The sequence below is a fragment of the Raineya sp. genome (genome assembly GCF_053497555.1).
Genome location: NZ_JBRCWE010000042.1, coordinates 1 through 52,039 on the forward strand (window position 1 = coordinate 1; position 52,039 = coordinate 52,039).

Genomic DNA, 52,039 nt, shown 5'->3' on the forward strand with positions numbered 1-52,039 from the left:
TTTGCCCGTAGGGCTTACAGGCTCATTGCCGATTGCTCCAAAATTACCTCCCTGATTTGCCAAAGAAACGCCTTCACGCAAAGAAATAGGATAGTTTTCATAAGTTTTATAAAAACCTTCCAAAGTAAAACGCAGACTCGGTTTGGGCATAAATTCTACACCTGCCGTAAAGTGATTGTTAGCAATATATGGTGTGTTTCTATTGACTAAACTTCCTTGCTCATCTCTGAAACCCAACACCGTGTAAATCGGAATTTTGTAATAACGTCCTACCGAAGCCGAAGCAAACCATTTGTCGTTCATCTGATAGGAGGTAGAAATACGAGGAGAAAGCGTTCTATAAAATTGCAAACCTGTATCGGTAAAAGTGTTCATATCGCTACGCAGACCCGCAGATATACCCCAGCGGTCTATGGTTTTGCTTACTTGTCCGAAAAAGCCAAAGCGGAAAAATTCAATGGCTGAATTAGCACGTATATCTATTTGAGGCTGAATAATATTCCCGAAATCATCTCTGATTTCTCTGCGAAAACGATTGAAAAAATCATTGTTGAATTTCACGTATTGCAAAACACCCCCATAACTCCATTTCCACGTACCTTCTTTTTTGTTGAAGTCTATGCGTAATTTGTTTTCAATTTCTTGGGAACGCACTCGTAAAGTACGACGACTTTCATCACCGAATTGAGCATCTTCAAATCTATCTAAACGATTTTCAAACATATTGCGACTTAAAGCGATATTTACATAACCTTTGGGGATAAGCCTTTTAAGTACAAAACCTGTCGTATAGTTCCACTGATTGATAGCAGGGTTTGAGCGTAAAATGTATTCTTTGGTTACGTCAGACTTGCGAGGTACGCCGAAAGTAAATTCATCAATAGCTCCCAATCCAATGGCTGTAAGCGTAGTTTTGCTATCCAGTTGGCTACTTACTTTATACTGAAAATCCCAATAGTTGGGACGAATGGGTAAATCCAAAGCCGCAAACAAAAATTGCAAGTATGACCTTCGTACAGAAGCCAAATAAGTCGTTTTTTTAGATAAAGGACCTTCAAAGGTAGTAGCAAGTTCTGTTCCTGATAGTCGGATATTACCCGAAAATCGTTCAGGGTTGCCGTTTCTTTGCTTAAATTCAAGCACTGAGGAAAGGGCATTATCAAAGCGAGCGTGAAAAGCCGAACTGCTTAAAGTTACATCTTCAATAAAAGAAACATTCAAAATACCCGTAGGACCACCTGCGGCTCCTTGCGTAGCAAAATGGTTGATAACAGGCACTTCAATACCATCTAAATAATACACATTTTCGTTAGGAGCACCGCCACGAATGATTATATCATTCCGAAATCCACCCACCGAACCCGCTGTGCCACCTACGCCCGGTAGAGCCTGTACTACACGAGAAATGTCAAAATTACCGCCTGGGTTACTACGAATTTCTTCTGTGGTAAGTTTCTGCACTGATAGAGGCGTTTCCAAAGTTGCCGCAGAAGCCGATTTAGAAGTTTTTTCAGTAACTTCTACAGCTTCAATGTTTTGCTCGTCTTCTAATTCAAAGTTAAGAATTTGAGCATTTCCCGAAGTTACAACCACATTGTATTTGGTTTGGCTTTGGTAGCCCACTACCGAAGCTGTAATATTATAGCTTCCTGTGGCTATTTCTAAACGAAAATTACCATTTTCGTCAGATGTGGTGCCTATTTCGGTGTTTTCAACCTTGATAACTGCACCTACTAAAACTTCTTGGGTGTTTTTGTCTTTGATAGAGCCTAAAATGATGCCTTTGGATTGTGAGAGAGCTGAAAAAGAAAAGAAAGCAAGTTGTAAAATGTAAAAAAATCGCATAGCCTTAAAAATTAGGTTGTGGTAAAGATTGTATGATATTTTTGTAAAAGACAAAGAGGGCGTATTTTTGTAATATGTCTAAAGTATTAACAAAAGTAAACTGCCCTCATTGTCAAGGTACAAAGGTAGTGAAAAATGGTCGTAAAAAAGATGGAACACAAAATTTTTTGTGTAAATCTTGTGGTAAGCAGTTTCAACAGGCTTATCGGTACAAGGGAGCAGACCCTAAAATTAAACATCTGATAGTAAGTATGTTATTAAGAAATAGTGGCATACGAGATATTGCAACGGTCTTACAAGTCAGTCGTGCTTGTGTGTTAAATCAGCTACTTAAACAGTCTGAAAAGTGTGTGATAACTCCCAAGCAAAAGCACTACAAAAGTGTTCAAATTGACGAATTTTGGTCTTATGTTCAGCATAAGAAAAAGCACAAGCGATGGCTTTTCTATGCCTATGCTCCTGAAACGAATGAAGTCTTAGGCTATGTGATAGGCAATCGCAGTGCTAAAACAATTAAAAAACTACTTCAAATGCTTAAAGATATTGAAATTGATCAGTATTGTACCGAAGCCAAAGTTTTTTTGAAAGCAAAATAAAGCCTTCCAAACTTAAACTGCAAGATGCACTTGGTCGGGGGATACTTTGCCAATATATGAAAAACTCCACTCTTGAAGGTGGAGTTTTATTACCTATTTTCCTGACTTTTTCTTTCTTTCTATTATTTGTCCGTTTTCTAATGAGTAATCAAAGTAATTTCGGATATTAGGGTGTTGGTCTATATACTGCCGAGTATAGATATGTATTACTCCATTAGCATTTCCAAATATAGCTGCTGTTCTGCTGTCATTTTCCCACACATCTATTCCTGCTATTTGATTTAGGTCATATTGGTCTAAAATATAGTAACTATTTAAGTTGGCAAAAACAATTTTATTATCAATTGTAATCAGAGGTTGATTGGTTATTAAACCATATTTTGTATTCTCGTAATGTATAACATTATTGTATGCAATAGGGAACCAATCTCTTTTAATGGTATCTACCAAGGCCCTCAGAGTAGAATTTTGTTGTGCTTGTACATTTACATTCACAAACAAACAGCTTATTACAACTATTACAAAAACAAATTTTTTCATAAAAGAAACTTTAAGGTTTAACAAAAATATCGCTTGGATTGTTCGAATTTTGCAGGTTTGTTCCTTGCGGGTTAGTGAATATAGTGATTTGCGTTCTTGGTAAATCTTGATATAAGGGTACACCATTATTATCAGCGGCAGCCTCTAATCCAATTTGTAAAACAGTTGTTGAATTTATTTGATAAAAAGTATTAACAGGCTTCATATTTATGTCCCTTACACCATAATACACCCCAACATCAATTATGTACTGCCTATCATAAGCCTCAACCTCATCAAGTAAATCATACAATACACCTGCTCCTCCTGTTGTTTTATCAAAAGATATCTTTCCCTTTTCAAACTGAAATGCGTGTTTCATTTCATGAGCTTTTAAGCCTAAATTAACATAAGCATTTTGCCCAAAAGAATTTGTGGGAAACCCTATCAGAATCTTACCATTAGTAGGATCATAGGCTATCCAGCCTATTTTTGGATGCCCACTTGAAGTAAAATGATATTTCCATTTAGATTTTTCAATTACTTTTAACTCTGATTTTGCCTTTTCTAGCTCTCTTATTTTTCTACCCAAGTTTATTTTTTGTTGCTCACTCCATTCAAAATTTCCAGGAGGATTGAGCAAATAATGTTCTGTTTCTTTAATTTGCTCAACAAGATGTTGTTTGTAAGTAACATAATATCCGTGAGGGTCTTCAAAATTCGGTGGTAAATAGTTCGGGTCAAAAGGTTTATCCTGTCCCCAGTCATCTTGGCATTTGCTACAAGGTGTGATAGGTAAAGGTTCGGCTGGCGGCTCTCCACCAACAGGTGGCGAAGGCGGTTCATCAGGTGGCAAATTAACACCGCCTCCTCCTGAACCTCCACCCCCACCAGAGCCTCCGCCACTTCCTCCACCACCGCCGCAAGGGATAACGGTGGTTTTGGGTCCTCCACCATTGCAAGGTTCCCAAGAAATAGATACGACTCCACAATTGATTATTGTATGAGGACACGAATAGGTAGGCGGTGGTGGAATTTCAGCACCAGAACTTGGGGTACCAGGTCCATCAGAGCAATTCACACAATTATACGCTACATCATAAACCAAAATACCTGATTCAGGGTTAGCATCCATTTGTAAATTGGCTAAAATGGTATTTTTCTGCTCGGCAATATCATTCCGAGTTGTAATTAGCTCAACAATATGACTGCTTTCAACTTCACCTTGCTGGTTTAATATGGTTCTAAGCCTACGAATATAGTATAAATTTGATTGATAGTTCACAGAAACTTTCCTGAAAACAGGTGTTAGCAGAACTGTTTTGCCTTGTTGGTTTTGCAGAGTCGTCGTGCTATCCCAAGCAGGGTAAAAAGTAATCCACTCAACAGACTCTGAAATAGAGTTTGTTCCTCTACCAAGAGTGGAGTTTTGCTTTTTCAGACTTAAAAGTTTTTGCTGTTGGAGAGCAAAAAAGGTCTTTGCTTTTTGAATAGCAGAACTTTGTAGATGTTCATTTCGAGGAGCGACTTCTTTGGTAGGTTTACAAGCCCAAAAAGGCAGGCAGATACCTAAAATCGCAATCCACTTTAATTTTCCAAGTGGGGGGGGGTAATTCATTGATTTTCTTTGTTTTAGCATAAAAATTAAGTGTTTGAGTTAAAACTGGTGCAAAGAAAGCCTGTGTATGAAAAAAAGTCAAATATCAGATATTAAGAAATTGTTAAGTTTTAGATTTTGCCAAAATTAAAATGAGTTGAGAGTTTAATAATGACCACAAATCAAAATATAAAAAAACTTTCCACGCTACTAAAAGCTTTTCTTTCCGCTATCAAAAACTCAAAAACCATTTCTTGCGGATAGCTATTTTGGTAGCTTCTTGTTTGTTATGTACTTGCAATTTTTCAAAAATATTTTTGACGTGTGTGCGTACAGTGCCATAGCTAATGCAAAGTTTTTCAGCGATTTCTGCATAAGTAATTCCTTCAATCACCATTTTCAAAATTTCCATTTCGCGGCTGGTAAGGGGAGTATCAGAAGGGTTTTGGGAAGTACTTTTTTGAGAGGGAAGCAAAGAAAAAAACTTCAAGGCTTTTCGGGCAATAGAAGGCGAAAGTAACGAGCCTCCACCTGCTACAATTTCAATGGCTTCATAAATTTTCTCTTTGGTTTCATCTTTGAGCAAATAGCCACTTGCCCCCGCCTTGATAGCTTCAAAAATTTTTTCATCATCATCAAAAGCCGTAAGCATCAGCACTTCAACACTTGAAAAGCGATTTTTTATCTGTTGAGTTGCCTCTATTCCGTTCATTTTATCCATTTCAATATCCATTAAAATCACCTGAGGCAAACGAGATACAGGCAATTTTTCGAGCTGGTTTAAGCAGTCTTTACCATTGAAAGCTACGAAAATAAGTTCTAAGTTTTCAAATTCTTGCAGACGCTCCTTCAAATTATCTAAAAGTTGATAATTGTCATCAACAATCGCAATACGAATAGGCATAATTTAATTGTTTTCTTCAAAACTAACTAAAACCTAAAAGAGTTTGATACCTCATTTGAGGTATTTTTCAGAAAAAACCTTTTTGCTTTCATTAAAAACTCCTCATAAATTGTTTATCTTTGCAAAAAAATGGTTTTTATGTTGTTTGTAAAAATTGTAAATCGCTCCAAGCACGCTTTACCCTCTTATGCAACTGATGGTTCGGCGGGAATGGATTTGAGAGCAAATCTTGAAAATCCTATTACACTAAAACCTTTGGAGCGTTTTCTTGTTCCTACGGGGATTTTTATTCAGTTGCCCGAAGGGTATGAGGCTCAAATACGCCCTCGCAGTGGGCTTTCTATCAAAAAAGGTATTACCCTTGTCAATGCAGTAGGAACAATTGATTCCGACTATACAGGCGAAATAAAATTGCCTATGATCAATCTTTCTAACGAGCCTTACACCATTGAAGACGGCGAAAGGCTTGCCCAAATGGTCGTTGCTCGTTATGAAAAAATCACTTGGCAAGAAGTAAGCATTTTAGACGAAACTGAAAGGGGAGAAGGGGGCTTTGGAAGCACAGGCACAAAATAGAGATTTTACTATGAAACGGGTAGCTTTTTACACATTGGGTTGCAAACTGAATTTCGCTGAAACTTCGTCTATTGCCCGAAGTTTTGAGCAAAGGGGCTTTTTGCGGGTAGATTTTACCGAAAACCCTGATATTTTTGTTATCAATACGTGTTCGGTTACGGATAATGCTGATAAAAAGTGCAGAAAAGTAGTCAAAGAAGCTCGTAAAATTTCGCCTAATGCTTTCGTAGCAATTGTGGGTTGTTATGCACAGCTCAAACCGCAAGAAATTGCAAGCATTGAAGGGGTAGATGCCGTTTTGGGAGCTTCAGAGAAATTTCAGCTATTAGATTTGCTTGGCACTTTTGAGCGTAAAGAAAAAGCCCAAGTTTTTCATTCCGATATTCGTGAGGTGGCTCAAATGTATTGCAGTGCCTATTCTTATGGCGATAGAACCCGTACATTTCTGAAAGTTCAAGACGGCTGTAACTACAATTGTGCCTTTTGTACTATTCCACTCGCACGTGGCAAAAGCCGTAGCGATACCATTGCCCATATTGTAGCACAAGCCCGAGAGATTGCCCAAACCGAAGTAAAAGAAGTGGTGCTTACAGGGGTAAATATTGGCGATTTTGGTATCATTGAAGGCAAACGTCAAGAGCGTTTTGTGGATTTGATTAAAGTACTGGACGAGGTAGAAGGCATTGAGCGTTTTCGCATTTCAAGCATTGAGCCTAATTTGCTCACTAATGAAATTATTGAGTTTGTAGCTCAATCCAAGCGTTTTGTACCTCATTTTCATATTCCTTTGCAGTCGGGGAGTAATAAAATTTTACGCCTGATGCACAGGCGTTATATGCGTGAGCTATATGCCGAAAGGGTGCGTAAAATTAAGTCGCTGATGCCTCATTGTGCCATTGGCGTTGATGTAATTGTGGGATTTCCTTCGGAAACCGAAGCCGATTTCTTGGAAACTTATCATTTTCTCAATGATTTAGACGTTTCTTACTTGCACGTTTTCACCTATTCCGAAAGAGCTAATACAGCGGCTTTGCAAATCCCTGAAAGTGTTCCGATGAAAGTGCGTAATGAACGCTCTCAAATGTTGCATATTCTTTCTGAAAAGAAAAGGCGTTATTTTTATGAGCAAAACATAGGCAGAGAAGCTACCGTACTTTTTGAAAAAGATATTCAAGAAGGTTTGATGGAAGGTTTTACTGAAAATTATATCCGTGTTGTTGCCCCTTACGACCCTTTGCTTATCAATGAATTACAAAATGTGCAACTTACGCACATCAACGAAAAAGGCTTAATGGAGATAAAAGAACTTTGTTTGGCATAAAAAATATTCTATGACCCTATCCGAAGCACAGCAAATCGTAGATGAATGGATTAAAACCATCGGAGTTCGTTATTACAACGAACTGACCAATACGGCAATCCTTATGGAAGAAGTTGGTGAGGTAGCTCGCATTATGGCAAGGCTTTATGGCGAACAATCTTTCAAAAAAGATGAAACCTACGACTTGGCTGATGAAATGGCAGACGTGCTTTTTGTGCTGATTTGCCTTGCCAATCAGACGGGGGTAAATCTTACAGAAGCCTTGCAAAAAAACTTGGAAAAGAAAACCAAGCGTGATAAAGAACGCCACCAAAATAATCCGAAACTGACAAACTGATTTTGAAAATCAAGGTTTAAGTGTTCCCATACCACCATCTACGCCTATGATTTGCCCTGTAATCCAAGAGGCTTTATCCGAAAGTAAAAAACAAGCCATTTGAGCAATATCTTGGGCTGTTCCAAAGCGTCCGAGGGGGTGTCTTTTAGCGGCGGCATCGCGTTTGCTTTCATCAGAAAGTAATTTATTAGCCAGAGGAGTATCTGTAAGCGAAGGAGCAATCATATTCACACGTATATTTTGGTTCGCCCATTCTGCCGCAAGCGACTTGGCAAGCCCTTCTATGGCACTTTTAGCAGTAGCTATGGAACTATGAAAATTCATTCCCAACGTAGAAGCCACCGTACTAAAAAGCACAACACTGGCATTTTGCGAACTTTTGAGCTGTTTGTAAGTAGCTTGTAATACATCTATTGCACCCAAAACATTGATTTGCAAATCTTGTAAAAACTCTTCCCTTGTAAGGCGATGAAAAGGCTTTAAGTTGATAGTACCCGGGCAATACACTAATCCGTGCAAGATAGGTAGGCTTTCAAAACGAGTACCCGCAGGCTCTTGTACGTCCCAAACAATATGCGAAACATTCCCAAGCTCTGCACTTTGCTGGCGAGAAGCCACCCATACCTGATGATTTTCAGCAAGTAAATTTTGAACAATCGCAAGCCCTATTCCCGAACTTCCTCCTACTACAAGATAATTTTTTTGTGCCATAACAAACTTTTTTTCCTTGAAAACAAGTTTTATACGAAAATGTTTAGCAGTCTGGGGTATGTTCAATAAAAATTAGCATTTGATTTTTTCGCTATCTAAATGCAGTCTTGAAAATCTGTAATAATTTACGTTCAAAAAGGTTCAAAGGTTTAGATAAGAGTTTTACTCTGTCTAAATATCCAATATCTTAAATCTTTTTGCCTGCTTCTTGTTTCTATACTTCAAATTAGACCTAAACAATTACGAAAATCTTTAATTTGGGGATATGTTTTTTAATGAAATTGAAAAGTTAGCCAAATGTATTGCCTGTGGTAATTTGCCCGGCAAGGAGGCTCAAATCCGTATGGTTTCCGATAGGTTCAAAGATAGATATTTTGAGCTTCAACCAAATGCCCAAACACGAGAAGGGGCTGTGCTGATACTGCTCTATCCTGAAAAAGATACTTTGGGCTTACCGCTCATTTTGCGTCCTCAGAATGAAAAGGGGGTTCATAGCGGGCAAGCCGCTTTTCCTGGGGGCAAAAAAGATGAAACTGATAAAGATTTTATCCAAACAGCACTTCGGGAAGCACAAGAAGAAGTAAGTTTGGATATTAGCGAGGTAAAAATTTTAGGACAAATTTCACCTTTGTTTGTATTTGCAAGCAACTTTATGGTATATCCTACGGTAGCTTATATGGAAAAAAAGCCTATTTTAGAGCCCAATCCTACCGAGGTGGCTGAAATATTTTTTGCAGACCTTGAAAAGCTAAAAAATCCTGCCACTATCAAGAAAACAATTATTTCTACCCCGCAGTATACCTTTGAAACACCTTATTTTGATGTATCGGGCAAGGTAGTCTGGGGGGCAACAGCAATGATGTTGAGCGAACTGATTGCTATTTTAGAGTAGATTTACATCATTTTCTCTATGGCAACGAGACCTAAACAACTTCTGGCGGTTTTTAATCATCTTTCAAGGCACGCAAAGCCACTCTTAAAAAATCCCTTTCAGCTCTGAACATAGCTATCATCTGCTTGGGCATAAGAATTGTGCGAAACTTGGTGATATACTCTTTTTGCAAATCCAGTTCTTGCTGTTTGAGCTTGAGCATCTTATCAATATCTGCATTGATTTCACTATCCGAAAGGGAAAGCATCGCCGCCTCAATTTTAAGCTGTCGGATTTGCTTTTGTACATCAGCAAGCCTAAAAATGTATTCTTCGTACAGAGAAGGAAATTTCTTTAGCTGTTCGGCATTTAGTTCAATACGTTTGAGAACAAATTCCTTTTTTTGGAGCAAAAAACGCTCACGTGGTCTTTCTTGTGCAAAAAGATGAAGGCAAAAGCTAAAAACTATCAGTGTAAGCCAAAATTTTTTCATAAAATTTCCGAATTTTCAAGTTCTTGCTGTAAAATTTCTTCTATATGCTCGTCAGGTAATACCTCTTCCAACTCTTTTTTTCTAATGTGCAAGCTATCGGGCTGATAGAATTGTACTTCTGGCATTTGAATATTTTTGCCCAAAAGCTCTGCTTCTAAATGAGTTTGGTGATATGTGAGTAAGTAGTATTCTAATTCGGTTTTATCAATTTTTTGCAGGTTTTGCCTAAGCTCACCCAACTCTTTTTGTGTATCAGATTTGGGGATAATCCAGACTACTGCCCAAACTACCATAGTGGCAACTCCCAAACGCAAAGTCCATTGCCAATGGGCTTTTTGATGCCAAGCTAACCCACTCCGAAGGCTTTGAACTTTCTGCATAATTCTTTGCGGTAGCCACTCAAAATATTTTTCAGGTAAGCTAAAAGGCAAAGTTTTATGCACACCTGCTGGCTCGGTTTCGCCTTGCAGACGTTTTTCCAAACGCTCCCCTAATTGCTCAAAGTAGTTAGGGGGAGTTTCAAAGGGTAATGTGAAATTTTTTTTATTTTCTGCTTTCATACGCTCCTTTTCATTTCATCTTCAATTTTTTTGACGGCGTGATGATACGAAGCCTTCAATGCTCCTACACTTGTTCCCAAAATTTCCGAAATTTCTTCGTAGCTCAAATCATCAAAATATTTCATATTGAAAACCAATCGTTGTTTTTCAGGAAGTTTGAGCAATGCCTTCTGCAACCGAATCGCAACTTCATCTCCCGAAATGTAGGTATCGGTTTCAAGTTTGCGGAGCAGTTCTTTGCTTACATCAGCAATAGGCAGAAAAAACTTTTGTTTCTTTTTGCGTAGAAAGTTCAGACATTCGTTGGTGGCAATCCTGTAAATCCAAGTATAAAGTTGCGAGTTACCTTGAAAGGTATGGAGGTTTTGCCACACCTTTACGAAAGTTTCTTGCGTAAGGTCATCAGCATCGTCGTGGTCTATTACCATTTTACGAATATGCCAATAAATTTTCTGTTGATACTTTCTTACGAGCAAATTGAACGCATAATTTTGGCTTTCATTCTGCTTGAATAGCTCTAATAGCTCTTTATCTTCCATTGAAACGAGGATTTTTCAATCCTTTGCTTGGTTAGATGCATTCGGAGGGCAAAGGTTTAACCCAAAGAAAGAAATTTTCTACGAAAAGCCAAAAGAATGGAGTTTCTTGGATATAGAAGCTAATAAAAAAGCCTCAATTTTTGAATTGAGGCTTTTTTGTCGGGGTGGCAAGAAGAGGCACCAGGATTGTTTGGCAGTGATGATTTTATTTTTTCTCTAAAAGATTTTGATTTTTCAAAAATATTTTGGAAATTGCACTATCTAAAAATAAAAACTGATGTTTTAGAGTGTTTTCAAAGTTTTTTTTCAAATTTTACACCAATAGAAAACGAATATTTTGTAGTAGGTTTTTGTAAAAGAATGCAGGCTATTGGGTTTAGTTTGTACGTGAATGATAAAAACAAATATGTTATTTCTGAAATAGGTATTCCGAATGAAGAAAACTTCAAAAAAATATTCTGCGATGAGTTTTGAAGAAATTAACCGCTCTTTTAATGAAAAACTGAAAGAGGTCATAAAGAACGGTAAAAGAATAAGTCGCGATGAAGCATTCAGGCAATTTGCTGAACAAATGAATAAGAATAAAGCCAAAAAAAGAAAAGGAAAAGGAAAAAGTAAATAACCCCCCCCTTGCTTTTTTGAGGTTAGCCGCAACAAAATTTATTTGTTACGGCTTTTTTCTTATATTTCAGGGGCGTTTTTGAGGATTTCCTCGTTTTCAAAAAGTCCAAGACTTTTGAGATATTTGTCTGTTTGCTCCAAACTGCTATGCCTGCATTGTTCCTTAATGAATTTGATACCACAACCCTTTTTGTAATACTCTACCACGCCCGTATGTTTTAGACAATAAAGGCTATAGTCTTTGGGTAAATTGTTTTTTCGTACAATTTCTGAAAACAAAATACTATACTTGTTGCGTGAGTATTGAATAGGTGTCTTGTCAGAAAATAGCATCTCTTCGGTGTTTCGCTCTAAAAACTTAGTTTCCTGCAATTCTTTTTTTAGCGGGTCGGGGAGCATCACATATTCGGTTTTCTTGTTTTTACTTTGATTGCCATAAATTACAATCTTTTGGCTTTGCAAATTCACCTGACCCACTTTTAGCCGTCTAAGCTCTATGGGGCGTATAAAGGTATAAAATACGAACAAACAAAAAAGATAAGTTTCTGTATCAATTTGTTTTATTTCACTCATTATGATTTTCAAGTGTTCAGGGCTTAAAGCTATGCTTTTAGTCTGCTCTTCACGTAATTTTTTAATATTTTTGATAGGACTTTCATCAATATAGTTGCGAATTACCATAATGTTAAAAATTGCTTTGAGCCACGTAAGGTAATTGTTTCTGGTTATATTTGAATTTCCTTTGGCTTTTACCCAGTCCAAAAATTTTACAATATGAGTAGTTTGAATATCTTTTAGCTTAATATCTTGGAGATTATGTTCGCCCAAAAATTCAGTTAGTTTTTTGATATAGCTTTTTTCTCTTGTAGCAGAGTTTTCTGCATTTTCTCGTTTCCGAATTTCGTATATCTCGTTAATTGCCTGTAAAGCTCCAATATCTTGGTTAATCGTAATTTCAAGCGTTTTCTCTTCTTTTGTCTTAATTATACGATAGCCAGCGACCAAAATTTCTGTGATTGATTTTATTTTCTCTTTGACCCAAGACTTTTTATCTACACCTTTCGGAACTTCTTTGCGAAACCTATGTAGTTTGTTGGTGTTTTCATTCCACACATAAAACACCAAATATGGCTTTCTACCTTCTACCAATCGGGGTAGTTTGTAAGGATAACCAAGTTGGTTGTTTTCATTGCCTTCAATACTTAATTTCATATTATCGGGCAAATTTAAAAATCTAATAACTGACGAGAAACTGACAGGAAACATAAAAAAGCCCTCCAAGTTTATTAGAAGGGCTTTTTAGTCGGGGTGGCAAGATTCGAACTTGCGACCTCCTGCTCCCAAAGCAGGCGCGATAACCGGGCTACGCTACACCCCGAAATTTTTTTTGTAACTCTTGCTGAAAAAATTTGAGGAGAGGATGGGATTCGAACCCACGCGTCGGTTTCCCGACGACAGTTTAGCAAACTGCTCCTTTAACCACTCAGGCACCTCTCCTTTTAAGTTTCGGACTGCAATATTAGTACAAAAACTTCAAACTACCAAACAAAAACGAAATTTTTTATTCATTCACCAAAATAGCAGGTGTAGTAATTACATTGCTTTGGTTCAAAGCTCTATCGTATATGAATACTTCAAAGCGGATACTATCTCTTTTGTTGATGCCAATTACATCATAAAAAAGCCCACCAATATTGTAACGTATAGTGCCTTCAATAGGATTTTGTCGTTCCTTATCAAGCAATGGCGGTACTCTGCCGTGAATATTTGTTTCAAACTCTGCACCTGTAACAGGGTCTATGAATTTGGGCAAAACCAAACGTTCATATACACCCGTAAATTTATTGCGGCGATAGATAGTGCAATAGAAATTATAGTAATAAGGGTTGAAACTTTTATCGGGCAAGCGGCGAGCAAACTGCCCTGTGGTATCTCCTGCCGATAGACCTATATCGCCATTGCCATCTTTGAAATCAATATCCAAAAAAATAGAGTCTTCAATTACTTGTCCATTGCCGTCTAAAAGGCTTTTTTTGCTCATTGCCCGAAAACTGACGCTTGGCTCAAAAGGAAATTCAGGCTTTTTGAAAATACAAGCGTTCAAGCCTATGGTAAGTAGTAGAAAGCAACCTAAGATATTTTTTGCCAAAACTTTCATAATTCTCTACATTTGCGTTATGAAAAAAGATTTACCCCTAATTCTGAAAAACCTTGTTCTTTCTATGCAAGAAAGCGATTTTGAAGAAATAGCTTTCTTGATATACGATTTTCAGCTCAAAAATAACCCTTTTTTTGCTCGTTGGGTTTCATTTTTTTACGAAAACCCACACAATATAAAAAAATTGGAGCAAATTCCGTGCCTACCCATAGAATTTTTCAAGTATTACGAAATCAGAAGCACGCCTAAAAGTCCGCAAATGGTTTTTGAAAGTAGCGGAACTACCCAGAGTTTTAGAAGCAAGCATCTGCTCACCGATACCTTTTTTTACGCCCAAAACAGCATTCAGATATTTGAAAAACAATACGGAAAACTTGAAAACTATCATATTTTAGCCCTTTTGCCTTCTTATTTGGAAAGAGGAAATTCCTCTTTGGTTTTTATGGTAAAGCAATTTATGGAAAAATCGGCTTCCACTTACAATAGCTTTTACCTGAACGATTTTGAAAAAATATTTCAAACTATTCAGTTTTTGCTAAAAAATAATGATAAACGCAAAATTTTGCTCTTGGGAGTAACTTATGCTCTTTTAGATTTTGCAGAAAAATATAAAGGAAATGATTTTTCGGAAATTATTGTAATGGAAACAGGGGGAATGAAAGGCAGACGCCCCGAAATGACACGTGCAGAAGTGCATCGTAGGCTTCAAAGTGCTTTGGGGGTTGGGCAGGTTCATTCAGAATATGGAATGACAGAGCTACTCTCGCAGGCGTATTCCAAAGGCGAAGGAATCTTTGATATGCCTACTACAATGAGAATTTTTTTGCGAGAAAATAACGACCCCTTTGCCTATACCCCTACGCGAGGGCTTATCAATGTGATTGATTTGGCAAATATTGAAAGTTGTGCTTTTCTTGCTACCCAAGATGTGGGAACTTTGCTAAACGAAAATCAGTTTATGGTACTGGGCAGAGCCGATAATGCCGAACAAAGAGGTTGTAACCTACTTTTAGAGCAGTTTTGAATATTTTACAACAATTTTAGGCTTTTATGCGTTTAGTCATAAAAAATTTACAAGATAAAACTATTTGTATTTCCGAAAAAAACACTATTTTGCAATCGCTTGGCGAAAATGCTATAGATTGGATGCAGGCTTGTGGTGCAAAAGGTAGATGTACTACTTGCAAAATGATAGTTTTACAAGGGAGCGAATACCTGACAGATTACACCGAAGCAGAAAAAAAGTTTATAGTTCAGAAACGTTTGCTTGCACAAGAGCGTTTGGCTTGCCAAGCAAAACCCAAAAACTTACAAAACGAATACGAAATTATTATTCAAGTACCCAAAATTTATCAATTACCACATATTTTGTACAACGATTAAAATCTGCTTGCATTATGGAAAGTTTAGTGATAGAACCTACCAACAGAACTCCCAAAGTGAATTTTGATACGCTTACAGGCGTTTTTGAAATGTCTGGACGTTCCATTCCTGAAAATGCACCCGCTTTCTACAATACAATTCTGGATTGGTTGGAGCAGTGCAAACAAAAAAGCAACATTAGCAACATTCAAGCCATCTTCAAGTTGGAGTATTTCAATACTGCCTCTTCCAAGCTCATTTTAGATGTTTTCAAGAAACTTGAAAGTTTCAAAGAAAAGGGCAAACTTGTTTCTATTCAGTGGTATTATGACCCCAAAGATGAAGATATGCAAGATGCGGGCAAAGATTTCAAAGATATTATTGCCTTACCTTTTGAATTGCACCCTCTTTCCTAAAAATATCGCCCTACACACGTGTAGGGCTTTTTTGTTTGCCAAACAATTTGAAAAGTAGTTGGTTTTTATCTTAAATTTCTAACCCTTCAACCCCTAAGTTTTACTATGGCTACGCTAAAAGTAGGAGATAAAGCCCCTCTTTTTGAGGCAAAAGACCAAAATAGCAAGACTATCGCTCTCGCTGATTTTTTGGGCAAAGGAAAAAAAATTGTGCTTTATTTTTATCCCAAAGATGATACCTCGGGCTGTACGGCTCAGGCTTGCAATTTGCGTGATAATTACGAAATGCTTTTACAAAATAATTTCCAAGTAATAGGCATAAGCGTTGATGATGAAAAATCACATCAAAAGTTCATTACTAAATATAACCTGCCCTTTCCGCTTGTTGCCGATACCGACCACAAAGTAGTAGAAGCCTATGGGGTTTGGCAAGAAAAAAGTATGTATGGCAAAAAATATATGGGAACGGTTCGCACTACTTTTATTATCAATAGCGAGGGCATTATTGAAAAAATCATTGATAAAGTAAAAACCAAAGAACACACCGAGCAAATTCTTTAATACAATGTCTGAAAAAATAGTTTTACTTACAGGGGCGACTTCGGGCATTGGCAAAGCCACCGCCTTAGGACTTGCCCGAAAAGGTTTTACACTTATTTTACCTGTCCGTAATTTTGAGAAAGGTGAAAAAACCAAACAAGAAATTCTTTCTCAATATCCACAAACGAAAGTTCATCTTTTTGAGTGCGATTTGGCAAGTTTAGCCAGTGTAAAGCATTTTGCTGAAATGGTGAAAAGTCAGTTTTCGCATTTGCATATACTTATCAACAATGCAGGTGTGTGGAAAAATAAACTTACTTTCACGCAAGATGGTTTTGAACAAACTTTTGCAGTAAATCATTTAGCTCATTTTTATCTTACGCTTTTGCTTGTAGATTTACTTCAAAAATCTGCACCTGCACGCATTATCAATGTTGCTTCCGATTTGCATCAGGGTGATATACACTTTGCAGATGTGGAACTTCGTAAAAATTACAATGGCTTAAATGCTTACAAGCAGTCCAAACTTGCCAATATTCTTTTTACACGAATTTTGGCAGAAAAACTCAAAAATAGCCAAATTAGCGTCAATGCTTTGATGCCCGGTTTTATTGCTACCGATATTTTTGAAGATTTACCATTTTTCTTGCGTTGGCTTATACCTTTGGTAGCGAAAAGTCCTGAAAAAGGTGCAGAAACTACCTTGTATCTGGCTACCGAACCCAATATAGAAGTTACAGGCGAATATTTCAAAAACAAACAGCGAGCCAGTTCCTCTCATCAGTCCAAAAATATGCAGACCGCCCAAAAGTTATGGGATTTGAGTGTGCAAATGCTTCAAGAAAAGGGTTTTCAAGTATCCAATCTTTAAGCCAAAAGCCAACTTTCGGCTTCTTTGCGTGTCGTGAAGACTTTATTTTGGAAAGGAATGATGCGAAAAGAGGCTTTTTCTATGAAAGCAAATTTGGAAGGCGGTAAAATCATTGCCATTTTACCATTTTGTCCTAAACATTTGCCAAAAAGAGGAAGCCAAGATTGCCAAGCCCACAACACATCTTCAGCTCTGAAAAAACTTTTTTTGCTTTGGTCTATGATAATTTTGCTGGTGGGGCGAAAGTTCAAAAAAGAAAGAATATCCTCCATTACACGGCGATATATCTCGCCGCAGGTATCATTTTCTTGGAACTCTATGAGCCAGTAGGCTTTTTCGGAATGATAACCTACCCACACACTTTCATTTGCAAAAAATAACTCCAATGCCGAAATTTGTTTAATTTTGGACTTTGCTTCACAAAGTAGCAAAGTTTTCTTTAATTTTCAAAGCAATGAATGAAAATATTTTGTACCTTTCTTACGACGGCTTGACAGATGCACTCGGACAATCGCAAATTTTACCCTATCTCGTAGGGCTAAGCCAAAAGTTTGGCTATCACTTTACGATTATTTCCGCTGAAAAAAAAGAAAATTTTAATAGCAAAAAACAACTGATTGAAAGCCAAATCAAGGATTTGCCTATTACGTGGAAACCCATTTTTTACCATAAAAAACCACCAGTGTTTTCTACGCTTTGGGATTTGTGGACTATGTATCGGAAAGCGATAGCTTTGCATAAAGAAAAAAACTTTCGTTTGGTGCATTGCAGAAGCTACCTAACTGCCCTAATTGGCGAAAAATTTACCAACCGCTTTCAAGTTCCTTTTCTTTTTGATATGCGTGGATTTTGGGCAGATGAACGCTTGGACGGCAACCTATGGAGCTTGAAAAGTCCGCTTTACCGAAAAATTTATCATTTTTTCAAAGAAAAGGAAAAAGACTTTCTGCGAAAAGCTACCCATACAATTTCGCTTACACACAATGCCAAAAATGAAATTCTTTCTTGGAAAGGTTTTGAAAAAATGCCCATATCGGTTATTCCTTGTTGTGTAGATACTGATTTGTTTTGCCAAAATGAAAAAATAACCAATCCGAAAAAAGAGATGCTTACCATTTCGTATTTAGGCTCTATTGGTACGTGGTATTTGCTAAAAGAAATGCTTATTTTTTTCAAAATGCTTTTGCAAAGTTATCCCAAGGCAAAATTTTCATTTATTACAGCCGAAAATCCGCAAATTATTTTACAAGAAGCAGAAAAACTAAATTTGCCACTTACGCAGATAGAAATTCGCAAAGCAGAGCGGCGAGAAGTTCCTGCTCTTATAGCAGAAAGTCAGCTTTCGATTTTTTTTATCAAAGATAGTTACTCCAAAAAAGCCTCTTCGGCGACAAAAATGGCTGAAATTTTGGCAATGGGTGTGCCTGTAATTACCAATAATATTGGCGACAATGCTTTTTTGTTTGAAAAGTACAATTATGGCTATCTTTTAGAGGATTTAAGCCCTGAAAGTATGCAAAAAGCGATAGCTTACATTCCAGAGCTATTACAAAAATCTGCGGAAAGTTTGCGGGCTATTGCCAAAGACTATTTTGCATTGGAAAAGGGGATTGCTGAATATCAGAAGGTTTATGAAAAAATTTTACACCAAGATTAAAGAAAAAAGTTTGTATCAAAATCTACGCTCAAAACCGATATTGATGACATACTCTCGTCCCAATCCGTCTGGATTTCGGTCTTTGACGGTAAGTTTTTTGCCATACAAAAATTTAATAGCAGAGTTTGCTGATAGGCGATAGTTCGCTCCTATTAAGCCATTGAGCGTAAGTCCTTTACTGCCCACAATTCTAAAACGCTCTCCTTTGAAGTTGGTGGCTTCATCATCTTGGAGGCGGTAGATGGCTAAAAGTCCTGCGTGAGCATTGAAACGGCTAATTCTAAAATTTCTTTCAAGGCGAGCCATTACGTCTGGCGAACGCATTAGTTCTTTGGAGTTGGCGTAGGAGTTGGCTTGACTGAAATATTCTGTGCCATCAAAAGAATTATGAGCTTCGCCATCTAATACATAACGCAAAAACTGATTGCGAGTTCGGTTAAAAGCCTGTTGGTATCCTGTGGCAAAAAGCCAATTTTTGTAAATAATACCCATTCCTACTACCAAATCGTAAGTTCCCAAACTGCTCTGATAATAGCTGGGCAAGGGAATACCCTTGTAAGAGAGGTTATTGCCGTTGGTAGGGATTTTTCCACCCAAGGTAAAATTGATGTTCCAATCCTGACTTTGCAACAAATTTCGGGTAAAGCTCAAAGAAATATCTCCCAAGCCGTGGGTAGTGGGTAGTTGGTTAAATATGAAAGTATAGGGTAATTTGAAATGAAAACTTGTTTTAGAGGCTATTGGTAAATCTACATCTATAATGTAGGAAAGATACATATCGCCGAAGCGAGTAAAGGCATAATGTTGGGTAAATTCCAAAGAATTGAGTTTGAGTTTTAAGATTTTGCTCTTGTGTTGGTCGGGACGCATAGCTCCCATAGTACAAAAACCTGCATCACTACAACCTTGTGAGGTGGCTTGAAAAGCCATCCAAAAAAATAGAAGGGTAGAAAAAGTTGTTTTCATAATCGTAAGTTTTTTAGGATAAAAGACTACATCAATAAAAAAATGATTTTTAATCCTGCTAATCTTGTAAGTTCTTTTTTTCATCTTGGTATAAAAAAGTACGCACCAGATTAGTGCGTACTTGGAAATAGTTTTTATTTTTTACCCATAAGGTTTAGTGCCGAACCCGCTTTGAACCATTCTATTTGCTGGGCATTGTAGCTATGTTTGGCTTTGATTTCTTCTTTTGAGCCGTCTTTATGATGAAGTACAATAGTAAGTGGCACACCTTCGGTAAAGGTAGTGAGTCCCAGAATATCAATGGTATCATCTTCTTGAATTTTGTCGTAGTCGGCGGGGTTTTCAAAAGTAAGGGCAAGCATACCTTGCTTTTTGAGGTTGGTTTCGTGAATACGAGCAAAAGATTTTACCAAAATAGCCCTTACACCCAAATGACGAGGCTCCATAGCGGCGTGTTCGCGTGAAGAGCCTTCTCCGTAGTTTTCATCTCCTACCACAATAGAACCAATACCTGCGGCTTTATAGGCTCTTTGTACTTTGGGAACTTCATCATATTGCCCCGTAAGCTGATTTTTTACCTTATTGGTTTCTCCATTGAAGGCATTGACAGCACCGATAAGCAAATTGTTGGAAATATTATCCAAATGCCCACGATATTTGAGCCAAGGACCTGCCATTGAGATATGGTCGGTAGTACATTTTCCTTTGGCTTTGATAAGCACTTTCAAGCCTTTCAGGTCGGTACCTTCCCAAGCGGGGAAAGGTTGAAGCAACTGCAATCTTTCGGAAGTAGGAGAAACAATTACTTCTACTTTGCTACCATCTTCGGCAGGAGCAATGTAGCCTGCATCTTCTACGGCAAAACCTTTGCTGGGCAGTTCTACACCTTGGGGTTCATCAAGTTTTACTTGTTCGCCGTTTTCGTTGGTGAGCGTATCGGTGATAGGGTTGAAAGTCAAATCTCCTGCAATAGCAAAGGCTGTTACAATTTCAGGGGAAGCTACAAAAGCGTGTGTAGAGGCATAGCCATCGTTACGAGCTTTGAAATTGCGATTGAAAGAAGTAATGATAGAATTTTTGCGATTGGGGTCGTCAATATGCCTTGACCACTGCCCTATGCAAGGACCGCAAGCATTGGCAAGCACTACGCCTCCCATTTTATCAAACAAATCCAGAAGCCCGTCTCTTTCGGCGGTATAGCGAACTTGCTCGGAGCCGGGGGTTATGGTAAATTCGGCTTTGGCTTTTAGTTTTTTATCTACGGCTTGCTTGGCAAGCGAAGCGGCACGGGTGAGGTCTTCGTAAGAAGAGTTGGTGCAAGAGCCAATCAGACCGACTTCTAATTTGGCAGGCCAATTGTTTTCTTTTACTGCTTGGGCAAATTTAGAGAGAGGCCAAGCCAAATCAGGCGTAAAAGGTCCGTTGATGTGTGGTTCAAGCTCCGAAAGATTGATTTCTATGATTTGGTCGTAGTATTTTTCAGGGTTTGCGTATACTTCGGGGTCAGGGCGTAGATACTCGCGAATTTTATCGGCTTCGGCGGCAACATCTGCTCTGCCTGTGGATTGCAGATAGGCTTTCATTTTATCATCATAGGCAAAAATAGAGGTAGTTGCCCCAATTTCAGCACCCATATTACAGATAGTGCCTTTTCCTGTACAAGAAAGGGAATCAGCTCCTTCGCCAAAATATTCTACAATCGCATCAGTTCCACCTTTTACGGTCAGGATACCTGCTACTTTCAAAATAACATCTTTGGCGGAAGTCCAGCCACTCATTTTGCCAGTAAGTTTTACGCCAATCAGTTTAGGCATTTTAAGTTCCCAAGGCATACCTGCCATTACATCAACGGCATCGGCACCGCCTACGCCAATGGCAATCATACCCAAACCGCCTGCATTGGGTGTATGGGAGTCTGTGCCTATCATCATACCGCCAGGAAAAGCGTAATTTTCAAGCACTACTTGGTGTATAATTCCCGCACCGGGTTTCCAGAAGCCGATACCATATTTATTAGATACAGATGCTAAAAAGTCATAAACCTCTTTATTTTTGCCCATAGCCTCTTCTAAATCGGCTTTTGCCCCAACTTTTGCCTGAATGAGGTGGTCGCAATGCACCGTAGAAGGAACAGCTACTTTATTTCTACCTGCGGTCATAAATTGTAAAAGAGCCATTTGGGCGGTAGCATCTTGCATTGCTACGCGGTCGGGGGCGAAATCTACATAGGATTTTCCTCGTTCAAAAGCCTGCTTTACAGGATTTTCGTAAAGATGAGCATACAAAATTTTTTCTGCCAGTGTCATAGGACGACCAAGCACTTTGCGAGCCGCCTCTACACGCTCGGGCATACGAGCATACACCGATTTAATCATTTCAAAATCAAAAGCCATAGCAAATTATATTTTTTTGATGATACGAAAAAAACAAACAAATCTACAAAAAAATGCCTTTCGGAAAATACTTTCCTTGCTTTTTTGGTTATTTAGAAATTTTCTAAACAACCCTACTGCTTTTTTTCTTATCTTTGCACGCAAAACACAAAAACTATTGACTAATGCGTTGGACACTCACGATATTTTTGATAATTTCTTTTAATTTCCTTTTTGCCCAGCCTCCTAAAAAAGAACAAAAATACAAACAGAACAAACTGCAAATTCGTAATCAGAATCAGAAGCAAAAACAGCAAGTCAAGCAAGAAATCCCCAAAGATACCTTGCAGAAAAGTGTGGTAGAAAATTTGGATACGCTGAAAAAGCAGGCTATTCCGTTCAATCCGATACGTGAGCCCAAACCACCTGCCGAACCACGTTTTGATGATGATACTGCTGAAATTTCGGTGGTGCGTGTTTCTGAATACTTGCAAATAGATTGTGTTTGGGTAAAATCTGCTGAATACTACAAGACTTGGAGTTCGGTGCATATCAATCCTTATCGCCGAGATGCTTCTGCCTTCAAAGATACCATTCATCTTACTTTATATGATGAAGTAAAAGGGCAATATTGGGCAAAACCTCTCGATGACCTCCTGCTTACCTCGCCTTTTGGCTATCGTTGGGGGCGTATGCACCAAGGCATTGACCTGAACCTGCGAACAGGAACGCCTATTTATAGTGTTTTTGATGGCATTGTACGCATAGCCACCGCAGGGCACGGCTATGGCTATCACGTTGTAGTTCGGCACGCCAACGGATTGGAAACGCTTTATGCCCATATGAGTAAATTGAGCGTACAGGTAGGGCAGGTTGTAAAGGCAGGAGAGCTATTAGGGCTGGGTGGCTCTACGGGTTGGAGTACAGGTCCGCATCTGCATTTGGAGGTGCTTTATGCAGGAAATGCTTTCAATCCTTTGCTTATTTTTGAAGTAAATCCGAAGTCTGATGTGCCTTTTGTGCGTTCCAAATACTTTGCTCTTACGCCTGCTCATTTTAGGCATATCAATACCGTTGTCAAGCGTGAGTATTTTCACATTGTAAAAGCAGGCGAAACATTGCAAAGTATAGCCAAAAAATATGGCTTGGCTGTAAATTACTTGGCGGTGGTCAATCGTATTTCGGTAAATACCAAGCTCAGACCAGGGCAAAGAATACGCTTGCGTTGAAGCTATTTATAGAATACGCGAAGTTTGATTTCAGTCAGTTTTCTTTTAGAATCCAAAGAAAAATCTGCTTTCTGAAACCAGTCGTAGTAGTTGGGTTCATTTTTAAGCACTTCTTCTACGAGCTTTCCTTTGTGTTTGCCGATATTGAACACTTCTTTTCCTTCGTCGTTGTAAATCATTGTTCCTGCAAAATCTACGACTTTTTTGGCAGTAAGTTCGTGCAGGGCGTCCATATCGTTACGGATAGGCTCTATTTCGCCACCTGTTTTCTTATCTTTGATTTTTTTGCCCGCGTACAAATCAATTTGAGCTTGTAAAACTTCAAAAGTAGCCTGTACATCTGCTTGGGCAGTATGAGCGTTTTCCAATGTTTTTCCGCAATAAAACTTATAGGCGGCACTCAAATCGCGAGGCTCCATCAGGTGGAAAATTCTTTGGGCATCAATAAAACGTCTATTTTTCAAAGAGAAATCAACGCCTGCTCGCAAAAACTCTTCCACGAGCAAAGGAATATCAAAGCCGAGAATATTAAATCCTGCAAAATCTGTACCTTCTAAAAAATTAGCGAGTTCTTTGGCTACTTGTTTGAAAGTAGGAGCGTCTTTTACATCTTCGTCGTAAATGCCGTGAAAAACACTGCTTTCGGGTGGTATAGGCATTTCGGGATTTATTTTTTGCACTCGCCATTCAGAAGTACCATTCGGAAAAACTTTCAAAAAGGCATATTCTACAATTCTATCTTTGGCAAAATTTGTTCCTGTGGTTTCCAAATCAAAAAAAACCAAAGGCTTTTTGAGGGCTAAATTCATATTTCGGAGTATCTTGGGTAGTTGAAGCGATAAATCAATTTAAGATTTTTGCATACGTATTTTTATTGAGCAATCACTTCCTCTGCCATTTGTTTGAGCGACAAATTATCAAAATTGCCCGAACTCATTAGGAGCAGGGAGGTATTGGCATAATTTTGGGATTTAAGAAAATCAGCTAATTTTCTGCTATCCTCAAAAACTTGCAGGTTGGGCACATCAAAGGCAGTTCTGATATCCTCGGCACTGATAGGGGGCAGTTTTTTGTGTTCTACTACCTTCGGATTGAAATACACCACAGGCAAATCAGCGTGTTTGAGCGAGCCTTTGTATTGGGGTAAAAAGTTCTTGTTCAAACTGCTGAAAGTATGCAACTCCAAACAAGCAATGAGTTTGCGTTCGGGATAAAGACTTTTAACGGCTTTGGTAGTAGCTTTTACTTTGGAAGGTGCGTGGGCAAAATCTTTGAAAATATGTGTTTTTTCGTTTTTGGCAAGCGTTTCCAAACGATTTGCCGCCCCTCTGAAGCTCTGAATAGCCTCATAAAATTTACTTTCGCTGATAAAAAGCCTTTCACAAACTGCCTTTGCTCCGCTGATATTTTTCATATTATGCTCACCAAAAACAAGCACAGGTATTTCTTTACCTTCTTTGGTAATCAGATAAGTTTGCCCGTTTTTTACCTTGTGGGGGTGTGTTTGGTAGGGAATGTTGGCAACATCGGGGCGTTCTTTTTCGCATAGGAAATTGCCCAAATAATCATCACTATCATAAATGATAGCTCCTCCTTTGGGTGTAGCGTCTGCAAATTTTTCAAATTGCCTTACATAGTCGTTTTCAGTTTCATAAATGTTGATATGGTCCCAAGCTACGCCACTTACCAAGCCGATATGGTGTTTGTAATAAGAAAATTTAGGTTTGGGAGCGGTGGGTCCTGCGGGGTATTCATCGCCTTCAATGATGATGAGCGGAGCATCTTCGGTGAGTTTGACGGTGTATTCAAAACCTTCTACCATTGCTCCCACCAGATAGTCAAAGTTGCGATGGTGATATTTGAGAACGTGCATTACCATTGCTGTAATGGTAGTTTTGCCGTGGCTACCTGCAATTACTACCCTATGTTTATCAATGCTATGCAAATACACATATTCGGCATACGAATAAATCGGAATTTCTAACTCACGAGCTTTGATGAGTTCGGGATTATCTTTGCGGGCGTGCATACCCACAATGATAGCCTCGAGAGAAGTATCAATTTTTTCGGGAAACCAACCCATTTCAGCAGGCAATAAGCCTGCTTTTTCTAAACGTGAGCGTGAAGGCTCATAAATTTCATCATCAGAACCTGTAATTTGGTAGCCTTGCTTCTGTAATGTAAGAGCCAAATTGTGCATTACACTACCGCCAATTGCTATGAAGTGTATTTTTTTGCTTTGCATTGAACTCAAATTTTTGGACAGCTTTACAAAATCTTGCAAATATACATAGCAAATTCAAGTTTTCGCTATGATTTGAATTTTTTTTTGTAAGCAAGCTAATTTCATTTTTTATTTCAAAGCGAATTTGTAATTTGGCAAACCAAAATATATGCTTATATGGGAATTTCAGAGCGTAAGCAAAGAGAAAAAGAGGCTATCAGGAATAAAATCTTGGAAACTGCCTATCAGATTTTCTTGGAAAAAGGCTACGATGGCACAAGTATCCGTACCATTTCCGATGCCATTGAATATAGCCCTGCTACTATTTATCTGTATTTCAAAGACAAAAACGATATTTTCATACAATTGCAAAACAAAGCCTTTGATTTGCTTTATGAAAAATTGGAGGCTACCAAAACAATTGTTCAGCCTTTTGAACGCTTGCTTGCCGTAGGAAAAGTGTATCTGAACTTTGCTTTTGATAATCCCCAATATTATGACCTAATGTTTATTGATAACGCACATTTGCAAGCCTTCAAAGATGAAAGCACCGCTTGGAAAAGAGGGCATCAGCTCTATAAAACCATAGAAGAAATTGTAGAAGCCTGCTTGGTTGCCAAGCAAATCAAGGGTGAAGACTACAAAGTAGTAGCTTTTGTCTTTTGGTCTTACATACACGGGCAGTGTGCTTTACTTATTCGTAAAAGATTGAATACCAGCGATAAGCAAACTCTAAAATATCTCATTAGTAGTTCTTTTGAATTTGTAACCAAATTGCTAAAAGCAGAATGAAAACGCCTATTGTAGCTCCGTCTATTTTGGCGGCAGATTTTGCCAATTTGCAAAAAGAAGTAGAAATGCTCAATGCCAGCCAAGCCGATTGGATACATCTGGATATTATGGACGGCTTGTTTGTACCCAATATTTCCTTTGGTATGCCTGTATGCAAAGCTATTCGTAAGTACGCTAAAAAGCCTCTGGATTACCACCTGATGATAGAGAAGCCCGAACGATACGTAAAAGAATTCAAAGATTTAGGGGCTTCGGTAATTTCGGTACATTTAGAGGCTTGTCCGCATCTGCATCGTAATATTCAGCAAATCAAGAGTTTGGGCTGTAAGGCAGGTGTAGCTATCAACCCGCACACAGCGGTAAGTTTGTTGGAGCCAATTATTCAAGAAATTGATTTGGTTTGTCTGATGTCGGTAAATCCGGGTTTTGGTGGGCAGATGTTTATTGAAAGCACTTTTGAAAAAGTAAAAGCCTTACGAAACCTTATTGATAGCAAAAAGGCTCATACCCTCATTGAAATTGATGGGGGAGTGAGCAGTGCCAATGCCAAAGAACTTGTTCAGGCAGGGGCAGATGTGCTGGTTGCGGGAAGTTTTGTATTCAATGCTACCAACCCTCATCAAGTTATTGAGGATTTGAAACGACTTGATTGAGCCTTACGGAAAAAGCATAAGGTTTTTTCTCAAAAAGTGGCTTGGTTTTTGCCCAAGTAGTGCGAAAAAGTTCGGAGTTACGATAATTTTCCAAATGTGCTTCACTTTCCCAATGGCTATAAGTGCAAAAAACATTTGGGAAATTAGCATCTTGCCATAATTCCAGATGCTTGCAACCTGCAAAGTGGCGGATAAGATGCTTAGAATTTTCAAAAACTTCTAAAAAATCTTGCACCTTATCTGCCTGAAAATACATTCTGACTATACGGATAAGCATAAAACTTGCAAAATCAGACTTTCAAACTCTCTGCTAACTCGCTTTTATAGGCTTGACGAGGTTTGAGGTTAAGAACTTGGAACATTTCTTGGTCTGAAACGTAATCGGGGTTAGGGGTAGTGAGCAGTTTGTCGCCTGCAAATATAGAGTTAGCCCCTGCCAAAAAGCATAAAGCCTGTTCTTCTACACTCATACGCACTCTGCCCGCTGAAAGGCGTACCATTGCTTTGGGCATTAGAATTCGGGCGGTGGCAATCATTCGTACCATTTCCCAAACCGAAACTTTGGGCTGATTTTCCAGAGGCGTACCAGCTACGGGTACAAGAGCATTTACAGGTACCGATTCGGGGTGTTGGGGCAAAGTGGAAAGCGTGTAAAGCATACTTATTCTATCCTCAACGCTTTCGCCCATTCCTATAATTCCACCTGAACATACCGATATTTTTGCTTTGTTGGCATTGGCAATTGTATTGAGGCGGTCTTGGTAGGTGCGTGTAGAAATAATTTCATCATAAAATTCTTCGCTGGTATCCAAATTGTGGTTGTAGGCATATAAACCTGCTTCTTTGAGTTTGAGAGCTTGCTCTTCGGTAAGCATACCCAAGGTACAGCATACTTCCAAACCCATTTGGGCTACTCCTTTTACCATTTCCAATACTTTATCAAAATCTCGGTTGTTGCGAACTTCACGCCAAGCCGCTCCCATACAAAAGCGTGTGCTACCTGCTTCTTTGGCTTCTAAGGCTTTTTGCAGTACGGTTTGCACGTCTAAAAGTTTTTCTACTTTTATATCGGTATGGTAGCGTGCCGCTTGTGGGCAATAGGCACAATCTTCGGGACAGCCCCCCGTTTTGATAGAAAGTAGAGTACAAACCTGCACTTCATTAGGCTCGTGATATTGCCTATGAATGGTTGCGGCTTGATAAATTAGGTCTAAAATGGGTTTATGATAAATGGCTGAAATTTCTTCTTTTGTCCAATCGTTACGTATCATTGTAGTAAGTTTTTTTAGGTAAAAAGCTAAATTTTACTTTATTTTGGGCAAGCAAATTGCTAATAGTTTTGCAAAAAAACAAATGGAAACTTCAAAAAAGCCTTTTTGGCGGCAAGTAGTGGTAGATAAGCCCTATTTTTGGGCGGTAGCTTTGTTGTTTTGGGTACTGGCAGGAATAAGTTTGCTATTGTTTTCTAAAAGTCAAATACATCTTACGCTCAATCGTTGGCATACAACTTTTGGGGACTGGCTTTTTCCTAAAATCACTTACTTGGGCGAGGCAAGTGTATATGTTGCAATGGGACTGATTTTTCTTTACAAACGGCATTTTCTTAAATTTGGGGCTATGCTCATTGCCGTTGCTTTGCACGTAGCCATTGTGCAGTTGCTTAAAAATTTTTTGTTTGAGGCACAGCCACGTCCTAAAAATTTTTTTGAGGGAATAGCCTCGCTAAACTTTGTAGAAGGGGTAGAGGTTCATTCTTATATGAGCTTTCCTTCGGGGCATACGGCTACGGCTTTCTCGGCTTTCGCCTTAGTAGCCTTTTTCCACAAACACCCTCTTTGGCAAATAATGGCAATACTTGCCGCAATATCCGTAGGCTTTTCAAGAATGTATCTTCAACAACATTTTTTGATAGATGTTTTTGTAGGCTCGTGGATTGGCACGATTTCTGCTCTTATTGCTTACAACTGGTTTAACATACAGAATAGAAAAACCTTACAAAAATTGTAAGGTCTTTCCCTAACCAAAATTATGAAAAAACAACTTCTGCAAAAGCTACGGCAATTTTTGCCGTAGCCTTTTACTTTATTAACGCAAAAAAATAAAAAATGTTGCAACAATTGTATAATTATTTTGAAAAAATCTAAATAAATTTTTTCAAAATCCTGAAAATCACATTTCTAACTCTTTACCTCTATTTTCAAGCATTTTTTTTCGGAGTTTCTTTTTGAGTTCCAAGCCCGAACTATCCGTGGGAGCTTTGATAGGGTTGGGTAAGGAGTTTGTTTTCTTTTGGCTGGCATCCATAGGTTTTCCCAAATTGTGAGTGCTTTCCCGATATACCAAGCTATCTACTACTACGGCATAAATTTTTTCAAACTCGGCAATGTTTTCAAGATAGTAGGCATAGCTTTGGTAATAAGTGGCGGAATCAATTTGGTGTTTTTGAAAAACTTTTCGCTCAAAAGCCTTATTGAGAAAGTAGGCAGAGTCGGGTGTGCTGACCAAATTAGGCACTTGCGATTCGGCTAAATGAATATCAATGAGAATTTGAATCATTTTATCAGGGGCAATAGGAGGCGGTAATTGTTTGGATTCGTTTTGGCAAGCAGTTATTCCCCAAAGCCACCCAAAAGCCACCAAAAACTTACTTCCTACACTTTTGCAAAAATTTATCAAAGAATTTTTCATAGCCCAAAGAATTATATCCAAATTTTGTCGCTAAATTAGCACATTGCCAAAACTTTGCCAACAATGCAAGAAATTTTAAGCAAACTTCGCAAATATGAAATTCAAATCCGAAAGGCTGTAAATACCTATATGCAAGGAGATTTTCATTCTATATTCAAGGGTTCGGGTTTGGAGTTTTCTGATGTACGCGATTATCTGTACGGAGATGATGTCCGCCGAATAGATTGGAACGTAAGTGCCAAAGGACAAGGGATTTTCGTAAAGGAATTTCAAGAAGAAAAAGAGCAAACGGTTTTTTTTGTACTTGATGTGAGTGCTTCACAAGAAATTGGTTTTCAGAAAAATAAAATAAGTTTGGCGTATGAAATTGCAGGGGTACTGGCACTTTCGGCGGCAAAAGAAAAAAACGATATAGGGCTGATTTGCTTTTCTAGCCAAAAAGAGCGTTATATGAAGCCTCAGAAAGGCGAAAAATATGCCTATGAAATGATTTTCAACCTTTTCAAGCTCAAACCACAATCTTCCCAAACCGACCTTGCTCAAATGATTATCTACACACTTCAAACCCTGAAACGCAAAAGTGTAGTTATTCTTATTTCTGATTTTATTGGTGAAAATTATGAACATCATCTCAAAGCCCTTGCTCAAAAACACGACCTTGTGATGCTTCATCTTTTTGATAAACAAGAAATTCGCTTGCCTGCTATGGGAATTATTCCTGTATGGGACAAAGAAAGCAAACGCACTATTTGGGTGAATACACACTCGCGAGCTTTTAAGGCTTTACAAAAACCTCGTTTTGAAGGTATTCAAGAAAAATTGCAAGAAATTGCCCTCAAAAACAATGCGAATTATCTTGCAATAAGCACCCAAGAGGACTTTGTACCCAAACTTTTGGAGCTTTTCAAAAAACGAAAACACAATCTGAAAAAGAGATACACCAAAACATTTTGAGCTTTAGGAGAGTTTGAAATGTAGAGCTATTTCATTCAAATAGTCGTCTTTCATAAAAATAATTATGCTGATAGCGATGATGTCGCTCAAAGCGACATCATCGCTTAACGTATAAAAGTCATTTTAATTTTGGCATAAACCAATGAAACACATTCTCATTACAGGAGGTACAGGATTGGTAGGGAAAAAACTTACTGAATTACTTTTATCCAAAGGCTATGCTGTTGCTTATTTGAGCCGAAAGAAAAAGCCCTTTCCTTCGGTGAAAGTGTATGAATGGAATATTTATCAGAAAACCATAGAAAAAGAAGCAATTACCGAAGCAGAAGCAATTATTCATTTGGCAGGGGCAGGCGTTGCCGATAAAACTTGGACAGAAAGCTATAAAAAAGAAATCTTAGAAAGCAGAGTACTTTCTACCCAATTACTCTATGAAACTTTGGAGCAAACGCAACATTCAGTAAAATCCTTTATTTCGGCTTCGGCGGTAGGTATTTATGGCTTTGATACAGGCGAGCAGTGGCTTGATGAAAATAGCCCCCACGGCAAGGACTTTTTGGCTGATGTTACAGAAAAATGGGAAACAGAAGTGCAAAAAATAGCTGATTTGGGTGTTAGAACAGCTATTTTACGCATAGGCATTGTGCTTGCCAAAGAGGGCGGGGCTTTGCCTAAACTCTTACAGCCTATTCGTTGGGGTTTGGGGGCGGCTTTGGGCAGTGGAAAGCAATATATGTCTTGGATACACATCAAAGACCTTGCTCAAATGTTTGTTTTTGCATTAGAAAATGAGCATTTGAAAGGGGTGTTCAATGCCGTAGGGAATAAGCCTTGTACGAATGCCGAACTTACCCAAGCCATAGCTCAAACTATTCATAAGCCTCTTTTCTTGCCTAATGTACCAAGTTTTGCTCTCAAGCTAATGGTAGGAGAAATGGCTCAAATGGTTTTGGGGGGCAATCGGGTTTCTAATGAAAAAATATTGCAGGCGGGCTTTCAATATCAGTTTCCCACCTTACAAGAAGCCTTGAAAGATTTGCTAATGCAGTGATCTAATCCGTAGAAGTATCTTTCAGGATATTGTGTCCCATTTTATCGCGTTTGGTTTCTAAATATTTTTGATTGTGGGGGTTAGGCTGAATTTCAATGGGTACGGTTTCAACAATTTCCAGACCGTAGCCCAAAAGTCCTGCTCTTTTTTTGGGATTGTTGGAAATGAGGCGAATTTTAGTAATGCCTAAATCTCGTAAGATTTGAGCTCCTACGCCGTAGTCGCGGGCATCCATCTGAAAGCCGAGAGCCAAATTGGCTTGTACGGTATCTAGCCCTTGCTCTTGCAGTTTGTAGGCTTTGAGTTTATTGATAATCCCTATGCCTCGTCCTTCTTGGTTCATATACAATACAACGCCTTTGCCAGCGGATTCAATCATTAGCATAGCAGTATGTAATTGCGGACCGCAGTCGCAACGACAAGAACCGAAAATATCACCTGTAATGCACGAGGAATGAACACGCACCAGCACGGGTTCATCTTTTTGCCAAGAACCTTTCACTAGAGCAAAGTGAATTTCATCGGTATCAATTTGGCGATAAGCCATCAAATCAAAATCTCCCCAAACCGAAGGAAGTTGTACGCCAATTTCACAATGAATGAGGCTATCGTATTTGAGGCGGTAGGCAATCAAATCGGCAATAGAAATGAGTTTTAAGCCAAATTTATCTGCAATTTTGCGAAGTTGGGGCAAGCGAGCCATTGAGCCATCTTCGTTCATTACTTCAATGAGTACGCCTGCGGGTTTGAAACCTGCCAAGCGAGCCAAATCCACAGAGGCTTCTGTATGTCCTGCACGGCGTAAAACACCGCCTTCACGGGCTTTCAGTGGGTTGATATGTCCGGGTCTGCCTAAATCTTCGGGTTTGGTGTTTTCATCTACCAGAGCCTTGATAGTTCGAGCTCTATCTTGTGCCGAAATACCCGTGGTATTGCCGTGCCCAAGCAAATCCACGGTTACTGTGAAAGCAGTTTTGTGTGGGTCTGTGTTTTGTCCTACCATCAGGTCTAATTTCAGCTCTTCGCATCTTTTTTCGGTGAGAGCTACGCACAAATAGCCGCGAGCCTCTTTGACCATAAAATTGACAATTTCAGGTGTAATGGCTTCGGCGGCACAAATAAAATCGCCTTCATTTTCACGATTTTCATCATCAACCACAATCACAACCTTGCCCTGGCGTAAATCTTCCAAAGCCGCTTCTATGCTATCCAAACGTATGTCCATAACTGATTTTTTAGGAAAACAATTTTAGAAGGCAAAAGTGTTCAAATTTTTTGAAATTCTGAAAAGGATTTTTTGTTTGATAAAAATTTCATAGTTTTGCATAGAAAAATTTCCAAAACACCATTAACCGAATTGATTTGCATTTTTTGCTTGAAAATTAAAATTTCAGGTTGATGAGGTGTTTTTTTGCTTTTCTTTGGTTAAACATTTTGCCTATCAGTATTTATGCCCAAGAAATTGAAAAATTGGGTGCTGATGATTTGAGTAAAAATACTGATTTGTTTGAGCAAATTGTAATTTCGGCAAGTCGTACTGAAAAAAAAGTAGCAGATTTACCTGTCAGTATCTTTGTAGTTACACAGGAACAAATCCAACGAAATGCCTATAAAAGTTTAGTAGATGTGCTGAAAGACGTTGTCGGAGTACGTATTTCAAAGGTAGGAAATGGGCAAGAGGGCGAAACTTTTCTTTTGCAAGGCTTACGAGGCAACTATTATGTCAAAATTCTTCTGAACGGCATACCACTCAACCCTACTACTACTTTGGGTATGCCTATTGCAGAGCAACTTCCAATTCAGCAGGCGGAGCGAATAGAAATTATATTTGGGGCGGCTTCTGCTATTTACGGAGCCGATGCCCTTGCGGGAGTTATCAATATTGTTACACAAAATCCCCAAGATAATACTTTTTTTCAAGCAGGTATTACGGCAGGACAATTTGGTTACAATCATTTTCATTTCTTGGCGGGTAGTAGCATAGAAGTTGGTAAAGAAAATCCTCAATCTTTACAATATACTTTGATGGGGAACTTTTCACAGCAAAATGACCTGAACTTACCACTAGATAGTCCCGTGTGGAATCCTCAAAACTATAACTCTGATTTTGCAAGTGGAATACCTATCTATACCCCCAATTATAGAGGTACAAATACAAGTCCTGAAATCAGAAATTTGCCCAGAATGAGCTATACGTATGGGGTAGATATTCGCTACAAAGATATAACGCTTTCTTTTACAGAAATGTATAGAAAAGACCATAGCTCTTTGGGGCAAAGCACGGCTTCTTATTTCTACTATGACCCCGAAACATTCTATGGAGAACGAATTAGAAGATATGCGGCGATTTATACCAAAAACTTTGATAAAATTTCTTTACTCACCAATATTTCTCTGCTAAATTATCGTTTGGATAAACAAAGTTCTTTTGCTTTGGTGTTTGAAGGTGGGGATAAAGGAAGGCAGTACAAATACGCCGCTTCTGATGATTTATTTGCTGAGCAACTTTTTACCTATCGTTGGAATGATAAGTTTGAAACTACTGCGGGGGTTTCTTATCAATTTTCGGGAAATTTGCCCAAAACAAACGACTTGCCTGTTCCTTTCAATCCGCAAAATTACCGACCTTTTGCAACAGAGGTGCCTGTTTCCGACACACTATTTGGTAAATTTGGTTACAACCCGATTGTTTTTTCCAATCTGGGGGCTTTTGTACAGGGCTATTACAACAATAGCAAATTTTCGGCAATCGTAGGGCTTCGTTACGATAAGCAATCCATTTACGGCGATAGCTTCAATCCTCGTTTGGCTTTGCTTTACAAGTTCAATGCTTTACATTCTTTGCAAATAGCGGTAGGCAGGGCTTTCAAAGCACCGACTACCAATAATAGCTACACTTCCATAGCGGTTCCTGTGGGGGGAACTAACATTTTATATTTAGGTATCCCTAACCCCGACTTGCAAGCAGAGCTATCTACTAACTTCAATATCAGTTGGCGTGGAAATTGGCAAAAAAAGTTTTATACCGAATTGAATTTTTTTCAGAATAATATAAAAGGTTTGATAGATGTTTTTCAAGTTCCGATAGATGCTTCACTGTATCCCAATGCGGTGAATTCTACTGCGTCTTCATATAGGAACAATCCTAATGCTTTTGCTTTAATTCGGGGTGTGCAGGCGGCTATTCGCTTCAAAGAAATAGGAAAAGCAAAAATGGCATCAGATTTGTTCCTTACCTACTCGCAAGGCGAAGAATTACTGCCTGTAAGTGAGGAAAAAATAAATACTTTTCGGGAAATGCCTACTTGGCTTATTCAATGGAATATCTCTTTCAAACCTACTGAAAAGTGGTATCTTATGTTTCGCAATGTGTTGGCAAGTAGCTGGTATTCGCGTGATATTGGTAGTAAAGCCGACTTTGAAAAGGCTGAAAATTTTATTAGAGGCTATCATACTTTGGATTTTATGACAAGCTATGCTTTACAAAAAAATTTTCAGGCATACTTGCAAATTCAGAATATTCTTGACGTAAGCTATGCGGGTATTAGTGCTTATGGTTCAGGAGATTTGCTCTACAATCCGCAACCCAAGCGAATGATTGTATTTGGCTTGAATTTTAATTTCAGATGAGCCGGTTAGTTTTATTATATTCTCTCTTCTTACTGCTTTTTGGCACTCATCTATCTATGGCACAAGTAGATAGCCTGTTATTTTTGGCTCGTAAGCACAAAGAAACCAAAGAATATGCGACTTCTTTTAAGTATTACTATCTGATTAGCAATATTTTAGAAAGAAAAAAAGATGACGAAAAATTATCCCAAACTTATGCTGAAATAGGATTTTTGCTGAATGAATGGCAAATTCACGAGAAAGCGGCAGAATATTTCCTCAAAGCCCTTGAAATCGCTCAAAAACAAGACAAATTGAAAGCAAAAACAGATTTTCTGCTGATAAAAGTTGCTAAAAGCTACGAAAATGCAGGAAACAATCCCAAAGCCATTTTATACTATGAAAGACTTTTAGAAACGCATAAGATAGCTAAAAATACTACGCAAGAGGTACAAGTTTTGGGCATTTTGGCAAATCTTTACAATCAGGAAGGTAAGTTTCAGAAAGCCTTAGAGCTAAACCAGAAAGCTCTTGAAAATTATGAGCGAAGTCAGGATAAAGAGGCACAAGCCATAACACTCAATAATTTAGGATTTGGTTACCAAAAATTGGGAAATACGCCACAGGCTATTAGCTATTTTGAAAAGGCTCTTGCTCTCAAAAAAGAATTAAAAATGGAGCAAAACCTTGAATACAGAACAATGCTTTCCAATTTGGCAGTTTTGTATCAGTCGCAGAAAGATTTTGAAAAATCTAAAATCTACCTCAAACAAATTGAGAGTATTCTTCTGCAAACGCCGAATATAGACGAAGCGGAAACGGCGGATTTTTATGACCTGATTGCTAAAACCTATTTTTATAGTGGAGATGCCGATAAGGCTCAAAAATATGCTCACAAAGCTATTGATTTTGGCGAAAAAAGTGGCAATTTGCAAGCGGTACAAAGCTCTTATCAGACGCTTTCGGCGGTTTATGCGAGCCGAAATCTTAATAAAAATGCTTTACAGGCTTACGAAATGCATAAAAAGTTTTCGGATAGCCTTTACAAAGTACGACTAACTTATCAAGAAAATTTGCTCAAAAAACGCAAAATCTCAGATGACATAGAAAGCGAAACGGAACTTTTGCAGGCTCAAAAAGACATTGAAAACTTGGATTTGAAAAATACTATCCTCAATGCTGAAAAGGAATCTCAAAAATATGAATTAGACAAGCAACAGAAAATTATTCAACTCGCAGAATTGGAGCAGGCTCGCTTGCGTGAGCAGGCTCGTGCTAATAGCTTGCTTTTAGAAAAGCAACGCAATGAAGCTATACTTCAAAAACAACAACTTGACCTTGCCCACACGGAAAACCTACTGAAAGAAGCTGAACTAAAAAATGCTAAAATCTATCAGGAAGCCCAAGAAGCTAAACGTAAAGAACAGGAAGCTAAATTTTTACGTGATAAACAGCAACGTGAGCAGGAATTGGAAAGAGAGCGTGAAGCTAAACTCAATCAGGCAAAGCTCTTTATCGCCATAGGGGTAGGTATTTCGGGCATTTTACTGCTTGCTCTTATCGGTTTTTGGGTAAAACAGCGAGATAATAAAAAGCTCAAAATCCAGCAAAATATCATTTTGCAAAATAATGAATTGCTCAAAAAACAACATTTAGAAATACTTGAAAAAAATGATGAACTCAATGCCGCCAATGAAGAATTAAGTGCCGCCGTGGAAACCATCAGCGAGCAAAAAGCCGAAATTGAGCATAAAAATGACGAAATATTGGCAAGTATCAACTACGCACAGCGTATTCAGGACTCAATGTTGCCCGATGAAAATATTTTCCGTGCCTATTTTGAAGAGAGTTTTATTTTGTATTTGCCACGTGATATTGTTTCGGGTGATTTTTACTGGTTGTATACCAATCAGCAATTTGTAATAGTGGCTGTAATGGATTGTACAGGACATGGCGTACCCGGTGCTTTTATGAGCCTTATTGGTAAAACAATGCTGGATAAAATTGTAGGTGAATTAGGCATTTATTCACCTGAAAAAATCTTGTTGGTATTGGATGATTTTGTAAAAAAGGCTATTGCATCGGATAAAAAATTAGTTGATGGAATGGATGGCGTGGTTTTTTGTATTGATAAAAAGCAAAAGAAATTACTTTTTGCAGGAGCAAAGAGCAGTATGCTACTTTTCAAGAATGACGAAATGATGGAACTCAAAGGCGATTATTTTCATATTGCAGGGGCTGAAAATAACGAAGAAGAAAAGACATTCTCGCTTCAATCCTTTGATTTAGACACACCTATTATGTTGTATGCTTATTCTGATGGATACCAAGACCAAATAGGTGGCGAAAGGAATAAAAAATTTATGACAAAAAAATACAAACAACTTCTCACTGATATTCACAAAAAGCCCTGTGCAGAGCAAAAAGAAATACTCAATTGTACTTTCAAAGAGTGGAAAGGATTGATGCAACAAACTGATGATGTACTGGTAATGGGACTGAAAATTAACCCTAAGACTTTCGCATAGAGCTAAACAGCAGTCCGCCCCCACCTGCTACCAAAACCAAAATACTCAAAAGGCTGAAAGCATCCATACTTGCCAGCGATACGTGTAGATTCATAATCACCCCTACAATCAAGAAACCTACTGAAAGAGTGGTTACAATCCAACCTACGGGACTTTTGGCATTGAAAAATAGCATTCCCACCCCCAAAATAAATCCTAAAAAAAGCACCCCTGCGGGTACACCTACATTACCATAACCAAAACGATAAGACATTGAAAAAGAATTGCTTACGTGAATAGATTTCAGCAAAATATAAATCCCTGCCGAAAACATTAGCAAACCTACAAAAAATCGGGAAACAGGCGACATAGACTTTGAGTTTCAAGATACCATTTTACAAATCTCGCAAAAAAAATAAAATCTCAAAATTTATTGAGGATTTTTGCTATCATTACAGAAAATTTCAGCCAATGAAATCATTTCAAAATTTGCTCGTCTTTGCTTTTTTGCTTGTATTTGCCTGCCAAAAAAAGGCGGAAAAAAAACAAACGGAAGATAACTCTCAAATTTCTTTGCCTTTCCGACAAGGTAAATTTTGGGGAATTGCCAATGAAAAAGGAGAAATCATTTCTAAACCCCAGTATGAGTATGTTTGTTTTTCTTATGGCGATACCAATCTGGACTATTTGGCTATTTTTGATAAAGGCAAATGGGGCGTAATAGATAAACGTGGTAAAATCATTTTACCAATACGATTTTGGAGAGTAAATATTTTACCCAAAGCCATTGTAGCAAGCGATACCCCTGATGATAAATTGGCTTTGTACGATTTGCAGGGCAATCTACTATTAGCCCCTGAATACGAGGATATTGGCTTAGTAAAGGCATATCAGCAGCAATGGCACAATCTTTTGCTTATTTCCAAAAATAAAAATTATGGCTTGTACAGCCTTGATGAGAAAAAGATAGTATTACGGGTAGAATACGAATTGCAAAGCATTTCAGTTTCCAACTCAGATGCAGAAGTGTTTGCTTTAGCCAAAAATGCTAAAATAGCTTTGTTTGATACCAAAGGCAAACAGGTTAGCGATTTCAAATATTTTGAGTATGGTGGGGGGACTATTGTAAGCGAGGGTTATGCCAAAGTGCAAAATGAGCAAGGTTTGTGGGGAGTTGTGGATAAAAATGGTATAGAGGTAGTTCCTTGCCGATATAAAAATTTAGGATTAAGTGTTTGCAATAAGATTATTCCATTTGAGGGAAACAATGGTCAATGGGGTTATTTGAATGTGAAAACAGGAAAGGAAATCACCCAACCCGAATACGATAGAGCCAGAAATTTTTCTGATGGATACGGAGAAGTTAGCAAAAATAAAAAAATAGGTTTTGTAGATACAACGGGCAAAATGGTAGTACCTTTAGAATATGAGGGGGCTTTGAATGTGCAAAAAGGCATTTGCTTTTTGATGAAAAACAATGAATGGTTGCCTATTCGTCTTGCCGATAACAAGCCTATCAACAAGGAAAAATATTTAGGTGGCAATTTTGATTTTCAGTATAACTATGGCTATGTTCAGTGCAAATCTGATGATGGTAGTTTTAGACAAGGAGTTATTGATATGAACGGAAATACTATTATCCCTTGCCAAAAGTTGGATTTTGGAATGTATATTTTCGCTCAAAATGCTGTATTGCAAAAAGAAAAGGATAATTTTATAGTTTTTTCATTGCCTTCGGGAAAAGAAATCGTACAATCGGCACAAATGCCCATTATTGAAAAAGATTTTATGGTAGTGTTCCCAAAAGGCAGGTGCCTAATTTTAGATCTGTTAGGAAAGAAAATAGCGGAATTTCCTGCCCAATCTGCCAGCATAGAGCAGGGGTACATTTTGCTATACAAAATGAGTAAAGCCGAAAGTGATGAGGATTTGGGACCCAACCTTGATGAAAGTGGTAATGTAGTTACAAATCTCAAATCACTTTCGGAGCGATATGTACCCGAAACGCAAAAGATAATAGGTTTTATCAGCAAAGAAGGCAGGCAATTCTGGAAAGACTAATGAGCTTTATGTGCGACCTCTCCGATGCTTTTTTGCAAGTATTCAACAAAGTTTTTCAGGGCTTTTTCAAGCAAAAAATAACCTTGTTCAAAATCTTTCATAGAGCCATAGTAGGGGTCGGGTACTTCCAGATTTTTCCCTTCCCAATCGCGTATAAGGTGCAATTGGGCTTTGCTATGCGAAACCTGACTTTGTAGATTTTGTAAATGCTGTAAATTAGATTTATCAGCGGCTAAAATGTAGTCAAACTCCTTGAAATCTTCTTTCCGTACCTGTCTGGCTCTATGGGTGAGGATAATTCCGTTTTTTTCAGCTACTTGGCAAGTTCGGTAGTCGGGTAATTCGCCAATATGATAAGATGATGTACCTGCCGAATCTACAAAAATTTTGTCCTGTAACCCTGCATCCTCTATGAGTTTTTGGAAAATTCCTTCGGCAAGCGGAGAGCGGCAAATATTGCCCAAGCAAACAAACAACACTTTTTTCATTACACTATTCGGTTATTTTCATCAGGAAAAATCATAGTAGGTTTGAACTTTTTGGCTTCCTCAAAAGGCATCAGGGCATAAGCAATAATAATAATGATATCGCCTACTTGCACTTTGCGTGCCGCAGGACCATTCAGGCAAATTACTCCTGAATTGCGTTCGCCCCTGATAACATAAGTTTCCAGCCTTTCGCCATTGTTGATATTAACAATTTGAACTTTTTCGCCTTCAATGATATTCGCCGCCTCCATTAGGGCTTCATCAATCGTGATGCTTCCTACATAATGCAGTTCGGCTTGGGTTACGCGTACGCGATGAATTTTTGATTTGAAAACTTCTATCCACATAAAAAGAGCTATCGGACACTAAAAACAAGATTGCTTGAAAAATTTTTGCAAAGTTAGGAATTTTCTAAATACTGAAAATTGAAATTCGGCGTTTTGTTCGCCTGCGTACAAAATTTGTCCGATTTCGGACAAATTTTAACTTCTTATTCCCAGCGTTCCAAAAATTTTTTCCTAAAAAAACGCCTTTTCTACGGAAATATTGCAGTTTTTGCGGGTTTGGCACAGAAAATTTTAACTTTTGGAATGATTTTTTCCATTAGATATGCCAAAAGGTGCTTGGTTCAAAATCAAATTTGGTAAAGATATGAAAAATCCAGTATTGACCGACGGTGTTTTACTCGCTTCTTATGCGAAAAATAATGATGAAAGAGCCTTCAACAAGCTATGGTCTAAACATAAAAGTAAAATTTACGCCACTATCTACAACATTGTGAAAGAAAAGAACTTGGCAGAAGATTTATTGCAAGATACCTTTATGAAAATTATTCGCAATGTACAAGAAGGCAATTATAGCGAAGAAGGAAAATTTTTGCCTTGGGCTTGCCGCATTGCTCACAATCTTGCGATAGATTATTTCCGTAGGTCTAAAAAAGCTACGATGGTAGAAGTAGAAGATAGAAAAGAAATTTGTAACCATCTAAATTTTGCCGAAGACTCTGCCGAAAAGTTGAAAATTAGAGATGAAGTAAATGAAAAGCTAGCAAAACTCATAGAAACTCTGCCCGAAAACCAAAGAGAGGTACTAATGATGAGGCACTATGGCGAAATGAGTTTTCAGGAAATAGCCGATAAAACTCGTGTGAGTATCAATACTGCTTTGGGGCGTATGCGTTATGCACTTATCAACCTACGCAAGCAAGCAGAAAAGTACAATCTCAATTTTGCCGACTACGTGAATGCGTATTGTTAGGTAACTAAATTTTACAATATGCAAGAAGCCTTCGCTTTGGGCGAAGGCTTTGCTATTTTATTCAGTTTCTACTTCCACTCCCAATCTTGCAGTATATTTTTCGGGTGTAAGACGTTTTTTAAGTGTTTTTTCCAACCCTCTATGAATTGGCATAAAGGCAAGAGCTACAAGCACATTGGCGGCAAGTGTAAATAGAGGAAAGCCATTGGTATATTGCGAAATAAAAGGGTCTAAAAATACCAAGACAAACTCAAAGAAAATAAGTAAGATGAAAAAGGTGATATTTTCCACTGCCGAAGTGGGCATAGTGCGGCGTAGAAAGCCAATTACAATCAGAAAGGCACTTACAAGGGCAATGAAAATGGCAGAATATTGCAGATTGTTTTGTCTTTCACGTTCTTTGGCTTCGCGTTCTGCCTGAATTTCACGCTCACGTTGTTCTTGGGCGAGTTGTCGCTCAAGTTCTAATTTCCCTTCCAAGCGAGAAAATTCTTTTTGCATATCTTCGCTCAACACTTCTTTTTGGTGCTGAATAAGTTTCACACCCCAAGCATTTGCCTCTTTGAAGTTACCAAGTTCTAAGTAGTTCTTTTTCAAATCTTCGGCGGCATCGCGTAAAACGTGCTTTGCTCCAATTTCTTTGGCAAGTTCGTACCCTTTAATATGAAACTCGCAAGCTTTGGCGTATTGCTTTTGGGCTTCGTGCCAATCGCCAATACTGCTGTACCCTACAGCCAAAGTAAGTTTATCGCCAATTTCTTCTGCCATTCGGATAGCATCTTCCAGATGTTTTTTTGCAGTAGGATAGTTTTTGAGAGCTGTATAAACTTCACCAATCGCTCTCAAACTTTCAGGCAAATGTACATCGTCTTGAATATTTTTTCTTATTTCCAAAGCCTTCTGGTTGAGCTTGAGGCTTTCTTCAAAGTTGCCCTCATTGGTGGCAAGAGCCGCAAGGTTGAATAGCACGGTAGCGTGTTGTTCGGCATAGTCTTCGTTTTTTTCGGCTACTGCCAGAGCTTTCTGAAAGTAATCGCGAGCTTTATCGTAATCTTTGAGTTGGTCATACACTACCCCTATGTTGATGTTGGAGGAGATAATGCCCGCCTCATCTCCTAATTTTTCTTTTATTACCACCGATTCTGAATGTCTTTTGATAGAACTGAGGTAATCTCCTTGCTTGAAGTAGTAAATACCAAGATTGTTCAAACAGCTTGCAATTCCCTTTTGGCTATCAATTTTGCGATTAAGCTCCAAAGATTTTTCCATATACGCAATGGCATCTTTGTAGTTGGCTTTCAAATCTTCTACAACGCCCATAATTTGCAGGGCATTGGCTTCGCCTTTGATGTTTTTTAGCTCTTTGGCAAGTGCTTCGGCTTGCTTGGCGTAATCAAAGGATTTGCTTAAATCTTTTTTGCTATACATACGCCCAAGTTGTACAAGCGTAGAAAGGCGATTGGTATCTTTGGTATTTTGGCTTTTCAGCACATTTTCCAAACTATCCAATTTTTTATCTTGTGCCAAAATGGAATGGGAAATCAAGACAATAACAACATAAATTCCCAAGTTGCAGAGAAATCTCATAATTTTAATTTTTAAGGTGAGACAAAGACTTATACTCTCAATTTTTAGAAAAAAGCTTAAAAGTTGGAAAACTATCAGAAGCTAAATATTTTTAATTGGTTACAACAGAAATGTATAAGTCTATTGAGTAAGAGAAGCAAATCAATAGCTACTCAAATTTACAACAAATGTAAGAAAAAAAATTTTTTGAACAAAAAACTTGTTTGATTTTTTTGAGCTAACCATTTTTCACAATTTACCCAAAAGCCTGCTAATGTAAATAATTTGCGAACTTCTTTGCCCAAAGTCCTAAAAAACTTTACCTTTGCGGTTCTAATGGCAAACTTATGCGTTATTTTAAGTTTATTTTGATAGCTTTATTGGTGCTAATCATAGACCAAAGCTCCAAACTTTGGGTATATGCAAATATGCACCTTGGCGAGGAATTTGTTCTTTTCAACGTTACAGGCTTGAAATGGCTTAAAATTCACTATACCTTAAATCCCGGAATGGCTTTTGGCATACTTTTGCCACCTCCTTATGGCAAAATTGTGCTTTCAGCTTTTAGAATTATTGCAGTGGTGGCTCTTTCTATCTATCTCAAACGTCAGATAGATAGGCAGGTTCATTGGGGTTTGCAGGTTTCTATGACGCTCATCATTGCAGGAGCATTGGGTAATGTACTAGATAGTATGTTTTATGGTATTTTTCTTAAAAATAATCTTCCCGCAGATGCCCCTTTTGCCTTTTTGCACGGACAAGTAATAGATATGATTTTCACCGATTTCTGGCAGGGAATTTTACCCGAATGGATACCTCTGCTGGGAGGCACATACTTTGCTTTTCCTATTTTTAATATAGCCGATAGCTCTATTTTTGTGGGAGTAGTGAGTATTATTTTATTTCAGAAAAAATTTTTCCCAAAGTCCGAAAGCTCCCCAGAAACATTACAGACAGAAACTTCCGCTGAAAATATATCAGGATTACAATGATTTTCAGGATTTTCAAGATGAGGGGGTAAAAATTTTTTAGATGTAAATTTGTTGAATGTAAGAATACAGAAACTTCTGCCGAAAATGTACTAGGATTGCAATGATTTTCGGGATTTGCAAGATGAGGTTGTAAAAGTGTTTTTTTTTGGTGTAAATTTTCTTAAAAACAAAAAACCTGCCTTGTGAGCAGGTTAGTAACATAGGTTCAGGTGTGTTTAACTGTGCAAAGTCTGAAACATATCTATATCGGTATTCTTGAAGTATTGATACAACTTTACGATAATAGCCAATGCTACGGCAATTTCAGCGGCGGCAATCACGATTACAAAAAGTGAAAATAGCTGTCCTTGCAAGTTTTCGTACAAATAGCTGAAAGCAAGTAGGTTCAAATTGGAAGCATTGAGCATCAGTTCTATGCCTACCAATACCATAATAGCATTTTTTCGGCTCAGAGCTACAAAAAGCCCTGCTACAAACATCACAATTCCAATCATTAAATACATTTGTGTTTCCATAGCTTTTCTTACATTTACGTTTCAAAAATAGTTTATTCCAAATAATTTTACAATTAGTTTTTGACGAAAGCGGTTTTTCATTTGACCAAAAGCTCTTTTCTCTCTATGAATACTCCTTTGGTTTCGGTAGTTGCTTTAAGCTACAATCACGCTCCTTTTATAGAAATGGCTTTACAATCTTTATGGAAACAAAGTTTTCAGTATTGGGAAGTAATTGTTGTTGATGATGCCAGCTCGGATAATAGCCCTGAAATTATCCGCCAATTCCTTTCGCAAAATCCTTGCCAAAAAGTAAAAGCCTGCATTTTCCACGAAAAAAATCAAGGGAATTGCGTTTCTTTCAACCAAGCACTCGCACTCGCAGAGGGTAAATATGTTGTAGATTTTGCCCTTGATGATGTAATGCTTCCCCGCAGATTAGAACAGCAAGTAAATTTTTTTGAAAAACAATCTACCCAAGTAGGCTTGATTTTCAGCAATGCCCAAATCATTGACGAAAAAGGTAAACTTTTGAAACATCACTATCCTGTTGATACGCAGGGCAAAGCCAAAGTAAAAGTTCCGAAAGAAAATTTTTTCAGAGCAGTCTTAGAAAAATATTTCATTTGTCCGCCTACAATGATGTTTCGTAAAAGCATGTTGGAAGATTTGGGTGGCTATGACGAAAGTTTGGCTTACGAAGATTTTGATATATGGGTACGAGCTTCACAAAATTATGATTTTGCTTATCTTGATGAAGTAACTACACTTTACCGCAAACATCAAAATTCGCTTTCGCAAAGGTTTTATCAGAAAAGACAAAATATTTTACTGAAATCTACATTAAAAGTATTGGAAAAGGCATATACCTATTGCAAAACCGAAGCGGATTTTCGGGCACTGGCTCGTAATGCACACTACCACTTACGGCAATGCTATTTTAGCGAAAATTTTGAACTTGTAGAGCAATATGCTAACTTTTTGAAAAACAAAAATTTACTTGGGTACAAAAATTGCTTTACAACAACTATTCTGTATCTTGCAGAAAAGAAAGTCAATCTTTCTTGGCTGTACCAAATGTATTATCGTTTTCGTTATGCGTAAAGTTTTACTTTTCATTGCTTTCCTGTCTATTTTTCAAGCCTTTGCTCAAGAGGAGGAGGCAGAGGAGTATTCCAGTATCAGGAAGGTTACTTTTGGGCTTGTGGCATCGCAAGATTTTTATTATTCTCAGCTCGCAAGACGCACAATGTATGGCTTGGCTTTTCAATATTTTGTTGGCAGAAAAGTAAGTTTGAACAATCGTTTGATGTTTGGGGTCAATCCTGATAAAAAGTTAATGCTACATTATGGTTTAGGTGGCTTGATGACACACGCTGTTGTGCAGGGTGGAGGCGGATTTGTGCTTATTTCAGGCAATATTGTTCAAGATATTTTGGGGCTTGTCATTTTACCTATTATCATTCCCGAAGGCGTACAACTTCATTTCGGGGGAAAATATAACAAAATTAGCCCCTATATTTACCCTGCTTCTTTTGAATATCGTCCCGATATTTTGGATAAAAACGAACTCAAAGCACTTTTGGAAGCAGGTATTCAGTTTCGTTTTAGTAACAAAAAACACCTTGTCATTGCTCCCAGTATAGCTTGGAAATTTCGCTATGGAGATGCAATGCAAGCCTTTAATGTAGGTTTGATGATTGGATTTGAGTAGAAAAGCAATTTGAAATTTAATTGCTTTCAGCAACTTCTTCGCTTTTGCTTACATTTTTGGCGTTATCGCTTTCGTAGCGTTTAGTTCCTTCCATTGAAATAGCGTTCTTTTCCAAAGTAATTTTCACGCCTTTATCAATTTCCAGCACAATGGTATCTTTGCTTACTTCTGCAATTTTGCCGTGAATACCCCCAATCGTAACAATTTTATCGCCACGTTTTACTGTATCACGAAATTTCATCTGCTCTTTTTGGCGTTTTTGTTGGGGGCGTATCATAAAGAAATAAAACACCGCAAAAATACCTATCATAAAAACAAGGCTCATTGCCGAGCTACCGCCTTGTGAGCCTGTTTGCGATTGTAAAAATAAGGTTTCTAACATAGTATTTGGGTAATGAGTACAGAGTATTGAGTAGTAAGTATTTAGTACAGAGTATTGAAAAGAATTTTATTGCTTCACGGGACCTTTCATTTGGCTCAAATCTTGCACTTGCGGATTTTTACCTTTTACTTTTCCTTTCAAGTAAAGCACGGTAGTAGTCGGTTCGGTATTGGCTGTAATGGTGATAGTTTTATTCACTTCACCGGGTCTGCCGTTGCTATCAAACTCTGCAATAATTTCGCCAGAACCACCGGGAGCTACGGGGTCTTTGGAATAAGTAGGCACCGTACAGCCGCAAGAAGGTTTAGCATCTTGAATAATAAGCGGATTCTTGCCGTCATTGGTGAATTTGAAAGCATATTTTACTTTTTCACCTTCATTTACTTCCCCAAAGTCGTATTCTGTAACTGCAAACTTGATAGAGGCTTTGGGTTGCTCTTGGCTGTTGCTTGTGTTTTGTGGGTTTGTAGCAGTTGCATTGGGTTGGCTATTGCCATTTTCTTGGTTTTTAGTGTTTTTTTCACAAGAAAAAAAGCCAAGAGAGGTAGCCAGCATTACACTTAATACAACTTTTTTCATAAAGATTTTAACGATTTTTGTAAAAAGACGTGCAAAATTAAAAAAAATTGCCTTTGCAAACAACTTTTTTTCGCTAATTTCGTTCCTTCAAATACTTGGGGTTTGAAATGATTTGAAAATAATGAAATTTATCATTGTTCCAAACGTTTATACTCCTAAAAAAACAAATTCTGTGAAAATTGTACTATCTGCTTTTTTCGTTATTTTTTGTAGTTTTTCGTTACTTGCTCAAAAGCAATTTACCTATCAGTTGCAGGCTGTCAGAGCAAAAGGAAGTATTGAGTTAGATGGCAGGTTGAATGAAGATACTTGGCTTCAAAGCCCTAAGATTACCAACTTTTTTCAAAATTTCCCTTACGATACATCTTTTGCCAAACTGCAAACCGAAGTTTTTACTGCTTTTGATAAAAACTTCTTTTACGTTGCGGCGGTCTGCTATCAGCCCAAAGGCACGTATGTAGTTACTTCTTTGCGTAGAGATTTTGGCAAAGATGATAACGATTATTTTGCTGTTTTCATAGATACTTTTCAAGATAAAACCAACGGCTTTGCGTTCTTGGTAAGCCCTTACAACGTACAATACGAAGGACTTATCTCTGATGGAGGGGTATTCAGTATTAGTGCCGATTGGGATAATAAATGGTATTCGGAAGTGAGGCAGTATGAAGATAAGTGGATTGTAGAAATGGCTATACCTCTCAAAACTTTACGTTACAAAAAAAATGCTGGTGAATGGAATATCAATTTTGCTCGCAGTAGCCGTGTAGAAAACGAAATTTCTACGTGGGTGCCTGTGGGTAGAAATTTCAGAATAACCAATCTGGGTTTTGTAGGAAAGCTCAAATTTGAAGAGCCTTTGCCTGCCCCAGGAGCGAATGTGGCGGTTATTCCTTATGTTACGGGCAATATTAGCGAAAATTATGTTACACAAAACAAAAAAATAGGAGCAAATGCGGGGGCAGATGCCAAAATTGCTGTTAGCCCTTCACTCAATTTAGACCTTACACTCAATCCTGATTTTTCGCAGGTAGAAGTAGATAGACAGGTAACTAATTTAGATAGATTTGAAATCTTTTTCCCTGAACGCAGGCAGTTTTTCCTTGAAAATGCTGATTTATTTGCTCGTTTCGGATTTAGTCGTATCCGTCCGTTTTTTTCTCGCCGTATTGGCATTGGCTTTGATACTATTTCTAAAACCATAGTACAAAACCCTATTTTGTATGGGGCAAGATTGAGCGGTAAGACCAACGAGTATTGGCGTATTGGTCTTTTGAATATGCAAACCGCCAACCAAAAAGATAGAGGAATTTATGGCGATAATTTCACCGTGGCGGCAGTACAGAGAACCGTATTCAAACGCTCAAACATTGCAGGTATTTTTGTAAATCGCCAACGTACTGCCGATACCCTCTCGGATTTTTCCTTCAATAACCAAAACTTCAATCGTTTGGTAGGGATAGATTACAATATTCTTTCAGTAGATAACCGATGGAATGGCAAAATTTTTTATCATCAGCAAATTAGTCCTAATCCGCAGAAAGAACAATTTGCTCACGCCGCTTATATCAACTATACTACGCCTAATTGGAGCATAGCTTGGAATCACGAGTATGTAGGCAAAAATTATCAAATCAATGATATAGGCTTTGTGCCTCGCAACGACTTGTACCGCTTTGAACCGCTTGCTACACGCAATTTTTTCCCAAAAGGGAAATGGAGTAAAAAAATTGCACGTATTCAATTTACACAATACAACAATTTCTATTGGGATACGCAGTGGCAACTCAATGATAGGAACAATTCTATTTCGGGCAATATTCTTTTCCAAAATACTGCTTTTTTCTCTACATCTTTTCGCAATACTTATACTCGTTTATTTTTCCCTTTTGACCCCACCAATACAGGAGGCAATCGTTTGCCTACGGGTTCGGAATTTACCAACAATTATTTTGATGTATTTTATCGTTCCGATAGACGCAAACTCTTGGTGTATAGTTTTGCTTTTGAGGGGGGAGAGTATTACAATGGCAAACAGCTGGCTCCTTATGCTTCTATTACCTATCGCTTTCAGCCTTTCGGACAAATCGGCTTAGAGGCAGACTATCGCCATATTCGTTTGCCTGAAGGCTACAATTCTGCTGATTTGGTACTGCTCAACTTGCGTACAGATGTTTCTTTTACTACGAATCTTTTTCTTACCATTTTTCTACAATACAATACCCAAACCGAAAATGTAAATCTGAATGGGCGTTTGCAATGGCGTTTTGCCCCTGTTTCAGACGTGTTTTTGGTTTATACCGATAACTACTTACCACAAGATTTTTCTATAAAAAGCCGTTTTGTAGTGCTGAAAGCTACTTATTGGCTCAACTTGTAAAAAGGTGTAATTTTTAGGTTCAAAAAAATTTGCTTCTTGGGAGAAGTTTTATTTACAATATTTTTGCCAAATACTATTGTCTAAAATCCTATTTCTTGCCTCCTGTATCTAATTTCTAATAGCCTCAAGCTATCAAAAAAACTACCCTTGCCTGCGATTTTTGGCAAGTTCTTTCAACTGATTTACATTAAAATACTCTCTGATAGGTCTGCGGAAGCCCAATTTGCGAGCGAGTTTTTCAAGATATTCGCTATTTTGCAAATAGGTGCGAACTTTCTTTTCCAGTGGTACCAGCGAAACTGCCAAAAGAATATTCATTATGAGTTTGAAAATAAACACGCCCCCTACAAAATTATCAATCACTGGCTCTAAAAGCAAAATGATAAACTCAAACACCGTGATAATAGCTACTAATGTAATTACTGATGCTACTCGCGATTCTGCCCCTCTTTGATTGTAGATAACCGCCGCTAAAAGTAATCCCATCATCACTCCAATTTGTATAAGGTAAAACCACCAAGTTTGCCAAAAAGGAGCTTTCACAAGAAACGAAAAACTATACACATTACTTACTACACCCATAGCATTCCGAGAGCGTACTTGTAGCTCATATTTCCCATTCGGAAGGAAAGGAAACTCAATCAGAGATTGGTTTCGCCATTCCGACCACTCGTCGTTATCGTCAAGACCGCTCAAGCGGTACTGAATTTGTGTATTTTCTTCACCAATAAAAAAGGGCGAAGCAACTCTGATACTTACTTTTTGCCCTTCGTTATCGCTTTGAATAATAGCATTTTCCAAACTCAAAAGGCTGTCATTGCCTTCAATTTGTCTGACAAAAAGATTAGACTCTTTTACTTCTTTTTTGGCTTCCAAAGCATTTATCCAAAAAACTCCTGAAGCTGTAGCTACCCAAAGATGTCCATTTTCATCTTGAAAAACATCTTGCACTTCGCTAAGTACCGAAAGAAAGCGAATAGCAGGATTGGCTTGTGAAACATTTAACTCTTGCCAATTTTGCTCTTGCAAAGCCCAAATCTGCTTATTATGACCCAAAAATAAATTAACTTCTCCTAATTTGAGTGAGCCATACTTTTCAGAAGGAAAGAACAGGTCAAATGCAAAATTTGTTTTTTCCAAAACGATTTTATTGGAAAAGAAAACAAGTTGTTTTTGCACAACACGCGAGTACATACGCATATTGCTGTTTTTTTCCAATGTGTAAGTTGCTTTTATTTTTGTAGGAATACCTATTTGGGAAAGTTCAAGTTTCCATATTTTACCTTGCCCCGCTAGCCAGAGATGTTTTTCGTACTGCGAGCAGTTGAATATGAAACCTTGCAAGCCGCTTATCCATTGCGGTTCAGACCAGCTATCCCCATTTTTAAGCAGGTAGAAAAATCCTTTGCTACTACATACATATAATACGTTGGGATTAGTTTCAGAAACTTCCAAATATTGAATAGTTTTGTCTTCTAAAATACTTTTGGCTACTCCAAAGGTAACTTCATATAGTCCTGTGCCTGTAAGAGCGAGTAAGTGTCCTTGAAAATCAATAAGTTGTTTACACTTACTCTCAATGCCCGAAATTTTACGAAAATTGAAGGGGATTTGCTCTAAAAGAAAATTGCTATAATTATAGTCATATACGTTTGCTTCTACCACAACAGTAACTACTTTTGTTTCTGTCTTGGGCTTTTCGTCCTTTTTCTGAATAGAAATTTGGGGTAAAAGACTTTTTAAGCCTTTCTTCTTTTTTTGTTTAGCTCTTTGGCGGGCTTGTTCCCAAGCTAAAATTTGCATTTGACGTTGTTTTTCTTGGGCTACTTGCCCCGAAACGTCATCTTTGTTGCTTCGGCTCAAATAGAATAGACCCGCATTTGTACCTACGTAAAGCAAATCTTTTTGCTTAAAAATAGTAGTGGGTTTGCCTTCAAGAGTCGGATAATGTGAAAAACTATACACAGGCAGATGTGTAGAAACTTTGGAAATGCCTTCGGTATGGCAAAGCCAAATATCTTTTTGATTATCTACAAAAACAGCGGAGATTTCGTTATCTGCAAGTCCCGTTTCTTGGTTAATGATGTAGCGAATACTTCTATCTTGCTTGTTTAGAATGAGCGTACCTCCTGCAAGTGTAGAAATCACCCATTCATTTTCGGAAAGTTGGGTGATTTTTTCTAAAAGGTTTTCGCTTAGATAGTTGCTTGCAAAATTGGAATACGTATCAAAGGTTTTGCCATCAAAAATCCAGAGAAGGTTATCATCACAGGCAAGCAAAAGGCGGTTTTTATCAAGAGAAACAAAGTTTTGAATGTATTTTTCGGCAAAATCGTTACGTATAGGGGTAAGATTTTTGCCGCTGAGCTTACAAAGCCCTTTTTCGGCTATATTCAGAAAAATCTCACCATTCAGTAAGCACCAGCCTTGCATTTCGCCATTTTCTTGCAAGTAAAGTGTTTCTAAACTTGTGCCGTTCCACTTACAGAGAGCTTTATCGCTGTAAAAATATACCTGCTTTTCTTGAACAAAAATACTTTTGAAAGTACCCAGTTCTTTTTCAAAATCCTGATTAGCGATAGGCTCAAAT

The 52,039-nt window shown here is 38.1% G+C and carries 53 protein-coding genes and 2 tRNA genes; 26 read left to right on the top strand and 29 right to left on the bottom strand.

What is annotated here, in order from left to right; genetic code table 11:
• The coding region (locus ACWITO_RS05025; protein WP_448528915.1) for a TonB-dependent receptor at positions 1-1,845 on the bottom strand (1,845 nt) is incomplete at its 3' end.
• A 74-nt stretch (positions 1,846-1,919) separates the two neighbouring features.
• On the opposite strand from ACWITO_RS05025, the gene ACWITO_RS05030 reads away from it, so the two are divergent.
• Positions 1,920-2,441, top strand: a complete 522-nt coding sequence (locus ACWITO_RS05030; RefSeq protein WP_448528916.1) for an IS1 family transposase — start codon at positions 1,920-1,922, stop codon at positions 2,439-2,441.
• A 93-nt stretch (positions 2,442-2,534) separates the two neighbouring features.
• On the opposite strand, the gene ACWITO_RS05035 is transcribed toward ACWITO_RS05030, so the two are convergent.
• From ACWITO_RS05035 to ACWITO_RS05045, 3 genes are all read right to left on the bottom strand, one after another.
• Positions 2,535-2,981, bottom strand: coding sequence for a hypothetical protein (locus ACWITO_RS05035; RefSeq protein ID WP_133121559.1), 447 nt, complete (start codon positions 2,979-2,981; stop codon positions 2,535-2,537).
• Between the two features lie 10 nt (positions 2,982-2,991).
• Positions 2,992-4,578 (bottom strand): hypothetical protein, encoded by a 1,587-nt coding sequence (locus ACWITO_RS05040; protein WP_448528917.1) that lies wholly within the window; start codon positions 4,576-4,578, stop codon positions 2,992-2,994.
• Positions 4,579-4,789: 211 nt separating this feature from the next.
• Positions 4,790-5,461: a response regulator gene (locus tag ACWITO_RS05045; RefSeq protein WP_101358106.1), complete on the bottom strand. Its 672-nt coding sequence runs from the start codon at positions 5,459-5,461 to the stop codon at positions 4,790-4,792.
• 138 nt (positions 5,462-5,599) lie between these two features.
• Between ACWITO_RS05045 and dut the strand changes: the two genes are divergently transcribed.
• Genes dut through ACWITO_RS05060 form a run of 3 tightly spaced genes read left to right on the top strand, consistent with a single transcriptional unit; the run spans position 5,600 to position 7,695 of the window.
• The gene (dut, locus tag ACWITO_RS05050; RefSeq protein ID WP_101358105.1) at positions 5,600-6,037 is read left to right on the top strand and encodes a dUTP diphosphatase; all 438 of its coding nucleotides are present in this window, start codon (positions 5,600-5,602) and stop codon (positions 6,035-6,037) included.
• Between the two features lie 10 nt (positions 6,038-6,047).
• Complete coding sequence (gene mtaB, locus ACWITO_RS05055) at positions 6,048-7,358, top strand: tRNA (N(6)-L-threonylcarbamoyladenosine(37)-C(2))-methylthiotransferase MtaB (protein WP_448528918.1); 1,311 nt, start codon at positions 6,048-6,050, stop codon at positions 7,356-7,358.
• A gap of 10 nt (positions 7,359-7,368) precedes the next feature.
• Positions 7,369-7,695 (top strand): nucleotide pyrophosphohydrolase, encoded by a 327-nt coding sequence (locus ACWITO_RS05060; protein ID WP_448528919.1) that lies wholly within the window; start codon positions 7,369-7,371, stop codon positions 7,693-7,695.
• Between the two features lie 9 nt (positions 7,696-7,704).
• On the opposite strand, the gene ACWITO_RS05065 is transcribed toward ACWITO_RS05060, so the two are convergent.
• Positions 7,705-8,406 carry an SDR family NAD(P)-dependent oxidoreductase gene (locus tag ACWITO_RS05065; RefSeq protein ID WP_448528920.1) on the bottom strand — a complete coding sequence of 234 codons (702 nt, stop codon included), beginning with the start codon at positions 8,404-8,406 and terminating at the stop codon, positions 7,705-7,707.
• 265 nt (positions 8,407-8,671) lie between these two features.
• Here ACWITO_RS05065 and ACWITO_RS05070 point away from each other — a divergent pair, with 265 nt between their 5' ends.
• A complete protein-coding gene (locus tag ACWITO_RS05070) occupies positions 8,672-9,298 on the top strand; it encodes an NUDIX hydrolase (RefSeq protein WP_448528921.1) in 627 nt (208 codons plus the stop codon).
• A gap of 52 nt (positions 9,299-9,350) precedes the next feature.
• Here the strand turns inward: ACWITO_RS05070 and ACWITO_RS05075 are convergent, their stop codons facing one another.
• The 3 genes from ACWITO_RS05075 to ACWITO_RS05085 are packed head-to-tail and all read right to left on the bottom strand — an operon-like array spanning position 9,351 to position 10,869.
• Complete coding sequence (locus ACWITO_RS05075; protein WP_448528922.1) at positions 9,351-9,770, bottom strand: hypothetical protein; 420 nt, start codon at positions 9,768-9,770, stop codon at positions 9,351-9,353.
• Positions 9,767-10,330 (bottom strand): hypothetical protein, encoded by a 564-nt coding sequence (locus ACWITO_RS05080; RefSeq protein ID WP_448528923.1) that lies wholly within the window; start codon positions 10,328-10,330, stop codon positions 9,767-9,769. The genes ACWITO_RS05075 and ACWITO_RS05080 overlap by 4 nt, the downstream gene beginning before the upstream one ends.
• Positions 10,327-10,869: an RNA polymerase sigma factor gene (locus ACWITO_RS05085; protein WP_448528924.1), complete on the bottom strand. Its 543-nt coding sequence runs from the start codon at positions 10,867-10,869 to the stop codon at positions 10,327-10,329. The genes ACWITO_RS05080 and ACWITO_RS05085 overlap by 4 nt, the downstream gene beginning before the upstream one ends.
• Before the next feature lie 463 nt (positions 10,870-11,332).
• Between ACWITO_RS05085 and ACWITO_RS05090 the strand changes: the two genes are divergently transcribed.
• Positions 11,333-11,491 carry a hypothetical protein gene (locus ACWITO_RS05090; RefSeq protein ID WP_448528925.1) on the top strand — a complete coding sequence of 53 codons (159 nt, stop codon included), beginning with the start codon at positions 11,333-11,335 and terminating at the stop codon, positions 11,489-11,491.
• A 59-nt stretch (positions 11,492-11,550) separates the two neighbouring features.
• Here ACWITO_RS05090 and ACWITO_RS05095 read toward each other — a convergent pair whose 3' ends face one another.
• From ACWITO_RS05095 to ACWITO_RS05110, 4 genes are all read right to left on the bottom strand, one after another.
• The gene (locus ACWITO_RS05095) at positions 11,551-12,702 is read right to left on the bottom strand and encodes a tyrosine-type recombinase/integrase (protein ID WP_448528926.1); all 1,152 of its coding nucleotides are present in this window, start codon (positions 12,700-12,702) and stop codon (positions 11,551-11,553) included.
• A gap of 91 nt (positions 12,703-12,793) precedes the next feature.
• Positions 12,794-12,868, bottom strand: a tRNA-Pro gene (locus tag ACWITO_RS05100).
• Positions 12,869-12,902: 34 nt separating this feature from the next.
• Positions 12,903-12,987 (bottom strand) — tRNA-Ser (locus tag ACWITO_RS05105).
• A 64-nt stretch (positions 12,988-13,051) separates the two neighbouring features.
• On the bottom strand, positions 13,052-13,648 hold the full coding sequence (locus ACWITO_RS05110) for a hypothetical protein (RefSeq protein WP_448528927.1): 597 nt from the start codon (positions 13,646-13,648) through the stop codon (positions 13,052-13,054).
• A gap of 19 nt (positions 13,649-13,667) precedes the next feature.
• Here ACWITO_RS05110 and ACWITO_RS05115 point away from each other — a divergent pair, with 19 nt between their 5' ends.
• The 5 genes from ACWITO_RS05115 to ACWITO_RS05135 all read left to right on the top strand — a co-directional run bounded on the left by ACWITO_RS05115 (position 13,668) and on the right by ACWITO_RS05135 (position 16,837).
• Entirely contained in the window at positions 13,668-14,672 is a 1,005-nt protein-coding gene (locus ACWITO_RS05115) for an acyl transferase (RefSeq protein ID WP_448528928.1), read from the top strand.
• A 26-nt stretch (positions 14,673-14,698) separates the two neighbouring features.
• Positions 14,699-15,031, top strand: a complete 333-nt coding sequence (locus tag ACWITO_RS05120) for a 2Fe-2S iron-sulfur cluster-binding protein (protein WP_448528929.1) — start codon at positions 14,699-14,701, stop codon at positions 15,029-15,031.
• A gap of 14 nt (positions 15,032-15,045) precedes the next feature.
• Positions 15,046-15,426 carry a DUF1987 domain-containing protein gene (locus tag ACWITO_RS05125; RefSeq protein ID WP_101358096.1) on the top strand — a complete coding sequence of 127 codons (381 nt, stop codon included), beginning with the start codon at positions 15,046-15,048 and terminating at the stop codon, positions 15,424-15,426.
• Positions 15,427-15,531: 105 nt separating this feature from the next.
• Positions 15,532-15,987 carry a thioredoxin-dependent thiol peroxidase gene (gene bcp, locus ACWITO_RS05130; RefSeq protein WP_448528930.1) on the top strand — a complete coding sequence of 152 codons (456 nt, stop codon included), beginning with the start codon at positions 15,532-15,534 and terminating at the stop codon, positions 15,985-15,987.
• Positions 15,988-15,991: 4 nt separating this feature from the next.
• Positions 15,992-16,837 carry an SDR family oxidoreductase gene (locus tag ACWITO_RS05135; protein ID WP_448528931.1) on the top strand — a complete coding sequence of 282 codons (846 nt, stop codon included), beginning with the start codon at positions 15,992-15,994 and terminating at the stop codon, positions 16,835-16,837.
• On the opposite strand, the gene ACWITO_RS05140 is transcribed toward ACWITO_RS05135, so the two are convergent.
• Positions 16,834-17,223 carry a hypothetical protein gene (locus ACWITO_RS05140; protein ID WP_448528932.1) on the bottom strand — a complete coding sequence of 130 codons (390 nt, stop codon included), beginning with the start codon at positions 17,221-17,223 and terminating at the stop codon, positions 16,834-16,836. The two genes, ACWITO_RS05135 and ACWITO_RS05140, sit on opposite strands and share 4 nt — an antisense overlap.
• A gap of 68 nt (positions 17,224-17,291) precedes the next feature.
• Between ACWITO_RS05140 and ACWITO_RS05145 the strand changes: the two genes are divergently transcribed.
• Positions 17,292-18,494 carry a glycosyltransferase gene (locus tag ACWITO_RS05145; protein WP_448528933.1) on the top strand — a complete coding sequence of 401 codons (1,203 nt, stop codon included), beginning with the start codon at positions 17,292-17,294 and terminating at the stop codon, positions 18,492-18,494.
• A gap of 15 nt (positions 18,495-18,509) precedes the next feature.
• Here the strand turns inward: ACWITO_RS05145 and ACWITO_RS05150 are convergent, their stop codons facing one another.
• Positions 18,510-19,460, bottom strand: a complete 951-nt coding sequence (locus ACWITO_RS05150) for a hypothetical protein (protein ID WP_448528934.1) — start codon at positions 19,458-19,460, stop codon at positions 18,510-18,512.
• Positions 19,461-19,594: 134 nt separating this feature from the next.
• Entirely contained in the window at positions 19,595-21,853 is a 2,259-nt protein-coding gene (locus ACWITO_RS05155) for an aconitate hydratase (RefSeq protein ID WP_448528935.1), read from the bottom strand.
• Positions 21,854-22,017: 164 nt separating this feature from the next.
• Between ACWITO_RS05155 and ACWITO_RS05160 the strand changes: the two genes are divergently transcribed.
• Positions 22,018-23,061 (top strand): peptidoglycan DD-metalloendopeptidase family protein, encoded by a 1,044-nt coding sequence (locus ACWITO_RS05160; protein ID WP_448528936.1) that lies wholly within the window; start codon positions 22,018-22,020, stop codon positions 23,059-23,061.
• A gap of 2 nt (positions 23,062-23,063) precedes the next feature.
• Here ACWITO_RS05160 and ACWITO_RS05165 read toward each other — a convergent pair whose 3' ends face one another.
• The gene (locus ACWITO_RS05165) at positions 23,064-23,870 is read right to left on the bottom strand and encodes an exonuclease domain-containing protein (RefSeq protein WP_448528937.1); all 807 of its coding nucleotides are present in this window, start codon (positions 23,868-23,870) and stop codon (positions 23,064-23,066) included.
• A 62-nt stretch (positions 23,871-23,932) separates the two neighbouring features.
• Complete coding sequence (locus tag ACWITO_RS05170; protein WP_448528938.1) at positions 23,933-25,306, bottom strand: UDP-N-acetylmuramate--L-alanine ligase; 1,374 nt, start codon at positions 25,304-25,306, stop codon at positions 23,933-23,935.
• Between the two features lie 156 nt (positions 25,307-25,462).
• On the opposite strand from ACWITO_RS05170, the gene ACWITO_RS05175 reads away from it, so the two are divergent.
• Both ACWITO_RS05175 and rpe read left to right on the top strand, forming a co-directional pair.
• The gene (locus ACWITO_RS05175; protein ID WP_448528939.1) at positions 25,463-26,077 is read left to right on the top strand and encodes a TetR/AcrR family transcriptional regulator; all 615 of its coding nucleotides are present in this window, start codon (positions 25,463-25,465) and stop codon (positions 26,075-26,077) included.
• Positions 26,074-26,730: a ribulose-phosphate 3-epimerase gene (gene rpe / locus ACWITO_RS05180; protein WP_448528940.1), complete on the top strand. Its 657-nt coding sequence runs from the start codon at positions 26,074-26,076 to the stop codon at positions 26,728-26,730. The genes ACWITO_RS05175 and rpe overlap by 4 nt, the downstream gene beginning before the upstream one ends.
• Here rpe and ACWITO_RS05185 read toward each other — a convergent pair.
• Positions 26,702-27,007, bottom strand: a complete 306-nt coding sequence (locus tag ACWITO_RS05185) for a putative quinol monooxygenase (protein ID WP_448528941.1) — start codon at positions 27,005-27,007, stop codon at positions 26,702-26,704. The genes rpe and ACWITO_RS05185 overlap by 29 nt on opposite strands.
• A gap of 13 nt (positions 27,008-27,020) precedes the next feature.
• Positions 27,021-28,001, bottom strand: coding sequence for a biotin synthase BioB (bioB, locus tag ACWITO_RS05190; protein ID WP_448528942.1), 981 nt, complete (start codon positions 27,999-28,001; stop codon positions 27,021-27,023).
• An 82-nt stretch (positions 28,002-28,083) separates the two neighbouring features.
• Here bioB and ACWITO_RS05195 point away from each other — a divergent pair, with 82 nt between their 5' ends.
• Entirely contained in the window at positions 28,084-28,737 is a 654-nt protein-coding gene (locus ACWITO_RS05195) for a phosphatase PAP2 family protein (protein ID WP_448528943.1), read from the top strand.
• A gap of 162 nt (positions 28,738-28,899) precedes the next feature.
• Here ACWITO_RS05195 and ACWITO_RS05200 read toward each other — a convergent pair whose 3' ends face one another.
• Positions 28,900-29,418 carry a DUF4296 domain-containing protein gene (locus ACWITO_RS05200; protein ID WP_448528944.1) on the bottom strand — a complete coding sequence of 173 codons (519 nt, stop codon included), beginning with the start codon at positions 29,416-29,418 and terminating at the stop codon, positions 28,900-28,902.
• Positions 29,419-29,481: 63 nt separating this feature from the next.
• Here ACWITO_RS05200 and ACWITO_RS05205 point away from each other — a divergent pair, with 63 nt between their 5' ends.
• Positions 29,482-30,372 carry a DUF58 domain-containing protein gene (locus tag ACWITO_RS05205; protein WP_448528945.1) on the top strand — a complete coding sequence of 297 codons (891 nt, stop codon included), beginning with the start codon at positions 29,482-29,484 and terminating at the stop codon, positions 30,370-30,372.
• Positions 30,373-30,514: 142 nt separating this feature from the next.
• Complete coding sequence (locus ACWITO_RS05210; RefSeq protein ID WP_448528946.1) at positions 30,515-31,423, top strand: TIGR01777 family oxidoreductase; 909 nt, start codon at positions 30,515-30,517, stop codon at positions 31,421-31,423.
• A gap of 1 nt (position 31,424) precedes the next feature.
• Here the strand turns inward: ACWITO_RS05210 and ACWITO_RS05215 are convergent, their stop codons facing one another.
• Complete coding sequence (locus tag ACWITO_RS05215; protein WP_448528947.1) at positions 31,425-32,648, bottom strand: bifunctional 3,4-dihydroxy-2-butanone-4-phosphate synthase/GTP cyclohydrolase II; 1,224 nt, start codon at positions 32,646-32,648, stop codon at positions 31,425-31,427.
• A gap of 173 nt (positions 32,649-32,821) precedes the next feature.
• Here ACWITO_RS05215 and ACWITO_RS05220 point away from each other — a divergent pair, with 173 nt between their 5' ends.
• Together ACWITO_RS05220 and ACWITO_RS05225 are read left to right on the top strand one after the other, a co-directional pair.
• Positions 32,822-35,053: a TonB-dependent receptor plug domain-containing protein gene (locus ACWITO_RS05220; protein ID WP_448528948.1), complete on the top strand. Its 2,232-nt coding sequence runs from the start codon at positions 32,822-32,824 to the stop codon at positions 35,051-35,053.
• A complete protein-coding gene (locus ACWITO_RS05225; protein ID WP_448528949.1) occupies positions 35,050-37,560 on the top strand; it encodes a tetratricopeptide repeat protein in 2,511 nt (836 codons plus the stop codon). Before ACWITO_RS05220 ends, ACWITO_RS05225 begins: the two co-directional genes overlap by 4 nt.
• On the opposite strand, the gene ACWITO_RS05230 is transcribed toward ACWITO_RS05225, so the two are convergent.
• On the bottom strand, positions 37,544-37,909 hold the full coding sequence (locus tag ACWITO_RS05230) for a hypothetical protein (RefSeq protein ID WP_448528950.1): 366 nt from the start codon (positions 37,907-37,909) through the stop codon (positions 37,544-37,546). The two genes, ACWITO_RS05225 and ACWITO_RS05230, sit on opposite strands and share 17 nt — an antisense overlap.
• Positions 37,910-38,010: 101 nt before the next feature.
• On the opposite strand from ACWITO_RS05230, the gene ACWITO_RS05235 reads away from it, so the two are divergent.
• Positions 38,011-39,600, top strand: a complete 1,590-nt coding sequence (locus ACWITO_RS05235) for a WG repeat-containing protein (protein WP_448528951.1) — start codon at positions 38,011-38,013, stop codon at positions 39,598-39,600.
• Here ACWITO_RS05235 and ACWITO_RS05240 read toward each other — a convergent pair.
• Positions 39,597-40,088: a low molecular weight protein-tyrosine-phosphatase gene (locus ACWITO_RS05240; RefSeq protein ID WP_448528952.1), complete on the bottom strand. Its 492-nt coding sequence runs from the start codon at positions 40,086-40,088 to the stop codon at positions 39,597-39,599. The two genes, ACWITO_RS05235 and ACWITO_RS05240, sit on opposite strands and share 4 nt — an antisense overlap.
• Complete coding sequence (gene panD, locus ACWITO_RS05245; protein WP_101358078.1) at positions 40,088-40,435, bottom strand: aspartate 1-decarboxylase; 348 nt, start codon at positions 40,433-40,435, stop codon at positions 40,088-40,090. The genes ACWITO_RS05240 and panD overlap by 1 nt, the downstream gene beginning before the upstream one ends.
• A 304-nt stretch (positions 40,436-40,739) precedes the next feature.
• On the opposite strand from panD, the gene ACWITO_RS05250 reads away from it, so the two are divergent.
• On the top strand, positions 40,740-41,345 hold the full coding sequence (locus tag ACWITO_RS05250; protein WP_448528953.1) for an RNA polymerase sigma factor: 606 nt from the start codon (positions 40,740-40,742) through the stop codon (positions 41,343-41,345).
• Between the two features lie 57 nt (positions 41,346-41,402).
• Here ACWITO_RS05250 and ACWITO_RS05255 read toward each other — a convergent pair whose 3' ends face one another.
• The gene (locus ACWITO_RS05255) at positions 41,403-42,932 is read right to left on the bottom strand and encodes a tetratricopeptide repeat protein (RefSeq protein ID WP_448528954.1); all 1,530 of its coding nucleotides are present in this window, start codon (positions 42,930-42,932) and stop codon (positions 41,403-41,405) included.
• 326 nt (positions 42,933-43,258) lie between these two features.
• On the opposite strand from ACWITO_RS05255, the gene ACWITO_RS05260 reads away from it, so the two are divergent.
• Positions 43,259-43,903 (top strand): lipoprotein signal peptidase, encoded by a 645-nt coding sequence (locus ACWITO_RS05260; protein ID WP_448528955.1) that lies wholly within the window; start codon positions 43,259-43,261, stop codon positions 43,901-43,903.
• Positions 43,904-44,118: 215 nt separating this feature from the next.
• Here ACWITO_RS05260 and nuoK read toward each other — a convergent pair whose 3' ends face one another.
• Positions 44,119-44,418, bottom strand: coding sequence for an NADH-quinone oxidoreductase subunit NuoK (gene nuoK / locus ACWITO_RS05265; protein WP_448528956.1), 300 nt, complete (start codon positions 44,416-44,418; stop codon positions 44,119-44,121).
• Between the two features lie 105 nt (positions 44,419-44,523).
• Between nuoK and ACWITO_RS05270 the strand changes: the two genes are divergently transcribed.
• Together ACWITO_RS05270 and ACWITO_RS05275 are read left to right on the top strand one after the other, a co-directional pair.
• Positions 44,524-45,501, top strand: a complete 978-nt coding sequence (locus ACWITO_RS05270) for a glycosyltransferase family 2 protein (protein ID WP_448528957.1) — start codon at positions 44,524-44,526, stop codon at positions 45,499-45,501.
• On the top strand, positions 45,494-46,111 hold the full coding sequence (locus ACWITO_RS05275; RefSeq protein WP_448528958.1) for a hypothetical protein: 618 nt from the start codon (positions 45,494-45,496) through the stop codon (positions 46,109-46,111). The genes ACWITO_RS05270 and ACWITO_RS05275 overlap by 8 nt, the downstream gene beginning before the upstream one ends.
• A 16-nt stretch (positions 46,112-46,127) precedes the next feature.
• Here the strand turns inward: ACWITO_RS05275 and yajC are convergent, their stop codons facing one another.
• Positions 46,128-46,493, bottom strand: coding sequence for a preprotein translocase subunit YajC (gene yajC, locus ACWITO_RS05280; RefSeq protein WP_448528959.1), 366 nt, complete (start codon positions 46,491-46,493; stop codon positions 46,128-46,130).
• 66 nt (positions 46,494-46,559) lie between these two features.
• Positions 46,560-47,072 carry a DUF1573 domain-containing protein gene (locus tag ACWITO_RS05285; protein WP_448528960.1) on the bottom strand — a complete coding sequence of 171 codons (513 nt, stop codon included), beginning with the start codon at positions 47,070-47,072 and terminating at the stop codon, positions 46,560-46,562.
• Positions 47,073-47,244: 172 nt separating this feature from the next.
• Here ACWITO_RS05285 and ACWITO_RS05290 point away from each other — a divergent pair, with 172 nt between their 5' ends.
• Positions 47,245-49,449, top strand: coding sequence for a DUF5916 domain-containing protein (locus tag ACWITO_RS05290; RefSeq protein ID WP_448528961.1), 2,205 nt, complete (start codon positions 47,245-47,247; stop codon positions 49,447-49,449).
• Between the two features lie 141 nt (positions 49,450-49,590).
• Here ACWITO_RS05290 and ACWITO_RS05295 read toward each other — a convergent pair.
• A partial coding sequence (locus tag ACWITO_RS05295; RefSeq protein ID WP_448528962.1) for a triple tyrosine motif-containing protein occupies positions 49,591-52,039 on the bottom strand: 2,449 nt, incomplete at its 5' end.

What these genes read in the sequence shown, in the direction of transcription:
- ACWITO_RS05030 (WP_448528916.1), top strand. Translation starts at nt 1,920, where the DNA reads ATGTCTAAAGTATTAACAAAAGTAAACTGCCCTCATTGTCAAGGTACA.
- ACWITO_RS05035 (WP_133121559.1), bottom strand. Translation starts at nt 2,981, where the DNA reads ATGAAAAAATTTGTTTTTGTAATAGTTGTAATAAGCTGTTTGTTTGTG.
- ACWITO_RS05040 (WP_448528917.1), bottom strand. Translation starts at nt 4,578, where the DNA reads ATGAATTACCCCCCCCCACTTGGAAAATTAAAGTGGATTGCGATTTTA.
- ACWITO_RS05045 (WP_101358106.1), bottom strand. Translation starts at nt 5,461, where the DNA reads ATGCCTATTCGTATTGCGATTGTTGATGACAATTATCAACTTTTAGAT.
- dut (WP_101358105.1), top strand. Translation starts at nt 5,600, where the DNA reads ATGTTGTTTGTAAAAATTGTAAATCGCTCCAAGCACGCTTTACCCTCT.
- mtaB (WP_448528918.1), top strand. Translation starts at nt 6,048, where the DNA reads ATGAAACGGGTAGCTTTTTACACATTGGGTTGCAAACTGAATTTCGCT.
- ACWITO_RS05060 (WP_448528919.1), top strand. Translation starts at nt 7,369, where the DNA reads ATGACCCTATCCGAAGCACAGCAAATCGTAGATGAATGGATTAAAACC.
- ACWITO_RS05065 (WP_448528920.1), bottom strand. Translation starts at nt 8,406, where the DNA reads ATGGCACAAAAAAATTATCTTGTAGTAGGAGGAAGTTCGGGAATAGGG.
- ACWITO_RS05070 (WP_448528921.1), top strand. Translation starts at nt 8,672, where the DNA reads ATGTTTTTTAATGAAATTGAAAAGTTAGCCAAATGTATTGCCTGTGGT.
- ACWITO_RS05075 (WP_448528922.1), bottom strand. Translation starts at nt 9,770, where the DNA reads ATGAAAAAATTTTGGCTTACACTGATAGTTTTTAGCTTTTGCCTTCAT.
- ACWITO_RS05080 (WP_448528923.1), bottom strand. Translation starts at nt 10,330, where the DNA reads ATGAAAGCAGAAAATAAAAAAAATTTCACATTACCCTTTGAAACTCCC.
- ACWITO_RS05085 (WP_448528924.1), bottom strand. Translation starts at nt 10,869, where the DNA reads ATGGAAGATAAAGAGCTATTAGAGCTATTCAAGCAGAATGAAAGCCAA.
- ACWITO_RS05090 (WP_448528925.1), top strand. Translation starts at nt 11,333, where the DNA reads ATGAGTTTTGAAGAAATTAACCGCTCTTTTAATGAAAAACTGAAAGAG.
- ACWITO_RS05095 (WP_448528926.1), bottom strand. Translation starts at nt 12,702, where the DNA reads ATGAAATTAAGTATTGAAGGCAATGAAAACAACCAACTTGGTTATCCT.
- ACWITO_RS05110 (WP_448528927.1), bottom strand. Translation starts at nt 13,648, where the DNA reads ATGAAAGTTTTGGCAAAAAATATCTTAGGTTGCTTTCTACTACTTACC.
- ACWITO_RS05115 (WP_448528928.1), top strand. Translation starts at nt 13,668, where the DNA reads ATGAAAAAAGATTTACCCCTAATTCTGAAAAACCTTGTTCTTTCTATG.
- ACWITO_RS05120 (WP_448528929.1), top strand. Translation starts at nt 14,699, where the DNA reads ATGCGTTTAGTCATAAAAAATTTACAAGATAAAACTATTTGTATTTCC.
- ACWITO_RS05125 (WP_101358096.1), top strand. Translation starts at nt 15,046, where the DNA reads ATGGAAAGTTTAGTGATAGAACCTACCAACAGAACTCCCAAAGTGAAT.
- bcp (WP_448528930.1), top strand. Translation starts at nt 15,532, where the DNA reads ATGGCTACGCTAAAAGTAGGAGATAAAGCCCCTCTTTTTGAGGCAAAA.
- ACWITO_RS05135 (WP_448528931.1), top strand. Translation starts at nt 15,992, where the DNA reads ATGTCTGAAAAAATAGTTTTACTTACAGGGGCGACTTCGGGCATTGGC.
- ACWITO_RS05145 (WP_448528933.1), top strand. Translation starts at nt 17,292, where the DNA reads ATGAATGAAAATATTTTGTACCTTTCTTACGACGGCTTGACAGATGCA.
- ACWITO_RS05150 (WP_448528934.1), bottom strand. Translation starts at nt 19,460, where the DNA reads ATGAAAACAACTTTTTCTACCCTTCTATTTTTTTGGATGGCTTTTCAA.
- ACWITO_RS05155 (WP_448528935.1), bottom strand. Translation starts at nt 21,853, where the DNA reads ATGGCTTTTGATTTTGAAATGATTAAATCGGTGTATGCTCGTATGCCC.
- ACWITO_RS05160 (WP_448528936.1), top strand. Translation starts at nt 22,018, where the DNA reads ATGCGTTGGACACTCACGATATTTTTGATAATTTCTTTTAATTTCCTT.
- ACWITO_RS05165 (WP_448528937.1), bottom strand. Translation starts at nt 23,870, where the DNA reads ATGAATTTAGCCCTCAAAAAGCCTTTGGTTTTTTTTGATTTGGAAACC.
- ACWITO_RS05170 (WP_448528938.1), bottom strand. Translation starts at nt 25,306, where the DNA reads ATGCAAAGCAAAAAAATACACTTCATAGCAATTGGCGGTAGTGTAATG.
- ACWITO_RS05175 (WP_448528939.1), top strand. Translation starts at nt 25,463, where the DNA reads ATGGGAATTTCAGAGCGTAAGCAAAGAGAAAAAGAGGCTATCAGGAAT.
- rpe (WP_448528940.1), top strand. Translation starts at nt 26,074, where the DNA reads ATGAAAACGCCTATTGTAGCTCCGTCTATTTTGGCGGCAGATTTTGCC.
- ACWITO_RS05185 (WP_448528941.1), bottom strand. Translation starts at nt 27,007, where the DNA reads ATGCTTATCCGTATAGTCAGAATGTATTTTCAGGCAGATAAGGTGCAA.
- bioB (WP_448528942.1), bottom strand. Translation starts at nt 28,001, where the DNA reads ATGATACGTAACGATTGGACAAAAGAAGAAATTTCAGCCATTTATCAT.
- ACWITO_RS05195 (WP_448528943.1), top strand. Translation starts at nt 28,084, where the DNA reads ATGGAAACTTCAAAAAAGCCTTTTTGGCGGCAAGTAGTGGTAGATAAG.
- ACWITO_RS05200 (WP_448528944.1), bottom strand. Translation starts at nt 29,418, where the DNA reads ATGAAAAATTCTTTGATAAATTTTTGCAAAAGTGTAGGAAGTAAGTTT.
- ACWITO_RS05205 (WP_448528945.1), top strand. Translation starts at nt 29,482, where the DNA reads ATGCAAGAAATTTTAAGCAAACTTCGCAAATATGAAATTCAAATCCGA.
- ACWITO_RS05210 (WP_448528946.1), top strand. Translation starts at nt 30,515, where the DNA reads ATGAAACACATTCTCATTACAGGAGGTACAGGATTGGTAGGGAAAAAA.
- ACWITO_RS05215 (WP_448528947.1), bottom strand. Translation starts at nt 32,648, where the DNA reads ATGGACATACGTTTGGATAGCATAGAAGCGGCTTTGGAAGATTTACGC.
- ACWITO_RS05220 (WP_448528948.1), top strand. Translation starts at nt 32,822, where the DNA reads ATGAGGTGTTTTTTTGCTTTTCTTTGGTTAAACATTTTGCCTATCAGT.
- ACWITO_RS05225 (WP_448528949.1), top strand. Translation starts at nt 35,050, where the DNA reads ATGAGCCGGTTAGTTTTATTATATTCTCTCTTCTTACTGCTTTTTGGC.
- ACWITO_RS05230 (WP_448528950.1), bottom strand. Translation starts at nt 37,909, where the DNA reads ATGTCGCCTGTTTCCCGATTTTTTGTAGGTTTGCTAATGTTTTCGGCA.
- ACWITO_RS05235 (WP_448528951.1), top strand. Translation starts at nt 38,011, where the DNA reads ATGAAATCATTTCAAAATTTGCTCGTCTTTGCTTTTTTGCTTGTATTT.
- ACWITO_RS05240 (WP_448528952.1), bottom strand. Translation starts at nt 40,088, where the DNA reads ATGAAAAAAGTGTTGTTTGTTTGCTTGGGCAATATTTGCCGCTCTCCG.
- panD (WP_101358078.1), bottom strand. Translation starts at nt 40,435, where the DNA reads ATGTGGATAGAAGTTTTCAAATCAAAAATTCATCGCGTACGCGTAACC.
- ACWITO_RS05250 (WP_448528953.1), top strand. Translation starts at nt 40,740, where the DNA reads ATGAAAAATCCAGTATTGACCGACGGTGTTTTACTCGCTTCTTATGCG.
- ACWITO_RS05255 (WP_448528954.1), bottom strand. Translation starts at nt 42,932, where the DNA reads ATGAGATTTCTCTGCAACTTGGGAATTTATGTTGTTATTGTCTTGATT.
- ACWITO_RS05260 (WP_448528955.1), top strand. Translation starts at nt 43,259, where the DNA reads ATGCGTTATTTTAAGTTTATTTTGATAGCTTTATTGGTGCTAATCATA.
- nuoK (WP_448528956.1), bottom strand. Translation starts at nt 44,418, where the DNA reads ATGGAAACACAAATGTATTTAATGATTGGAATTGTGATGTTTGTAGCA.
- ACWITO_RS05270 (WP_448528957.1), top strand. Translation starts at nt 44,524, where the DNA reads ATGAATACTCCTTTGGTTTCGGTAGTTGCTTTAAGCTACAATCACGCT.
- ACWITO_RS05275 (WP_448528958.1), top strand. Translation starts at nt 45,494, where the DNA reads ATGCGTAAAGTTTTACTTTTCATTGCTTTCCTGTCTATTTTTCAAGCC.
- yajC (WP_448528959.1), bottom strand. Translation starts at nt 46,493, where the DNA reads ATGTTAGAAACCTTATTTTTACAATCGCAAACAGGCTCACAAGGCGGT.
- ACWITO_RS05285 (WP_448528960.1), bottom strand. Translation starts at nt 47,072, where the DNA reads ATGAAAAAAGTTGTATTAAGTGTAATGCTGGCTACCTCTCTTGGCTTT.